56 protein-coding genes (2 of these 56 only partly in view) are annotated in these 57,328 nt (G+C 68.8%); 24 read left to right on the top strand and 32 right to left on the bottom strand.

Translation table 11 applies throughout. The annotated features are described in order from the left end of the window. Positions 1-1,599: the 5' portion of a leucine--tRNA ligase gene (locus ABZ909_RS33665; RefSeq protein WP_357007892.1), read on the bottom strand. It extends 258 nt beyond the left edge of the window; only the first 1,599 of its 1,857 coding nucleotides appear in the window; the start codon lies at positions 1,597-1,599; its stop codon lies beyond the left edge, outside the window. A 374-nt stretch (positions 1,600-1,973) separates the two neighbouring features. Here ABZ909_RS33665 and ABZ909_RS33660 point away from each other — a divergent pair, with 374 nt between their 5' ends. Further along, positions 1,974-3,758, top strand: coding sequence for a glycosyltransferase family 2 protein (locus tag ABZ909_RS33660; RefSeq protein WP_357007889.1), 1,785 nt, complete (start codon positions 1,974-1,976; stop codon positions 3,756-3,758). Further along, a complete protein-coding gene (locus ABZ909_RS33655) occupies positions 3,752-5,710 on the top strand; it encodes a galactose oxidase-like domain-containing protein (RefSeq protein WP_357007886.1) in 1,959 nt (652 codons plus the stop codon). The genes ABZ909_RS33660 and ABZ909_RS33655 overlap by 7 nt, the downstream gene beginning before the upstream one ends. Before the next feature lie 6 nt (positions 5,711-5,716). Here ABZ909_RS33655 and ABZ909_RS33650 read toward each other — a convergent pair whose 3' ends face one another. Both ABZ909_RS33650 and ABZ909_RS33645 read right to left on the bottom strand, forming a co-directional pair. Beyond that, positions 5,717-6,736 carry a glycoside hydrolase family 6 protein gene (locus tag ABZ909_RS33650; protein WP_357007883.1) on the bottom strand — a complete coding sequence of 340 codons (1,020 nt, stop codon included), beginning with the start codon at positions 6,734-6,736 and terminating at the stop codon, positions 5,717-5,719. A 261-nt stretch (positions 6,737-6,997) separates the two neighbouring features. Continuing rightward, positions 6,998-7,990 (bottom strand): ADP-ribosylglycohydrolase family protein, encoded by a 993-nt coding sequence (locus tag ABZ909_RS33645; protein ID WP_357007880.1) that lies wholly within the window; start codon positions 7,988-7,990, stop codon positions 6,998-7,000. A gap of 89 nt (positions 7,991-8,079) precedes the next feature. Here ABZ909_RS33645 and ABZ909_RS33640 point away from each other — a divergent pair, with 89 nt between their 5' ends. Next, complete coding sequence (locus ABZ909_RS33640) at positions 8,080-9,744, top strand: bifunctional 3'-5' exonuclease/DNA polymerase (RefSeq protein WP_357007877.1); 1,665 nt, start codon at positions 8,080-8,082, stop codon at positions 9,742-9,744. 31 nt (positions 9,745-9,775) lie between these two features. Here the strand turns inward: ABZ909_RS33640 and ABZ909_RS33635 are convergent, their stop codons facing one another. Further along, positions 9,776-10,810, bottom strand: coding sequence for a phosphotransferase family protein (locus ABZ909_RS33635; protein WP_357007874.1), 1,035 nt, complete (start codon positions 10,808-10,810; stop codon positions 9,776-9,778). Between the two features lie 14 nt (positions 10,811-10,824). Continuing rightward, entirely contained in the window at positions 10,825-11,649 is an 825-nt protein-coding gene (locus tag ABZ909_RS33630; RefSeq protein ID WP_357007871.1) for an SDR family oxidoreductase, read from the bottom strand. Positions 11,650-11,789: 140 nt separating this feature from the next. Between ABZ909_RS33630 and ABZ909_RS33625 the strand changes: the two genes are divergently transcribed. Then, a complete protein-coding gene (locus ABZ909_RS33625; RefSeq protein ID WP_357007868.1) occupies positions 11,790-12,722 on the top strand; it encodes an alpha/beta hydrolase in 933 nt (310 codons plus the stop codon). 3 nt (positions 12,723-12,725) lie between these two features. Here the strand turns inward: ABZ909_RS33625 and ABZ909_RS33620 are convergent, their stop codons facing one another. Together ABZ909_RS33620 and ABZ909_RS33615 are read right to left on the bottom strand one after the other, a co-directional pair. Continuing rightward, entirely contained in the window at positions 12,726-13,352 is a 627-nt protein-coding gene (locus ABZ909_RS33620) for a TetR/AcrR family transcriptional regulator (RefSeq protein WP_357007865.1), read from the bottom strand. Between the two features lie 99 nt (positions 13,353-13,451). Continuing rightward, positions 13,452-14,018 carry a PadR family transcriptional regulator gene (locus tag ABZ909_RS33615; RefSeq protein ID WP_357007862.1) on the bottom strand — a complete coding sequence of 189 codons (567 nt, stop codon included), beginning with the start codon at positions 14,016-14,018 and terminating at the stop codon, positions 13,452-13,454. Positions 14,019-14,139: 121 nt separating this feature from the next. Between ABZ909_RS33615 and ABZ909_RS33610 the strand changes: the two genes are divergently transcribed. From ABZ909_RS33610 to ABZ909_RS33580, 7 genes are all read left to right on the top strand, one after another. Then, positions 14,140-15,627 (top strand): NAD(P)/FAD-dependent oxidoreductase, encoded by a 1,488-nt coding sequence (locus ABZ909_RS33610; protein ID WP_357007859.1) that lies wholly within the window; start codon positions 14,140-14,142, stop codon positions 15,625-15,627. A gap of 12 nt (positions 15,628-15,639) precedes the next feature. Beyond that, positions 15,640-16,776, top strand: a complete 1,137-nt coding sequence (locus tag ABZ909_RS33605) for a 2Fe-2S iron-sulfur cluster-binding protein (protein WP_357007856.1) — start codon at positions 15,640-15,642, stop codon at positions 16,774-16,776. A 136-nt stretch (positions 16,777-16,912) separates the two neighbouring features. Next, entirely contained in the window at positions 16,913-17,326 is a 414-nt protein-coding gene (locus ABZ909_RS33600; protein ID WP_357007853.1) for a hypothetical protein, read from the top strand. Positions 17,327-17,463: 137 nt separating this feature from the next. Next, on the top strand, positions 17,464-18,897 hold the full coding sequence (locus tag ABZ909_RS33595; protein WP_357007850.1) for a hypothetical protein: 1,434 nt from the start codon (positions 17,464-17,466) through the stop codon (positions 18,895-18,897). Further along, positions 18,894-19,301, top strand: coding sequence for a FixH family protein (locus tag ABZ909_RS33590; RefSeq protein ID WP_357007848.1), 408 nt, complete (start codon positions 18,894-18,896; stop codon positions 19,299-19,301). The genes ABZ909_RS33595 and ABZ909_RS33590 overlap by 4 nt, the downstream gene beginning before the upstream one ends. 29 nt (positions 19,302-19,330) lie before the next feature. Continuing rightward, entirely contained in the window at positions 19,331-20,452 is a 1,122-nt protein-coding gene (locus ABZ909_RS33585) for a hypothetical protein (protein WP_357007846.1), read from the top strand. Further along, complete coding sequence (locus ABZ909_RS33580) at positions 20,449-20,997, top strand: hypothetical protein (RefSeq protein ID WP_357007843.1); 549 nt, start codon at positions 20,449-20,451, stop codon at positions 20,995-20,997. The genes ABZ909_RS33585 and ABZ909_RS33580 overlap by 4 nt, the downstream gene beginning before the upstream one ends. Positions 20,998-21,000: 3 nt before the next feature. Here ABZ909_RS33580 and ABZ909_RS33575 read toward each other — a convergent pair whose 3' ends face one another. Both ABZ909_RS33575 and ABZ909_RS33570 read right to left on the bottom strand, forming a co-directional pair. Beyond that, the gene (locus ABZ909_RS33575; RefSeq protein WP_357007953.1) at positions 21,001-21,486 is read right to left on the bottom strand and encodes a carboxymuconolactone decarboxylase family protein; all 486 of its coding nucleotides are present in this window, start codon (positions 21,484-21,486) and stop codon (positions 21,001-21,003) included. A 1,097-nt stretch (positions 21,487-22,583) separates the two neighbouring features. Then, a complete protein-coding gene (locus ABZ909_RS33570) occupies positions 22,584-23,069 on the bottom strand; it encodes a MarR family winged helix-turn-helix transcriptional regulator (RefSeq protein ID WP_357007840.1) in 486 nt (161 codons plus the stop codon). Between the two features lie 59 nt (positions 23,070-23,128). Between ABZ909_RS33570 and ABZ909_RS33565 the strand changes: the two genes are divergently transcribed. From ABZ909_RS33565 to ABZ909_RS33545, 5 genes are all read left to right on the top strand, one after another. After that, entirely contained in the window at positions 23,129-23,950 is an 822-nt protein-coding gene (locus tag ABZ909_RS33565) for an alpha/beta hydrolase (protein WP_357007837.1), read from the top strand. Positions 23,951-24,286: 336 nt separating this feature from the next. Next, positions 24,287-25,642: a glutamine synthetase family protein gene (locus tag ABZ909_RS33560; protein WP_357007835.1), complete on the top strand. Its 1,356-nt coding sequence runs from the start codon at positions 24,287-24,289 to the stop codon at positions 25,640-25,642. After that, a complete protein-coding gene (locus ABZ909_RS33555; protein ID WP_357007832.1) occupies positions 25,623-26,366 on the top strand; it encodes a gamma-glutamyl-gamma-aminobutyrate hydrolase family protein in 744 nt (247 codons plus the stop codon). Before ABZ909_RS33560 ends, ABZ909_RS33555 begins: the two co-directional genes overlap by 20 nt. Continuing rightward, on the top strand, positions 26,363-27,724 hold the full coding sequence (locus tag ABZ909_RS33550; RefSeq protein WP_357007830.1) for an aldehyde dehydrogenase family protein: 1,362 nt from the start codon (positions 26,363-26,365) through the stop codon (positions 27,722-27,724). Before ABZ909_RS33555 ends, ABZ909_RS33550 begins: the two co-directional genes overlap by 4 nt. 25 nt (positions 27,725-27,749) lie before the next feature. Then, positions 27,750-28,514 carry a 3-oxoacyl-ACP reductase gene (locus ABZ909_RS33545; protein WP_357007827.1) on the top strand — a complete coding sequence of 255 codons (765 nt, stop codon included), beginning with the start codon at positions 27,750-27,752 and terminating at the stop codon, positions 28,512-28,514. Positions 28,515-28,539: 25 nt separating this feature from the next. Here the strand turns inward: ABZ909_RS33545 and ABZ909_RS33540 are convergent, their stop codons facing one another. The 3 genes from ABZ909_RS33540 to ABZ909_RS33530 all read right to left on the bottom strand — a co-directional run bounded on the left by ABZ909_RS33540 (position 28,540) and on the right by ABZ909_RS33530 (position 31,754). Next, entirely contained in the window at positions 28,540-30,093 is a 1,554-nt protein-coding gene (locus ABZ909_RS33540) for an amino acid permease (RefSeq protein WP_357007824.1), read from the bottom strand. A 94-nt stretch (positions 30,094-30,187) separates the two neighbouring features. After that, positions 30,188-31,330 carry an alcohol dehydrogenase catalytic domain-containing protein gene (locus ABZ909_RS33535; protein WP_357007821.1) on the bottom strand — a complete coding sequence of 381 codons (1,143 nt, stop codon included), beginning with the start codon at positions 31,328-31,330 and terminating at the stop codon, positions 30,188-30,190. Further along, on the bottom strand, positions 31,323-31,754 hold the full coding sequence (locus ABZ909_RS33530) for a tautomerase family protein (RefSeq protein WP_357007818.1): 432 nt from the start codon (positions 31,752-31,754) through the stop codon (positions 31,323-31,325). The genes ABZ909_RS33535 and ABZ909_RS33530 overlap by 8 nt, the downstream gene beginning before the upstream one ends. A 65-nt stretch (positions 31,755-31,819) precedes the next feature. On the opposite strand from ABZ909_RS33530, the gene ABZ909_RS33525 reads away from it, so the two are divergent. After that, positions 31,820-32,449, top strand: a complete 630-nt coding sequence (locus ABZ909_RS33525) for a helix-turn-helix domain-containing protein (protein WP_357007815.1) — start codon at positions 31,820-31,822, stop codon at positions 32,447-32,449. A gap of 57 nt (positions 32,450-32,506) precedes the next feature. On the opposite strand, the gene ABZ909_RS33520 is transcribed toward ABZ909_RS33525, so the two are convergent. Continuing rightward, positions 32,507-33,079 (bottom strand): TetR/AcrR family transcriptional regulator, encoded by a 573-nt coding sequence (locus ABZ909_RS33520; protein WP_357007812.1) that lies wholly within the window; start codon positions 33,077-33,079, stop codon positions 32,507-32,509. Positions 33,080-33,193: 114 nt separating this feature from the next. On the opposite strand from ABZ909_RS33520, the gene ABZ909_RS33515 reads away from it, so the two are divergent. Both ABZ909_RS33515 and ABZ909_RS33510 read left to right on the top strand, forming a co-directional pair. After that, on the top strand, positions 33,194-33,814 hold the full coding sequence (locus ABZ909_RS33515; RefSeq protein ID WP_357007810.1) for a class I SAM-dependent methyltransferase: 621 nt from the start codon (positions 33,194-33,196) through the stop codon (positions 33,812-33,814). A gap of 5 nt (positions 33,815-33,819) precedes the next feature. After that, entirely contained in the window at positions 33,820-34,167 is a 348-nt protein-coding gene (locus ABZ909_RS33510; RefSeq protein ID WP_357007807.1) for a DUF2218 domain-containing protein, read from the top strand. Positions 34,168-34,206: 39 nt separating this feature from the next. Here the strand turns inward: ABZ909_RS33510 and ABZ909_RS33505 are convergent, their stop codons facing one another. Next, positions 34,207-34,752, bottom strand: coding sequence for a response regulator transcription factor (locus ABZ909_RS33505; protein WP_357007805.1), 546 nt, complete (start codon positions 34,750-34,752; stop codon positions 34,207-34,209). A gap of 180 nt (positions 34,753-34,932) precedes the next feature. Here ABZ909_RS33505 and ABZ909_RS33500 point away from each other — a divergent pair, with 180 nt between their 5' ends. After that, positions 34,933-35,433 (top strand): hypothetical protein, encoded by a 501-nt coding sequence (locus ABZ909_RS33500; RefSeq protein ID WP_357007802.1) that lies wholly within the window; start codon positions 34,933-34,935, stop codon positions 35,431-35,433. 20 nt (positions 35,434-35,453) lie between these two features. Here ABZ909_RS33500 and ABZ909_RS33495 read toward each other — a convergent pair whose 3' ends face one another. The 3 genes from ABZ909_RS33495 to pnuC form a co-directional block, all read right to left on the bottom strand. Continuing rightward, on the bottom strand, positions 35,454-36,068 hold the full coding sequence (locus ABZ909_RS33495) for a cutinase family protein (RefSeq protein ID WP_357007800.1): 615 nt from the start codon (positions 36,066-36,068) through the stop codon (positions 35,454-35,456). Between the two features lie 301 nt (positions 36,069-36,369). After that, positions 36,370-37,233, bottom strand: coding sequence for a universal stress protein (locus tag ABZ909_RS33490; protein WP_357007797.1), 864 nt, complete (start codon positions 37,231-37,233; stop codon positions 36,370-36,372). A 223-nt stretch (positions 37,234-37,456) separates the two neighbouring features. After that, positions 37,457-38,107: a nicotinamide riboside transporter PnuC gene (gene pnuC, locus ABZ909_RS33485; RefSeq protein WP_357007794.1), complete on the bottom strand. Its 651-nt coding sequence runs from the start codon at positions 38,105-38,107 to the stop codon at positions 37,457-37,459. A 286-nt stretch (positions 38,108-38,393) separates the two neighbouring features. Between pnuC and ABZ909_RS33480 the strand changes: the two genes are divergently transcribed. Further along, the gene (locus ABZ909_RS33480; protein ID WP_357007791.1) at positions 38,394-39,269 is read left to right on the top strand and encodes a class I SAM-dependent methyltransferase; all 876 of its coding nucleotides are present in this window, start codon (positions 38,394-38,396) and stop codon (positions 39,267-39,269) included. Positions 39,270-39,287: 18 nt separating this feature from the next. On the opposite strand, the gene ABZ909_RS33475 is transcribed toward ABZ909_RS33480, so the two are convergent. Continuing rightward, on the bottom strand, positions 39,288-40,616 hold the full coding sequence (locus ABZ909_RS33475; RefSeq protein ID WP_357007788.1) for a PLP-dependent aminotransferase family protein: 1,329 nt from the start codon (positions 40,614-40,616) through the stop codon (positions 39,288-39,290). A gap of 63 nt (positions 40,617-40,679) precedes the next feature. Between ABZ909_RS33475 and ABZ909_RS33470 the strand changes: the two genes are divergently transcribed. Continuing rightward, positions 40,680-41,165, top strand: a complete 486-nt coding sequence (locus ABZ909_RS33470) for a PaaI family thioesterase (RefSeq protein WP_357007786.1) — start codon at positions 40,680-40,682, stop codon at positions 41,163-41,165. Between the two features lie 167 nt (positions 41,166-41,332). Here ABZ909_RS33470 and ABZ909_RS33465 read toward each other — a convergent pair whose 3' ends face one another. The 11 genes from ABZ909_RS33465 to ABZ909_RS33415 form a co-directional block, all read right to left on the bottom strand. Next, positions 41,333-41,932, bottom strand: coding sequence for a TetR/AcrR family transcriptional regulator (locus tag ABZ909_RS33465; RefSeq protein WP_357007783.1), 600 nt, complete (start codon positions 41,930-41,932; stop codon positions 41,333-41,335). Positions 41,933-41,947: 15 nt separating this feature from the next. Then, positions 41,948-42,949, bottom strand: coding sequence for an NADP-dependent oxidoreductase (locus ABZ909_RS33460; protein ID WP_357007780.1), 1,002 nt, complete (start codon positions 42,947-42,949; stop codon positions 41,948-41,950). 9 nt (positions 42,950-42,958) lie between these two features. Further along, positions 42,959-43,282 (bottom strand): putative quinol monooxygenase, encoded by a 324-nt coding sequence (locus ABZ909_RS33455; protein ID WP_357007778.1) that lies wholly within the window; start codon positions 43,280-43,282, stop codon positions 42,959-42,961. 43 nt (positions 43,283-43,325) lie between these two features. Continuing rightward, positions 43,326-44,555 carry an acyl-CoA dehydrogenase family protein gene (locus tag ABZ909_RS33450; protein ID WP_357007775.1) on the bottom strand — a complete coding sequence of 410 codons (1,230 nt, stop codon included), beginning with the start codon at positions 44,553-44,555 and terminating at the stop codon, positions 43,326-43,328. 50 nt (positions 44,556-44,605) lie between these two features. Continuing rightward, positions 44,606-45,724: an acyl-CoA dehydrogenase family protein gene (locus tag ABZ909_RS33445; protein ID WP_357007772.1), complete on the bottom strand. Its 1,119-nt coding sequence runs from the start codon at positions 45,722-45,724 to the stop codon at positions 44,606-44,608. Further along, positions 45,721-46,908, bottom strand: coding sequence for an acyl-CoA dehydrogenase family protein (locus tag ABZ909_RS33440; protein ID WP_357007769.1), 1,188 nt, complete (start codon positions 46,906-46,908; stop codon positions 45,721-45,723). The genes ABZ909_RS33445 and ABZ909_RS33440 overlap by 4 nt, the downstream gene beginning before the upstream one ends. Positions 46,909-46,926: 18 nt before the next feature. Then, positions 46,927-47,379, bottom strand: coding sequence for a MaoC family dehydratase (locus ABZ909_RS33435; RefSeq protein ID WP_357007766.1), 453 nt, complete (start codon positions 47,377-47,379; stop codon positions 46,927-46,929). Positions 47,380-47,413: 34 nt separating this feature from the next. Further along, positions 47,414-48,175, bottom strand: coding sequence for a 3-oxoacyl-ACP reductase FabG (fabG, locus tag ABZ909_RS33430; RefSeq protein ID WP_357007763.1), 762 nt, complete (start codon positions 48,173-48,175; stop codon positions 47,414-47,416). A gap of 36 nt (positions 48,176-48,211) precedes the next feature. Next, the gene (locus ABZ909_RS33425; RefSeq protein WP_357007760.1) at positions 48,212-49,201 is read right to left on the bottom strand and encodes an NADPH:quinone oxidoreductase family protein; all 990 of its coding nucleotides are present in this window, start codon (positions 49,199-49,201) and stop codon (positions 48,212-48,214) included. Positions 49,202-49,211: 10 nt separating this feature from the next. Then, the gene (locus ABZ909_RS33420; protein WP_357007758.1) at positions 49,212-49,964 is read right to left on the bottom strand and encodes an SDR family oxidoreductase; all 753 of its coding nucleotides are present in this window, start codon (positions 49,962-49,964) and stop codon (positions 49,212-49,214) included. Positions 49,965-50,213: 249 nt separating this feature from the next. After that, positions 50,214-50,459: a hypothetical protein gene (locus ABZ909_RS33415; protein WP_357007755.1), complete on the bottom strand. Its 246-nt coding sequence runs from the start codon at positions 50,457-50,459 to the stop codon at positions 50,214-50,216. A gap of 231 nt (positions 50,460-50,690) precedes the next feature. On the opposite strand from ABZ909_RS33415, the gene ABZ909_RS33410 reads away from it, so the two are divergent. Together ABZ909_RS33410 and ABZ909_RS33405 are read left to right on the top strand one after the other, a co-directional pair. Then, a complete protein-coding gene (locus tag ABZ909_RS33410; protein WP_357007752.1) occupies positions 50,691-52,193 on the top strand; it encodes a long-chain fatty acid--CoA ligase in 1,503 nt (500 codons plus the stop codon). Next, positions 52,190-53,149 carry a phosphotriesterase-related protein gene (locus ABZ909_RS33405; RefSeq protein WP_357007749.1) on the top strand — a complete coding sequence of 320 codons (960 nt, stop codon included), beginning with the start codon at positions 52,190-52,192 and terminating at the stop codon, positions 53,147-53,149. The genes ABZ909_RS33410 and ABZ909_RS33405 overlap by 4 nt, the downstream gene beginning before the upstream one ends. 52 nt (positions 53,150-53,201) lie before the next feature. Here ABZ909_RS33405 and ABZ909_RS33400 read toward each other — a convergent pair whose 3' ends face one another. The 3 genes from ABZ909_RS33400 to ABZ909_RS33390 all read right to left on the bottom strand — a co-directional run. Continuing rightward, positions 53,202-54,839, bottom strand: coding sequence for a long-chain fatty acid--CoA ligase (locus tag ABZ909_RS33400; protein WP_357007951.1), 1,638 nt, complete (start codon positions 54,837-54,839; stop codon positions 53,202-53,204). A gap of 108 nt (positions 54,840-54,947) precedes the next feature. Beyond that, on the bottom strand, positions 54,948-56,645 hold the full coding sequence (locus ABZ909_RS33395) for an aldehyde dehydrogenase family protein (protein ID WP_357007746.1): 1,698 nt from the start codon (positions 56,643-56,645) through the stop codon (positions 54,948-54,950). Next, positions 56,642-57,328: the 3' portion of a GMC family oxidoreductase N-terminal domain-containing protein gene (locus ABZ909_RS33390; RefSeq protein ID WP_357007743.1), read on the bottom strand. Its footprint extends 891 nt past the window's final position; the window shows 687 of its 1,578 coding nt (coding positions 892-1,578); its start codon lies beyond the right edge, outside the window; its stop codon occupies positions 56,642-56,644. The genes ABZ909_RS33395 and ABZ909_RS33390 overlap by 4 nt, the downstream gene beginning before the upstream one ends.

Genomic DNA, 57,328 nt, shown 5'->3' with positions numbered 1-57,328 from the left:
TCGCTGCCATGCGGCCTCGGCCGCGGCGGGCGCGAAGCACGACAGCATGCGGACCAGTGCCGCCGCGCCCTCGCCGATCGCGGGATCGACCGGCTCCGAAGCGGACTCGACGGCGCGCCGCAGGACGGTGGTCAGGCTCATCAGCTGCGCGATCGCGACATTGAAGCGTTTCGCCTCCATCAGCTCGGTGGCGCGGGCGATGATGCCGTGCACCTCGCGCCGGGTCGCCGATCCCGTGGACGGCTCGGATGTGACCGTCCCGGAACCGATGTCGCCGACCAGCCGCGAGACCCGCGCCAGCCATTTGACCCCGGCCTGCGGGGCGATGTCGGCCCAGTCGATATCGTCCTCGGGCGGTCCGGCGAACAGCATGGCGACGCGGACCGCGTCCGGGCCGTACCGCTGGATCTGCGCCTGTAGGTCGACCAGATTGCCCAGGCTCTTGCTCATGGCCTTGCCGTCCATCAGGACCTGACCCTGGGTCGTGAGGCGGGCGAACGGCTCGGTGAAGGGCAGCAGGCCCGCGTCGTGCAGCGCCTTGGTCAGGAAGCGGGCGTACAGCAGGTGGCCGGTGGCATGCTCTCTGCCGCCGATGTATTCGTCGACCGGCAGCCAGCGGTCGATGGCGGCGGGGTCGAAGGGTCCGTCGGTGTAGCCGGGATTCGGGTAGCGCAGGAAGTACCAGGACGAATCGACGAAGGTGTCCATGGTGTCGGTATCGCGGCGGGCCTCGGCCGAACAGCGCGGGCAGGTGACCGCGACCCAGTCCTCCGCGCTGGCCAGCGGCGAGCGCCCGTCCCCGGGGCGCAGCTGATAACCGGAGTCGGGCAGCCGCACCGGCAGCTGGTCGTCGGGAACCGGAACCTCGCCGCAGGTCGCGCAGTGGATGATGGGAATCGGTGTTCCCCAATATCTTTGGCGGGAGATCAGCCAGTCGTGCAGCCGGTAGGTGACCGAGGGCCGCCCCTCGGCGTCCACGCCCTCGGACCGCCCGATCCAATTGCGTTGCATGGCCAGCACTTCCGGTGGCCATCCGGCGCTCAGTTGGTCCATATCGTCCAGCAGCCGCTGGGCATAGTCGGTGACCCGAAAGAACCACTGGGTCAGCGCCTTCGAGACCACCTCCGCCCCGCACCGCTCGCAGCGCCCGTGCACGACCTGCTCATTGGCCAGCACGGTCCGGTCCTCGGGGCACCAGTTCACGGCCGCGTCGGCGCGATAGGCCAGCCCGCGCTCGTACAGCCGCAGGAACAGCCACTGGTTCCAGCGGTAGTACTCCGGGTCGCTGGTGTGCAGCCGTGTCTGCCAGTCGAACGAAATCCCCAGCCGCCGAAATGATTCCGCCTGAGTCTCGATATTGGCGTAGGTCCATTCCCGCGGATCCAGCCCACGTTTGAAGGCCGCGTTCTCAGCGGGCAGCCCGAAGGAATCCCATCCGACCGGGAACAGCGTCTCGAATCCGCGCATCCGCGCGAATCGCGCCATGGCATCAGCGATCGAGTAGACCTCGGCGTGGCCCATATGGAGGTCGCCGGACGGATACGAGAACATGGCCACCACATACCGCCGCGGCGCGATATCGCCGTCCCCGGAATTCATTTCGGCCTCCCGCGCCCTCAGTTCCAATCCGACCGGTCCGCACTCATCGGGGTCGAGGATCGTGCCGGTGATGGTAGTGAAACGGAACACCCGACGACACCGAATATCCCAACGCACGAGGCAGGCAATGGGGCCGATCGTGTAGACCAAGCGTTCAATTGCCCTGAAACCCTTTGTGGCCCAAACGAATCGATCAGCATACGAGTGCACGCTCTGCTAATCTCTGGCGTGAGCGTTCGGCGTTGAACGAGAGTTCGTGCGGAGCCCGCTTCAACTGGGGGAATACGTTGCTGTCCGTGGTTTTTTCGGGTGCGTACGGCCCACGCCGACACCCCACCGAGCACACTATCGAAAAATCGTACACTGCACAGGATTTGGCGGACGCGCGGGTCACCAAGGCCACCGTCACCGGGGAGATCCTCGACGGTGTCGGCGATACGGTGTCGTTCCGATATCTCGAGGGCAGCCGGCGGCGGCTGCTGACCGTGGCGCTATCGCTCGTCTCGACCGGACTGGGCGGTGGGTACGTATTGTGGCTGATCGACAATGGTCTCGGCGCGACCGACAAGTACGAGCAGTTCGGGGCGATCGCCATCATCATGGTGACCCTGGTGGTCACCGTCGAGGTGATTCGCTTCGCCCTCGTGATGGCCATGTCGCTGACCACCGCGCTGGCTCGCAAGCCGGTGCCGATCCGCGCTCGCCCGGGCCTGAACGTCGCCCTGCTCATCACCTTCGTCCCCCGCAGCGAGGACATCGCCGTGCTGGAGCGAACCCTGGTGGCGGCCAAGGAGATCCGGCATCGGCACCCCGGCGTCTTCGACATCTATGTGCTGGACGAGGGCGATCCGGACCAGCCGGGCCGGGTACGCGAGCTGGTGGCCGAGGTGGATCGCCGCCACGGCAACCGGGTGCGCTATGTGACCCGCGGCGGCAAACCCGAATACCACCAGAAGAAGGGCCCGTTCGAGACCCGCACCAAATTCGGCAATATCAATGCCGGTCTCGACATGATCCGCGCGGACCCCGATCTCCCCCGCTACGACGTGGTCATGGGCATCGACCCCGATCACAAACCCATGCCCGAGTTCGGGGAAAGGATGCTGGGTTATTTCAATGATCCGGATGTGGCGTATGTGGCGGGCCCGCAGGCGTATGCCAATGCCACCGACAATGTCGTGGCGAAACTGGCCGAGAGCCAGCAATTCGTTTTCCACAGCCTCATTCAAACCGCCGCCAATGCGCACGGTGCACCCATGCTGGTGGGCACCAGCTACGCCCTCCGGATGAGCGTCCTCACCGATATCGGCGGCATCCAGCCGTCCATCACCGAGGACATGGCGACGAGTTTCGCCATTCTGCCGCAACGCAATCCGGACACCGGCCACAGCTGGAAGGGCGTCTACACCCCGGACCTGCTGGCCCACGGCGAGGGCCCGGCATCCTGGGGCGACTTCTACAAGCAGCAGAACCGCTGGGCGCGCGGCGCCATCGAGCACATGCTGTTCGGTCCCTTCGTCCTCCAGATGTTGGGCATGTGGCGCACCCCGGCACGCGTGGTGCACTACCTGCTGCTCATGGCCTTCTACCCGGTCATGGGAGCGGTGTGGCTACTGGGCGCGGCCAATGTGGCGATCTTCAGCTGGTTCGGGGTCAGCGGTGCGGTGGTGTCGCCGGGCAGCTGGTTCCTGTTCTACGGCTGGGCGTCAGTGAGCCAGATGACGCTGTACACCTGGGTCCGGCGGCACAATGTGAGTCCCTACGAGACGACGAATTCCTGGGGCGTCTACGGCATGTTCATGAGCGTCATCACCGCGCCCGTGTACGCCAATTCGCTGATCAAGTGCCTGCTTCGGCGTCCGGTCAGCTTCGACGTCACCCCGAAGGGTTCGAAGTCGCGCGGCGACAGCTGGTTCACCTTCCGGCTCAATCTCATGTGGCTCGTCTTCTACGTCGCCGTGGCAGTCCTCACGACCATGCGCGGCTACGCGGCCCCCGCCACCATGATGTGGCCGGTCTTCGGCGCGCTGATCTCGGCCGCACCCATGCTGGTCTGGCAGCTGAACCCGCTCTGGCTGGCGTGGTCCGCACGCCGGAGACCCGCTGACGCCACCGAATTCGAAATCGTCGAGATCGCGGCGGAGGAGCGGGCGTGCTGAAGAAGACACCGACCCGGTTCGTCCGCTGGGTGGTCACCGCCGTGGTGGTGGGCACCCTCGCCATCGCCACCACCGCCACGGTGGCGGCGCTCTACCACCGTTTCCAGCACAATCGGCTGATCAATTCCGATACCTACAAGGCGCAGTTCGGCAAGTGGGAGGTCGTCACGCTGCCGAAGGATGTCGACGCCAATATCATCCACTCGATCGTGCTGCCGACCGGCAAGGTGCTGCTCATCGCCGGCAGCGGCAATGACCACCACAATTCCGACAAGGGCGTCTACAACTCGCTGATCTTCGACCCGGAGACCCGCACCGCCAAGCGCATCGACACCCCCACCGACCTGTTCTGCTCCGATCACGCCTACCTGGCCGACGGCACGGTGCTGATCGCGGGCGGCACGGGCAGCTACGAGGTGCTGCCCGAGAACCTCACGCATGCGGGCGGATACATGACGATCCGCAACGAGGATCCCGACCATCCGGGATTCGTCCCCAAGGGAACGACCTTCACGGGCAAGGACAGCGGCAAGGTCTACCGCTCCGATCGCGATATCACCGTCCCGCCCGCAGCCAAGGATCCGGTCACCTACAAGGTCTCCGCGACCGACCGCAATGTCTATGTTGCCGCCGACGCACCGGGCACCGATGGCGTCTGGGATCACAACGACCACTACCTGATCGGCGGCCTGACCTACGCCCAGCAGCAGAACCTGTACGGCTTCGCTCCCGAGATGGCCCTGAAGAAGAAGGAATACCAGGGCATCGACGCGGCCTACGTCTTCAACCCCTGGACCGAAACCTATACCGCTGTCGGCAGTATGGGTTACGCCCGCTGGTATCCGACCCTGACCCGGCTCCCCGACGGCAAGGTGATGGTCATGTCCGGGCTGGACGGCTCGGGCCGAATCCTGGACGGGCAGACCGAGATCTACGATCCCGCGACCGGCGCCTGGACCGAGCGTGACGACCTGCGCCGCATCTTCCCCACCTATCCGTCGGTCTTCCAGACCGCCACCCCCGGCCGCCTGTTCTTCAGCGGCCCCAGCACCGGCTGGGGTCCCGCCGAGGAGCACCGCGATCCGGGAATCTGGAACCTGACCGACAATTCATTCCAGCTCGTACCCGGCCTGCGTGACCCGAACATGCTCGAGACCGGCTCCTCGACCTGGCTGGGCCCGGTGCAGCAGCAGCGGCTGCTCGTGGTCGGCGGTGGCGGCGTGGGTGATTCGGCGCTGTCCACCGGCCGCATCGACATCGTCGACCTGAACGACGCTCAGCCCAGGTTCACCCCGCTGGCCGTGCTGCCCCAGGGCACCCGCTACCCGAATCTGGTGCCGCTGCCCAGCGGGGATGTGTTCATCACCAATGGCGCCAACGACTATCGCGGCCGCGGGGCCAGCGACATCCTGGCCGCGTTTCTGCTCGATCAGCAGGGTGTCCTGCATCCGATGGCCGATCCGACCGTGGGCCGCGACTACCACTCCACGGCGGTGCTGCTGCCGTCGGGCCAGATCATGACCGACGGCTCGAATCCGCTGTTCGCCGACAAGGCGAACACCCTGCCCGGCAAGTTCGAGCGCCGCATCGAAATCTACACGCCCCCATACCTGTACAGGCCGGACGGCGGGGCGGTCGCGCGACCGGTGATCACCGGCGGACCCGACCAGGTCCGGCGCGGCACGACCTTCGAATACACCGTCGGCAGCAGCCAGGCCGAGGTCCCGGCCGCGGCCGACATCAAGTTCGTACGGCTGCTCGCCCCGGCGGCGATCACGCATGTCACCGACACCAATGAGCGAGTGGTCGACCTGACGATGACTCGCACGGATTCCGGTGTCTCCGTGAGTATTCCGGACAATCCCGCCATTGCCCCATCCGGCTATTACATGCTCTTCACGGTGAATTCCGCCGGCGTGCCCAGCATCGCGAAATGGGTGCACCTGGGCTGACGATCGCTAGGACAGTTGATCGAGCAGCAGCTGCCGGTCGAATTCGCCCGCCGGGGCCCCGCTGGTACCGCAACGGCCGTCGGATTGCCCCGGCGTCTTGATGAACGCGTGCTCGATCATCAGATCCCGGTTGAAACGGGTACTCGGGAGCGTTCCGACCCGCTGCCCCTGCGGATTACACCACTCGACCAGGTCGGCGGTGTTTGGCGCGCCATTGACCGAGCTGTCGATCATGACGAACAGCCGATGACCGTAGGCCTGCTCGATTCGCGTCGCGTAGGACCGGATCTCGGCCTCCGGCCGCCGGTTGGCCACATTGAGCGAAATTCCGGCGACGGGTATTCCGGGACTGATGGTGCGCAGCAGATCCGCCACCCACCCGGGATCCACCCAGGTGCTGTTGCCGACATCGAGGTACACCGCGGTGGCCGGATTGTGCTGGAACAGTTCGGCATACGCGAATCCGAGCAGTGCCAATCGGGCCGCGCGATCGGCGTCGTTCATCTCCGTGGCGTGGGCCAGCGCGTCCGGTTCGAGGATCACGATCGCCGGATTCGCTCCGATCGCCTCGCTGACACCGGCGATCCACTGCTTGTACGAGTCCGCCCCGGCCTGTCCCCCACCGGATTCGCCGTGCAGGTCGCGCCCCGGAATGTTGTAGGCGACGAACATCGGTATGGAATCGCTCGCCTGCCCCCGTGCGATGTCCTGCCGAATCGTCCTTGCCGTCACATCCAGATCGTGCGGCAGCCATTCAGCGACCGGCGTCCGGATCAGCCGCTCGAGATTCGCCCGCACTCGCGGGTCGCTCACGCCCGGCAGTGTGGCCTGCAGATCCGCGTAGTACTTGTCGCTGGACTCCAGCAGATACTCCCCGCTGGCGGGAGCGTTCCGCTCGGGCACCACCACCGCGGGCTCGGCAGTGTCCCGACCGCACCCCGTGAGCAAGAGCTGCACCAATACCGCGAACAGCATCCCCGCTCGGAGCCGGCGCGACCGATATCGCCCCGTCCGCTGTCGCCGCATGCAGACAGTATGCCGGTAGGCCCGCACGACCGGGCACTCGACCGATTCTCCTGCGGCGCAGCCCAGTTGCCGATCCATCCCACCCCGTCCACCCCGACCACACAGGCCGGTAACCCCGAACACCCTGCCGGACGCCGCCGCTCTGGCCTGTTCGGTCGCCGAGAGGGGTTCGAGCCACGTCCATCCCGGAGACCTGCACCAGCGCCCGACCGACCAGAGGCGCATTCTACTCCGATTTCGCCGGCAAGGACGAGCAGTGCCTCAGACCGAATCGTTGCGGCGGCCGCCGGGGAACCAGCGCCGGAAACGGGCCGCCGCTTGCTTGCCATGCTGCTGGGCGCGGTCGCGGTCCAGCCAGTCGGGCAACGGTTCTCGCGCGGACAGCCACGCGCCGGGCAATCCACCGGGCCGGGTTCCGGTGTGGGCCGCGACGATTCCGCCGACGATGGCGCTCGTGGTGTCGGTGTCGCCGCCGACCGACAGGCAGGTGGCGATCGCGGCCCGGTAGTCGTCCAGGTAGATCGCGGCGGCCCACATCGTGAAGGGCACGGTGTCCTGGGCCGTCACGCTGGTGCCATTGCCGATCTCCGCGGCGACCTGCCCGGCCGGGGCGCCGAGCAGCGCGTATGCCCGGCGGATCAGGCGGGTGGTCTCACCGTCGTCGAGCCGGTCCAGGACGGTGGCGAGGAATTCCGTTGGCGCGGGCCGGGTTCCGGCGAGCCGGGCCTGCGCCGCGGTGGCGGCCGCCACCGCTACCGCGACCGCGCCGATGATGCCTTCGCGATGCGCATGCGTCACCTGCGCCGACCGGACCGCTTCGGCGGTGGCCCGGTCCGGGTCGCTCGCGTAGAACGCGCCCAGCGGCGCGACGCGCATGGCCGCCCCGTTTCCGCACGAGCCCTGCCCGCCGAAGGCCGCCGCGGTCACCTGCCGCCAGGGCACGCCGCGGCGGATACGCCCCAGCGTGTCCACGGTCATGAACCCGTAGTCGCGGCGCTGGTCGATGCGTGCGGCGAAGGCGGCCACGAGCCGATCCTGGTCGATCGCACCGTGTTCGAGCAGTTCCCCCGCCACCGTGCAGGCCATCTCGGTGTCATCGGTCCATTCCCAGCGGCCCGGCGGGAGATCACCGGTCTGCAGGTCGGCCAGGGGCCGGCGCAGGACGAGGAACTCGGCGCCGACCGCGTCCCCCACGGACAGTCCATCCAACGAATCCAGCATCAGGTCGACATGCACCGCGTCGATGCTAGCCACGGTCGCTCGGCACAGCATGTCGGTGCCGACTTCATGCCCGTGCCCACTGCCGGACTCACTTGTCTGTGCCCACTGCCAGACTCATCGGTATGCGGTGGGCGGTGGCGGAGACGGGTGACGGCGGGGCCCGGGTGTGCCCGCTGGATCTGGCCGGTCGGCCCGCGGGCCCGGTGGTCGAGGAGTCCTCGCTGGCCGAGGCCGTGCGCTCGCATCCCGAGGCCGAGCGGTGGGTGTGGCGTTCGACCGCCGGAACCTATCGGCGGCTGCTCGAGGCGGGCGTGCGGGTGGATCGCTGCTATGACGTGGAGGCGGCGGAGTCGCTGCTGATCGGGCACGAGGAGGGCCAGTCGGGGCAGGCCCGTTCGCTGGCGGCGGCCTGGGCCCGGCTGCATCGGCTCCCCGTGCCGGAAGACGCGCCCGCGCGGGCCGCCGACACCCAGCCGACCCTGTTCGAATCAGGCCCGGTGCCACTGCCATCCGGGACCGACGAGTTCACCGCGCTGCTGGAGGTGTACGCGGGACAGGTCGCCCGCATGGCCGCGGCGGAATACCCGCGCCGCCTGCACCTGCTGCTCACCGCCGAGTCGGCGGGCCTGCTGGTGGCCACGGAGATGTCGCGGGCCGGGATCCCCTGGCGCGCCGACCTGCATCGCGAACTGCTCGATTCCATGCTGGGAGAACGCATTTCCGGTACCGCGGAACCGCGGCGCATGGCGGAGCTGGCCGAGGAGGTGTCGCGGGCCTTCGGCGGGGTGCGGGTCCGCCCGGACCTGCCCCAGGACATCATCCGCGCCTTCGGGCGGGCGGGAATCTCGTTGTCCTCCACCAGAAAATGGGAGCTCCGGGAGATCGACCACCCGGCGGTCGCGCCGCTGCTGGCCTACAAGTCGCTCTACCGCCTCTACACCGCGCACGGCTGGTCCTGGATCGACCAGTGGGTGCACGACGGCCGTTTCCGTCCCGAGTACCTGCCGGGCGGGACGGTCACCGGGCGCTGGACCACCAATGGCGGTGGCGCACTCCAGATCCCGAAGGTGGTGCGCCGCGCGATCCGCGCCGATCCGGGCTGGCGGCTGGTGGTCGCCGACGCCGATCAGATGGAGCCGCGCGTACTCGCCGCCATCTCCCGCGATCCCGGGTTGATGGAGGTGGCGGGCCGGGGTGAGGATCTCTACGCCGACCTCGCGGCCCGCGCGTTCGGCGGTGACCGCGCCCAGGCCAAAATCGCCATGCTGGGCGCGATCTACGGCCAGACCTCGGGCGACGCGCTCACCCACATGGCCGAACTGCGCCGCCGCTATCCGGACGCGGTGGCCTATGTCGACGACGCGGCGGCCGCCGGGGAGGAGGGCCGCCTGGTGCGCACCTGGTTCGGCCGCACCTGCCCGCCCACGACATCATTCGACCAGGCGGACACCGAGGATGGGGCCGCCACCGGGTACGGCTCCACCCCGAGGGCCCGGGCTCGCGGTCGCTTCACCCGGAACTTCGTCGTGCAGGGCAGCGCCGCCGACTGGACCCTGCTGGTGCTGGCGGGCCTGCGGCATGCGATGCACACGGCGGGACTGCGTGCCGAGCTGGTCTTCTTCCAGCACGACGAGGTCATCGTGCACTGCCCGGAGGAGGAGGCGGCCACGGTCGCCGCGGCGATCACCGCCGCGGCGGACACGGCCGGAGAGCTCGCGTTCGGCCCGACCCCGGTCCGCTTCCCCTTCACGACCGCGATCGTGGAGTGCTATGCGGACGCGAAGTAGGAAATCCCCGGCAGCGCCGCGGGTTTCACCCCTACGGGGTGCGCAGCGCGGACAGTCCCGCGGCCAGTAATGGCTCGACCGCCTCGCCCATGTGCTCGAAGCCGGGTCCCACAGTCTGGCCGTGAATGTGACGGAAGTGGATGCCCTCGCTGATCACGGCCAGCTTGAACGACGCCAGCGCGATATAGAACCCGATCTCGGACACATCGCGGCCGGCGCGCGTCGAATAGCGTTCCAGCACTTCGGATTCGGCTGGATAGCCGGGCGCGAGCGCGACATCGCTGACCCCGGGCATGACGCTGTCGCTCATGCGCTGATAGACCAGCAGCAGGCCGATATCGGTGAGCGGATCGCCGAGTGTGGCCATCTCCCAGTCGATCACGGCCGCGACCCGGTCCTCGGCGTCGACGAGCACATTGTCGAGCCGGTAGTCGCCGTGCACGATGCCCGTGGCCGACTGCGCGGGCAGGTTCTTCGCCAGCAGATCGTGCAGTTCGACGGCGGCGGGCAGGTCCCGGCTGTAGGAGGCGTCGAGCTGCTTCTTCCAGCGCCGCACCTGCCGCTCCAGGAATCCGTCCGGCCGCCCGAAGTCCGCCAGCCCGACCGCGCCCGGATCGACGGTGTGCAGGGCGGCCAGGGTGTCGATGAGGCCGGTGGCGATGACCCGGGTCCGGTCGGCGCCGAGCGGCACCAGTTCGGCCGCGGTCCGGTAGGGCGTGCCGATGATCCGTTCCATGACATAGAAAGGCGCACCGATGATGTCGTCGTCCTGGCACAGCGCGTAGGTGGCGGGCACCGGCACACCGGTGTCCGCGAGCGCGGTGATCACCCGGTACTCGCGAGCCATGTCGTGCGCGGTGGCGAGCACGTGCCCCAGCGGCGGACGCCGCAGGATCCACGCCGACTCGCCGTCGCTGATCTCATAGGTGAGATTGGACTTCCCACCCGCGATCAACCGGCCGCCCAGCGGACCGGTCACCAGGCCCGGCCGAGTGTCGGCCAGCCACACCGCGAGTCGCTCGAGATCCAGGCCGGGTAGTTCGCCGGGCCGCTGATCGTCGCTCATTGTCTCCCCGATGCTCAGTGGCCGTCGCCGCTGTCCAGCAGCCGCGCCTGATAGTGCCGCATGCCCGACAGCCAGCGGTCGTAGTCCGCGCCCTTGCGACGGTACATGTCGAGTACCTCCGGGTGGGGCAGGATGAGGAACCGCTCGTCGTCCAGCGCGGCCATGACCAACTCGGCCACCGCGTCGGGGGTCAGCACCGCACCGGCCGAGGTGACCGCCCGGGTGGCGGCCATGCCGATGGCGTCCCCGGAGTTCTCCCCCGCCCGCAGCAGCGGCGTCTCGACGCCCATCGGGCACAGGCAGCTGACCCGGACGCCCTGGTCGCCGTAGGTGACCGACAGCCATTCGGCGAAGCCGACGGCCGCGTGCTTGGTGACCGAGTATGCGGCCGAACCGATCTGGGTCAGCAGGCCCGCCGCCGACGCCGTGCTGACGAAGTAGCCCTCGCCGCGTTCCACCCAGCCGGGGACCAGCAGCCGCGCCGCACGGATGTGGGCGTTGAGGTTGACGTCGAGGGTGGTCTCCCAGTCCTTCTCGTCGCCGAGCCCGACCGGCCCGATCACGCCCGCATTGGCGAAATACAGGTCGACCGGCCCGAATTCGGCCTCGGCGCGGGCGATGAGCTCCTCGATGCGGGCAGTGTCGGACACATCGGCCCCGATCGCCACGGCCGCGCCCGGGAACTCCGCGTTCAGCGCCGCAGCGACCGCCGCGGCGGCCTCGCCGTTCAGGTCGGCGACGACGACCCGCGCCCCGGCCCGCACCAACCGGGCGGCGATGGCCCCGCCGATGCCGCCACCGCCTCCGGTGACAATGGCGTTCCTACCCGCGACCTGCACGTGTGCTCCTTCCGGCCCGTACCGGCACCCGACCCGGGGTGGATCGGAGGCGCCGGCTGATGGAATATGAAACCTACGTCGGATTCAAGTTCATGACCCGTCCGGCGTCAACCGGGCCGGCGGCGAGAGGTGAACAACCGATGCGGACAGCACATCTGGTGGACGAGTGGAAACGGCTGGGCAGCGCGCAGGTGGCGGCCAATGGCGTCGAGCTGCGGGTGGTCGAGCACGGCATGGGGGCGCCGGTGGTGTTCTGCCACGGGTTCCCGGAGCTCGGATTCTCGTGGCGGCATCAGGTTTTCGCGCTGGCCGAGGCCGGATTCCGGACGCTCACCCCGGATATGCGCGGCTACGGCGGCAGCTCGCGGCCGGAGCGCGTCGAGGAGTACGACATGCTCACGGTGTGCGGGGATCTGGCCGGGTTGCTCGACGCCTACGAGCTGCAGGACGCCATCTTCGTGGGCCACGACTGGGGTGCGTCGGTGGTGTGGCACATGGCCCGGGAGTACCCGGAGCGGGTGCGGGCGGTGGCGGGGCTGAGCGTGCCCGCGACCCCGCGGTCGTCCGGGCCGCCGCTGTCGATCATGCGCGCGCGGCTGGGTGCGGACTTCTACATGGTGTGGTTCCAGGAACCCGGGGTCGCCGACGCGGTCCTGGGCGCGGATCCGCGGCGCACGCTGCTGCAGGACGACATCATGAGCGCCGCCACGTTCCTGGACACCGGCACACCCGAGCCGCCGCTGCCGGAGTGGCTCAGCGAACCCGAATTCGATTACTACGTCGAGACTTTCACCGCCACCGGGTTCACCGGCGGGCTCAACTACTACCGCAACCTGGACCGCACCTGGGAGCGGACCGCGCATCTGGAGGGGGTGAAGATCGCCCAGCCGTCACTGTTCATCGCCGGATCCACCGATCCGGTCATCCGGTTCACCCCCGTGCAGAAGATGTCGGCGCTGCTCAGCGATCTGCGCGGCACGGTCGTCCTCGAGGGCGCGGGGCACTGGATTCAGCAGGAGCGCCCCGCCGAGGTCAATGCCGCGCTGATCGAGTTCGCGCGCGGGCTGGGCTGAGCGCTACTCGGCCTGCAGCTGCAGCGCGTTCACCCACAGCTGGGTCAGCGTCGTCACCAGCTTCTCGAACGGAATCCGTTGCTTCTGAACGTAAACCATGTACGCCATGCGGCTCACCATGGCCGAGAGCGCGTGCGCGGTGATCATCGGATCCAGGTCGGCGCTGGCCTGCCCGGACTCCTGCAACCCGCGGATCATCCGGGCATTGCGCTGCGCGAACGCCTTGCCGCGCTCGACGCGCAGGCGGCGGAAGTTCTCGTCGATGTGAGCGACCTGCTCGAACAGTGCCATCAGGCGGGCATTGCGCTTGTAGGACAGCAGGTAGTCGCGATTGGCGGCCTCGATGAGCGCGCGGGTGTCGGTGATCCCGCTGCGCTCGCGCACGTGCGGGTGCAGCATCTCCTCCGAGACCTGTTCGACCAGGGCCGCGAAGATCTCGTCCTTGCTGTCGAAGTAGGTGTAGAAGGAGCCCGACGCCATGCCGGCCGTCTTGGAGATGTCGGCGATCTTCGCGTCGAGGTAGCCGTCGCGTTCGAAGACCTCACGCGCGGCGGCGATGAGGGCGCCGCGCGTGCGCTGACCGCGCCGGGTGGGCGGGGCGGCACGGCGGGATTCACCCTCGCCTGTCATCGATTCGGACACCAACGCTGATCACTACCTGTCGTTTCGCGGACAACTTTCCAGGCGGACACCGTATCAACCGGCACGGCCCCGACGGCGGGTGACCGGTTACCGCGAGTGTGTGGCGATGCGACGGTCGATGACCGGCAACGCGAACTCGGCCCAGCGAATGTTCTCCTGCTCGAAGGCGATTCCGCGCAGCAGGCTCAAGTAGGGGCCGATGCGGTCGACCTCGGCGAGGTAGGCCTGCTCGCTGCGCCCGTCCAGCAGGCGGCCGCGCAGTCGTTCGTAGCGGGCCAGTTTCGCCTTCGACCACTCCAGTTTCTCGGCGACGGCCGCCCGCACGGCGGGGGCGTCCTCGGCCTCCATGGCCTGGACCTTCACCATCATCTCGTCGCGGATGGCGGTCGGTTTGGAGGGTTCGGCGATGAACGCGTGCAGTGCCGCCCGGCCCGCCGGGGTGATGGAGTGCAGGCGCTTGTTGGGGCGGCGCTCCTGCTCGACGACACGGGTCTCGATGAGACCCTCGGCGGCCATGCGCTCGAGCTCCTTGTAGAGCTGCTGCGGGGTGGCGAGCCAGAAGTTGGCGACCGAGGCGTCGAAGCCCTTGGCCAGGTCGTAGCCCGATGCCTCCCCCTCCAGCAGGGTGGCCAGAACCGCGTTGCGTAGCGCCATCCGCCCAGGCTACCACCATCGGCGATTATTCAATTTCTTGTCTACTTTCCCGTAGACACGTTGTTGAGAGGTAGCTACGGTGTGAATCACCTATTCAATTAATTGAGTATCAGAGGTGGGCATGCACGACTACGACGCCATTGTCATCGGCGCGGGCAATGCCGGATTGACCGCCGCGGCCACGCTGCAGCGCGCGGGGGCGCGGACGCTGCTGGTGGAGCGGCACAATGTGCCCGGCGGCTGCGGAACCTCGTTCCGGCGTGGGCGATTCGAGTTCGAGGTGGCGCTGCACCAGCTCTCCGGTGTGGGTGTCGAGGGACAGCCGATCTCCTTGCGCGAGGGGCTGTTCCAGCAACTGGGGATCGCGGACCGGCTGGAGTTCGTGCAGGAGCACGATCTGTACCGGGCGGTGGTGCCCGGCCGGCTGGATGTGACGATTCCGGCCGACTGGGATGCGGCGATCGACGTTCTGGATGCCGAGTTCCCGGGCAGCCGGGATCGGGTGGCGCGGTTCTTCGAGCTGATCAAGCAGGTGGCGTTCTGGCAGATCGCGGCCATGCGCGGGATGCCCGCCGAGCAGATCGACCCGGTGCTGTTCCGATACGGGCTGCGGCCGCTGCAGCAGGTGCTCGACGAATACTTCGACGATGACCGGATCAAGGTCGCGCTCGCCGTGTACTGGACCTATCTCGGCCAGCCGCCGTCCAAGCTCCGGTTCCAGGATCTGGCGCTGACGCTGTTCGCCTACTTCGAGTTCAAGCCGTGGCATGTGCGTGGCGGTTCGCAGGCCATGTCGGCGGCGATACTCGACTCCTTCCGGCAGGCGGGCGGACAGGCGCGGTTCAACACCGGGGTCGAGGCGATTCTCACCGCGGGCGGGCGGGTACTCGGGGTGCGGCTCGAGGACGGGGTCGAGGTGACCGCGCCCGAAGTGGTGTCGAATGCCTCGCTGCCCACCACCTACGCCATGCTGGACGGAATCGCGGTGCCGGCGGCAGTGCGAAACGATCTGGCCACCAGGCGGATCGGGGTGTCCGGGTTCGTGCTGCACATGGGCCTGGACGCGACGCCCGCGGAGCTGGGCTTCACCACCAGCACGACGTTCGTCAACCGGGACACCGACGACGATCGCACCTACCAGGCGTGGAAGTCGTTCGAACCGGCGCGCGGAATCTGTGTCAGCTCCTACGATGTCGCGCCCATCGGGTTCGCACCGGCCGGGACCACCCATGTCAGCCTGATGACGTTGCAGTACGCCGACATCTGGAAGAACGTGGCGCCGGTGGAGTACGCGCGCATCAAGTTCGCCTTCGCCGAGACGCTGCTGGAGTTGTGCGAGGCGGTGACGCCGGGTATTCGCGACGCCATCGAAGAGGTCGATGTGGCAACGCCTTTGACCATGATGCGGTATCTGGGTCATCCGGGCGGGTCCATCTACGGCTACGACCAGGACGCCACCGAGGGCTGGCTGTTCCGCAACAGCGAGCGCGAAACCCATGTCCCCGGATTGCATGTCGCCGGGTCCTGGTCCGGCATGGGCGGATTCCAACCCACACTCGAGGCCGGGGCGCGCGTCGCGCGCCGCCTGCTGCGCACCAAGGCCGCCTGAACGGAGTACATCGTGAAACGACACCCCCTGGCCACCCGATTCGAGGGCGCGGCAAGCATTCTCGACGAGATCGAGGCCCGCCTGCCCGAAACCCGCGACCACAGTGCGGAAGCCCGCGCGACCGTGGACGCCTATCATCCCAAGCGGCTGCTGTTGCGGGTGGACGCCGTGCTCGAAAAAACCCTGTCCGCCAAGATATTCCGGCTGCGCGGCCTCGACGGCGCGATGCTGCCGCCATTCCTGGCGGGCCAGTATGTCAATGTCTTCTTCGACGGCACCAGCCGACCGTTCGCCATTTCCTCCAGCCCCGCGGACCTCGGGTTCTACGACCTGACGGTGCGGCGGGTGCCGGGCGGCCGGATCAGCAATCTGCTCCTCGACACCGTCGAGGCGGGTCATGTGCTCACCACCACCGGTCCGATGGGGACCTTCCACCACAATCCGCTCTTCCACGGTGACCGCGTGGTGTTCCTGGCGGGCGGTTCGGGAGTCGCACCGGCCATGAGCATGATCCGCGAGCTCACCGACCGCGGGCCGGTGCGCGAACTCCATCTGATCTACGGTTCGCGGGACGCCTCCGACATCCTCTTCCGCGAGGAACTCGACACCTTCGCCACCCACCCCGGCATCACCGTCGACCACGTCATCGCCGACCCCTCCCCCGGCTGGACGGGCCGCACCGGATTCCTGTCCGCCGACACCATTTCCGATCTGGCCGGTCCGCTCGGCAACCGCATGGTCTATGTCTGCGGCCCCCAGGCCCTCTACCCCTACGCCCTGGAGCAGCTCACCACCCTGGGCCACCCCCGCAGGCGAATCCGCTTCGAAGCCAACGGCGCTCCCACCGACCCCACCTGCCAGCCGCACTGGCCCATCACCACCGATCCCGCCGAAGAGGTCACGGTCACCGTCCGCGACACCACCTTCCGCACCCCACGCAACCGCCCCCTCCTCGACGCCCTCGAAGACAACGGCATCCGCCCCGAGGCCGCCTGCCGCTCCGGCGAATGCAGCCTCTGCCGCATTCGCGTCCTGAAGGGCGAAGTCCACACCGCCGCCGAAGCCAAACTCCGCCTCTCCGACCCCGCCACCGGCTACACCCACTCCTGCGTCGCCTACCCCCTCACCGACGTCGAACTCGACCTCTGACCCGCCGTCACCGGAACATGTCCACCACTCACGGGATCCGTCCCAGCGGGTGCCCGGGTGACGGAGGGCTGTGGAGCGCGCACGCCGGCCGCGGGCTGCGACCTGTGCACCTGGTCGCGGCGGTTCGGTGCGGGCGGTGGAGACTGAGGCGGTGGAGGATGCCGGGCTGGTGGTTGTGGTGGACGCGGCCAACGTGGTGGGCTCGCGGCCGGATGGGTGGTGGCGGGATCGGGCCGGGGCGGCACGGCGGTTGCTCGGGGAGTTGGGGCCGCTGCGGGAGCGGCTGTCCGGGGTGACGGACGTGGTCGTGGTGCTCGAAGGGGCCGCCAAGGCCGCTGCCGGCAGCGCGGGAGCCGAACTGCGGGTGGTGCTCGCGGACGGTTCCGGGGACGACGCCATTGTCGAGGTGGTCGCGGCCGAGGCCGGAAAGGCCGGGGCCCAGGCGGGTTCGGTGCTCGTGGTGACGGCCGATCGTGGTTTGCGGGCTCGGGTCGAGGCGCTCGGCGCGACGACGGCCGGGCCCAGCTGGCTCCGGAACGCCTTGGCCTAGCAGGAAATACGGCTCGCCCCACGGCAACCGGTCCCAGCGGGCCCGGGGCGGCGGGGACCCTACCCTGACCGCACCCCGAGGACATATCCCCCACGGGTGGGATTTCCGGGCGGCGGTTTTTCGGTAGCTTCGGAACAATGCAGCCGCCGTTGATCGTTCGCCTGCGCAGCGCATGCGTGGTGGTGGGCGTGCTCTGCGCGTTCCTGCTGTGGGGTTTCGGGTCCGCGCCCGACGCCCGAGCCGATGGCGCGGCGAGCGGGGGTGATCTGACGGTGGCGCAATCGCTGGGCGCGCGCGAGCTCACTGTGGTGATCCGCCGGGCCGAGCCGGGACCGCTGCGCGTCGAGGTGGTGAGCCATACGGGGTCGGCGGCCGGGGCGTTGACGGTCAGCGCCGCGCCGGTCGATCAGGGTGGCGAGACCTCCTCGGGCACGGTCGAACTCGCGGATCGGCCGGGGCTGTATGCCACGACATTGCGGGTGGATCATGCCGGGCCGTGGGAGCTGTCGGTCTCGGACGGCGAACGGACCGCCCGGATTCCGTTCCTGGTCGCCGCGCGTGTCGTGACACCGTGGGAGCGCGCCGCCTACGGGGGCTTCTTCGCGGCAGGTGCGCTGCTGCTGGTCGCGCTGGGTACCGCGCTCCTCTCGAAAAGAGGCTGGCCGACACTGATTCCGGTGGGCGCGCTCATCGCGGCGCTGACCGTCGGAACCACGGGGGCAGTACTGTCCTCGAGTGCACCGCAGCCACGGCCGGCGGGGAGCCTGCTCGATCCCACCTCCGGCAATATCGGCAATCCGTTCCCCGAACGCGACCTGCCACTGACCACGAATTATTCACGGCCGCCGGTGAATCTGACCGTGCATGCGCAGCCGCCGGCGGCGGGGAAACCGACGGAGGTCCAGCTGTCGCTGACCGATTCCGCCACGGGGCGGCCCGTGGACGATCTGCTGGTCACCGATGACGCGCTGCTGCATCTCATGGTGGTCGGGCCGTCCGGGACGTTCTGGCATCGGCATCCGATCCGCATCGCGCCCGGGGAGTACCGGGCCAACCTGGGGCTCGGGGAATCCGGTGATTACGCGGTCGCTGCGGAGATCGCGCGGCGCGGCGGGGGCGTGCAGTTGCTGCGGTCCGCGCTGCACGTCGGCGGTCGATCCGGTTCCGGCGCGGCCGATCCCGCACCGAACGGGACAACCCTGACGACCACCGAGGCGATCGCGGGCGAACCCGTCACCCTCACCGCGGCCTACGGCGGTGCCGCGGATCTACAGCCCTGGCTGGGGATGATCGGCCATCTCATCGCGGTCGGCCCGCTGCCGGACGGCGTGCCCGCCGGGACGTCCGCGGCGACGGCGCCGATCTGGGCGCACGCGCACGCCATGGCCCCGATGCCCGCCGTCGGCGCCCAGCCGCCCGACGAGACCGTCGCCGCCTACGGCCCGAATGTGGCCTTCACCTTCACTTTTCCGCTGCCCGGCCGATACCTGGTGTGGACGCAGGCCGAGCGCGGCTATTCCGTCATGACCATTCCGACCACGGTCGACGTCCGAGCGGGGGTTCCGCAATGACCAGGCGTACAGGACTGATCGCGGCGATCGTCGTGCTGGTGGGCGCGCTGCTGACCTGGTGGCTGTGGCCGTCCGGCAGCGCGAAACCGGTGCCGCGCAGTGCCGCCGGGCCCTACCAGGTGCGGCTCAGCGTCGCCGGCGGATCGCCGCACACCGGCGACAACACCGTCGACCTCGACATCACCGACCAGCACGGCACCGCCGCGTCCCCGGATCGCGTCTCGGTGGAGCCCGCCATGCCGCAGATGGGCCACGCGCTCCCGCCGAGTACGGCCACCGCCGTCACCCCCGGGCACTACCGGGCGACCGTGACGCTACCCATGCCGGGGCAGTGGGAGATCGCCGTCAAACTGTCCGGCGCACCGGGATCCGGCAGCGCCACCTTCTCCGTCCAGGCCAACTGAATCGAAGGAAAGAGGATCAGGAGCAGACCATGGACCTCACCGCCAACGGTCGCGGGCTCACCGCCGAGGCGACCGCACCGATCACCATCCGCCCCTGGCTACCCGCGGCCATCCTGTTCGCGGCCGGCATGACCTTCGCCGTCGGATCGACCTGGGACATCCAGTGGCACTCCGATGTCGGGCCCGACACCTTCTTCACGCTGCCGCACCTGTTCATCTACGCCAGTGCGGCGATCGCCGGATTCACCGGTCTCACGGTCATTCTCGTCACCTCGGCGGCGGGCCGGGCGGGGCGTCGGGTGGACGGCGAGCTGGGTGGGCCCGGCATCAATGTGTTCGGGCGGACGTTCACCGCACCGCTCGGGTACATGGTGGCGGCGCTGGGTGCGGCGTCGTTCCTGCTGTACGGACTGTGGGATCTGTGGTGGCACAGCCTCTACGGGTTCGACGCGATCATCGACTCGCCGCCGCACATCGGGCTGTTCCTGTCCAGCACGGTGATCTCGGTGGGCACGGTGATCGTGTTCGGGGCGGCGCGGGCCCATCGGTGGGGGCGGATCGGCGCGTTGTTCGCGCTGGCGCACCTGGCGACCTCGAGCACCGTCACCGCGCTGGCGGTACAGCGGCTCAGCACCGGGACCGTGCGGTGGACGGTCGCGGTCACCGCGTTCATGGTGATTCTGCTGATGGTCCTGGGTGCGGGATTCCAGCGGTGGGGCGCGACCGTCACCGCCGTGTTCTCCTCGGCGATCCAGGGCGTGTTCTGGTGGTTCGCGCCGTGGGCGGCACGCGCCTACGCCGATTTCGTGGGATTGCCCATGCGCGAACATATCCGCGGCATTCCGGCGACCCCGGCGCTCATTCCGTTCTGCCTGATTCCGGTGGGCATCGTGATCGATCTGCTGCTGCGGCGCACGCACAGCCCGGCACGTCTGCTGCCGGCGCTCGCCGGCGGGCTCGGCGGGGCGATCATCGGCGGGTTCAATCCCGTTCAGCAGGTGATCATCTACGACGTCCGCCTCTCGCACGCCGCCGTCATCATCGCCACCACGGTCGCGGCCGCACTGCTGGGTGCACTCGGCGGCTACCTGGGCTGGCGCTTCGGCGACATGCTGCGACTGTCCGCCCCGTCCGAGCAGGTCAGCGCATGATCAACCGTCTACTTGCCACCGCCGCAACGATTCTCGCGATTCTCGGGCTGACCGCCGGCACCGCCGCGACGGCGTCGGCATATCAGCCCGTCAATATCGTGCACACCGAGCACGTGCAGGCCGGGCCCTACTCGCTGACCGTGGGGTTCAGCGAATGGCCTTTGCGCGCAATGCAATCGCTGGACTTCACCTTCATCCCCGACGGGGGCATCGAGGACAAGACCGGCACACTCACCGAGTACCAGCCCAACGGCAAGGTACGCCACGCCGAAGCGCTGTCGCGGCACCCGCGCAAGCGCGACGTCTGGGGCCTGGACGTGCGCTCTCTGGATCAGCAGGGCGCGTGGACCTTCCACTTCGTCATCGACGGCCCCCAGGGCCGCGGTGAAGGCGATCTGGCGAACCTTCCGGTTCTCCAGCAGCCCGGTCCCCCGCTGGGTCTGAGCTGGGCCGTCAGCACGATTCCACTGATCGGCCTGATCGCCTTCCTGGCCTACGCCTGGCGCCGCAATCGCCGCCCGGTCACAGCACCGCAGCCCGTCTGACGGTCAGTCGGTGGCCCCGGCGAACATGCCCGGCTCGTAGGACCCACCCTGCTGATGCAGGATGACACCGAGCCGGTTGGCGGCGTTGATCATGGCCACCAACGCCACCAGGGCCGCGGTCTGGTTGTCGTCGTAGTGTTTCCGAACCTGCGCCCAGGTCTCGTCGGAGACCCCGAGGTAGGCATCCGCCAGCCGCGTGCCCTCCTCGGCGAAGGCCAGCGCCGCCTGTTCCGCCTCGCTGAACACCGACGCCTCCCGCCAGGTCGCCACCAGATTGATCCGAACCGCCGGCTCCCCCGCGGCCGCCAGCTCCTTGGTGTGCGCATCGGTACACCAGCCACACCCATTGATCTGACTGGCCCGCAAGCTCACCAGCTCCTGAGTCGTTTTCGGCACCTCCGACTGCGTGATCACCAGACTGGCATTGGCAAACCGCTTGGCGAACTTCGCACCGACCTCATTGGCGTACATATCGAGCCGAGCATTCACGGTGTCCATCTCCTTCATCGTCAGTGGGACGACCATGAGGTGCCGACGGCCCCGGATTTGTGACATCCCACCGCTATGACGCAGAACACACACCTCGCCGGCCCACAGCGCCGATGAATCACGCAACCGTCATCGCCGAATTCGGAAGTAGTCCCGTAGAACTGGGATCCGTTGGCACTGAACAATTCTGACGTCACCCTGGGACGGGTCTTCTCCGCCTCAGCTCATCAGCGGATCACGCTGCAATGCCGACTTCCGGTGGCTGAATGTCGTCCGAGGCGCGCCTCCTCCAGAACCCTCGAACGCCCCGTCCAGCGTACGACGTGGCCAGATCGTGGCTGGACTGAGTAAATGGCCTCTCCAGGGCGCCTGATCGGTGAGCGATCGGTCCCCGCGATCGACGACACTCGAGAGGACGCCATGAGCCCGGGATGATCGTGCTGACCGTGCTCAACGGCGTGGTCTCCGTAATAGGCATCGGCTTCGGAGTGGCCGCGGCCCTTCGTCCGTGTCTGGTAACTCCGTTGCCGGACGAGCCCCGCAAGGCACACGTGCTGCGCGATGCCTGGCCCGCGAGTCGGGGGCGGGGCAACTGGGTGGGCGGCAATTCCACCCACCCAGTTTCGAGAATCAATCTAGTGGGGCATGCACGCGGGAGCAGTGCTGTCCATCCAACAGTTCGCGCTTCCTGCGGGTACCAACAGTGGGCCGAACATCCCTAACGCCATCGAGATGAAGTACATCGTTCGAACCTTTCGCAATGTGAATAGAACCGGCACAGTAGTTTGCCGTCGCGTCGGTGTGCAGCCCCGACTCCTAGGGGCGCGGTTCGCGGTGTCACTGCAGCCGACGAGGCCGCGACTTCCCAAGGAAGGCACGAAGATTCGTGGCCGCCCATCTGGCCGACGCACGCACGTTCACCGTTCCGCGCATTCCGCGGGACGGTCAGAGCGCGGCGGCACAATCTCCATACTCGACTCAGGTCAGTGGCGGATCCACTTCGCCGAGCCGCGGCAGGACGAGTCGCTTCCAGCTGCGCGCACTCTCACCTGCGGCTCGGATAGACCGGTCGCCCGACTCCTTCATGGATCGGGAGTTCAGCTGTGCTGTCCGGAGTGGCCGTCCAGGTCGACATCGGCGAAGGGTTCGCCCAGGTGGCGAAGGACTCGCAGGCACGTGTCGATATCAGCGGCGGTGAGGTTCCCGCCGACGCCGCGCAGCACGGCGTGTTCGCGGGCGGCGGTCGAGGCCATCGCCGCACGTCCCTTCGCGGTCAAACCGACCAGCGGCGAGCGTTGATGCCGCGGGTTGTCGCGGGTTTCGACGAGCTCCTGCGCGAGGGCGTCGTTGACCATTCGCTGGACGAACTGGCGACTCAACGCCAAAGCGCGTCCCATCTGTGGAACGGTCATCGGTTCATGCGCGGCCAGCAGATCGCAGATGCCGCGAACGCCGACCGACAGCCCCGGGGGTAGGGCGTCCTGCTCGATTCTGCGATAGACGTGCCGGTTGAGGATGCCGACTTGCGTGAAGACCTCCATCAGTCGGCGTGCCAGCTCTTCAGGTGCGAGGGGATGATCCACAACACCAATTATGACACCTGAGTTGTCAAACTGCGCGGAGCTATGACACCTTGGTTGTCATGTCTGCCGCGACCGATACATTCACCTTCCAAACCGACGACGGCGCTCTGGCGTATCGCGACACCGGGGGCGCGGGCCGGCCCGTGGTGCTGCTGCACGCGAGCTTCGTGGACTCCACCATGTTCGATCCACAGCTGTCGGCACTGGGCCGGCACCACCGGGTGATCGCCCCCGACGCTCGGGGGCACGGCGAATCCGCAAATGCGACAAGGCATTTCCGGCCGGTCGACGATGTAGTGGCACTTCTGCGCCACCTCGGCGTGAAATCCGCTGTGCTGGTGGGCGTATCGATGGGCGCCATGCTCGCGGTCGACACCGCGATAGAACATCCGGAGTTGGTCGAGGGCCTGATCGTCAGCGGTCGCGGCATCGGCGAGCCGGAGTATCGCGATCGGTGGTCGAGGAAGGTCGCCGACGCCCAGGCGAACGCACTGACTCGCGGAGATATCGCCACATGGATGGAGGCGTTCGTTTCCTGGGCAGCAGGCCCGAACCGATCGCCGGCCGAGGTCGACCCGGCCATCATCCACAAGCTTCGGCAGATGGCGGCTCGAACCCTGGCCAAACACACTGCCCCGGAACAGGATTACCGCCTTCCCGTCGCCGATATCGCAGCTCGCGCACAAACGATCCGCGTCCCGGTGCTCGCCGTCGACGGCGCGCTCGACTCACCGGACCTGACGGCGACCGTGGACCGGCTGCTCGACGCGGTACCTCACGGTCGCCGCACCACAATCGACCGCGCGGGCCACTACCCGAACATGGAACAGCCGGCGGTCTACAACAGACTCGTCGAGAAATTCATCGATCAGACCAGTTGAACCCGCCCGCAGTCTCGCGCCACCGTCACAACCGGCCGACGACGCGAGCCTGCACCACGGTCGATTTCCCGGCGGCCTGCATTCCGGTGATCAGATAGACCGCGGGCTGATGCGGGCCGGCGAACGTTTCCTCGGGACCGGGCATGGTCCGGACGGTAGCCGAGCGGACGGAGCGAGCGCAGCAGTATTTCCGGCGTGGCGCCGGGGCGATCGGCGCACGGGAAGGCCACATCGAAGACGCGAGTGATCACTTGCCGTATTCGGGCACACACGGAGGCCGGGTTCGCCTAGCGTGAGCGGGGTTGACGTCGAGAGGGGTCAAGAATGCGGGCCGGGATGCTTACCGTGGCGGAGCTGGTGGCGCGGGTCGAGGCGGGGACGCTGGACACGGTGCTGGTGGCGATGACCGACATGCAGGGGCGATTACAGGGAAAGCGTTGTTCGGCACGGTATTTCGTGGAGGAGGTACTGGATCAGGCGACGGAGGCGTGTAACTATCTGCTGGCCGTCGACGTGGAGATGACCACGGTCGAGGGCTACGAGATGTCCTCCTGGGACACCGGCTACGGCGATTTCGTGCTGCGCCCTGATCTGAGCACGCTGCGGCTGGTGCCGTGGTGGCCGGGCACCGCGCTGGTGCTCTGCGACGTCGAGCAGGTGGACCCGCACGGCCGGCCCGGGCAGCCCGTGGCCGCCTCACCCCGGCAGGTGCTGCGCGCCCAGCTGGATCGCCTGGCCGAGCGCGGCCTGTCCGCCTATGTCGGCACCGAACTCGAATTCCTCGTCTTCGACGACACCTACGAGTCCGCCTTCCGCAGCGGCTACCGCGATCTCACCCCCGCCAACCAGTACAACGTCGACTACTCGATGCTCGGCACCGCCCGGATCGAACCGCTGCTGCGCCGTATCCGCACCGACATGTCCGGCGCGGGAATGTATGTCGAGTCCGCCAAGGGCGAATGCAATCCCGGCCAGCACGAGATCGCCTTCCGCTACGACGAGGCGCTGATCACCTGCGACAACCACACCATCTACAAGACCGGCGCCAAGGAGATCGCCGCCCAGGAGGGCCGCAGCATCACCTTCATGGCGAAATACAATGAGCGGGAAGGCAATTCCTGCCACATCCACCTGAGCCTGCGCAACGGCGCGGGCGAGCCGGTCTTCGCCGACGGCGACGACCCCTCGGCCCTGATGCGCCACTTCATCGCGGGCCAGCTGGACTGCCTGCGCGAACTCACCTATCTGCTGGCCCCGAACATCAACTCCTACAAACGATTCCAGGCCGGCAGCTTCGCACCCACCGCCCTGGCCTGGGGTCGCGACAATCGCACCTGCGCCCTGCGCGTCGTCGGCCATGGCCCCTCGCTGCGCCTGGAGAACCGCATCCCGGGCGGCGATGTGAACCCGTATCTGGCGGTCGCCGCGGCAATCGCCGCCGGTCTGCACGGCATCGAACACCAGCTCCCACTGGAGCCGGAGTTCCACGGCAACGCCTACCGTTCGCACCGGCCGCGCGTCCCGCACACCCTGCGCGAGGCCGCGCAGCTGTTCGGCGACAGCAAGATCGCCCAGAAAGCGTTCGGTCCGGAGGTGGTGCGGCACTACCGCAATGCCGCGCAGGTCGAGCTGGACGCCTACGACGCGGCGGTGACCGATTGGGAGCGGATCCGTGGCTTCGAACGACTCTGACTCCGGCCGCCGGCCCGTCATCGGCCTGCCCACGTATTCCGAACGCACCCGTTTCGGCCACTGGGACGTCGACGCCGCGGTGCTGGCCCGCACCTACATCGACCTGACCGAGCGCGCGGGCGGTATCCCGGTCCTGTTGCCGCCCATCGGAACTCCGCGCCCCGAGCTCGTCGAGCGCCTCGACGGCCTGGTGCTCACCGGCGGCGCGGACCTCGACCCCGCCCGCTACGGCGCGCCACCGCATCCCGCCACCCGCGGACTGCGCCTCGACCGCGACGAGTCCGAGTTCGGGCTGTTCGCGCTCGCCCGCGCGGCGGAACTGCCGGTCCTGGCCGTCTGCCGCGGACTGCAATTGGTGAACGTAGCCCTGGGCGGCACCCTGCTGCAACACGTCCCGGATGCCGTGGGGCACACCGACCACTCGCGCTCCCCCGGCGTCTTCACGGTCAACACCGTCACCACTGTTCCCGGCAGCCGCCTCGCCGACATCGTCGGCTCCGAGGCGAAGGCGCACTGCCACCACCATCAGGCCATCGGCACGCTCGCCCCCGGCCTCACCGCCACCGGGCACACGGCGGACGGCGTCATCGAGGCCGCGGAGACCCGCGACGGCCCGTTCCTGCTGGGCGTGCAATGGCATCCCGAGGAGAATCCGACCGACCTCCGCCTCATGCGGGCCCTGGTCGACCACGCGGCACAGTACGGAAAGGAGCGCACCCCGTGACAACCACCGACATCGTCAATCCCGCCACCGAGCAGGTGCTGGCCACCATCGCCGCGGCCGATACGGCCGCCACCGACGCCGCCATCGAACGCGCGCACCGGGCGACGGCGGGCTGGCGCGCCGTCGCCCCCGGCGATCGGGCGCGGCTGCTGCGCCGCTTCGCCGAGGCGGTGGATGCCGAGATCGAGCAGCTGGCCCGGCTCGAGGTCAGCAATGCCGGCCACACCATCGGCAATGCCCGCTGGGAGGCCGGCAATGTCCGCGACGTCCTGCACTACAGCGCGGGTATGCCGGAACGCCTGCTGGGCAATCAGATTCCGGTCCCGGGCGGGGTGGACATCACCTTCTGCGAGCCGCTGGGCGTGGTCGGCATCATCGTGCCCTGGAACTTCCCCATGCCCATCGCGGCCTGGGGCTTCGGTCCCGCGCTGGCCGCGGGGAACACCGTGGTGCTCAAACCGGCCGAGCTCACCCCGCTCACCGCCATCCGGCTCGGTGAGCTCGCCGTGGAGGCCGGCCTGCCCGAGGACGTCTTCCAGGTGATCCCGGGTCGCGGCGCGGTGGTCGGGGCCCGTTTCGTCACCCATCCGGCCGTGCGCAAGGTGGTGTTCACCGGTTCCACCGAGGTGGGCAGGCAGATCATGGCCGGCTGCGCCGAGCAGGTGAAGCGGGTGACCCTCGAATTGGGCGGCAAGAGCGCCAATATCGTGTTCGCCGACTCGGACCTCGAGCGCGCCGCCGCCACCGCCCCCTACGGCGTCTTCGACAATGCCGGTCAGGACTGCTGCGCCCGCTCCCGAATCCTGGTGCAGCGCAGCGTCTTCGACCGCTTCCTGGAACTGCTCGAACCGGCGGTCCAGGGCGTGCGGGTGGGCGATCCGTCCGACGAGTCGACCGAGATGGGGCCCCTCATCTCCGCCGCCCACCGCGACCGCGTCGCCGGATTCCTCGAACCGTCGACCAAGGTGGCGTTCACCGGCGCCCGCCCCGACGGCCCCGGATACTGGTTCGCCCCCACCGTCGTCCTCCCGTCGAGCCCCCAGGACCGGGTGCTCACCGAGGAAGTGTTCGGCCCGGTGGTGGCGGTGCTGCCCTTCGAGGACGAGCCCGACGCCCTGCGCCTCGCCAACGCCACCGACTACGGCCTGTCCGGCTCCATCTGGACCAGCGATGTCGGGCGGGCGCTGCGGGTGGCCCGCGGGGTCGAGGCCGGGAATCTGTCGGTGAATTCCCATTCCTCCGTGCGCTATTGGACGCCGTTCGGCGGATTCAAGCAGTCCGGTCTGGGCCGCGAACTCGGCCCCGACGCCGCGCGCGCCTTCACCGAGACCAAGAACGTCTTCCTCGCCACCGAGTAACCAGCCCCTCATCGAAGGAGATACGTTGCAGCGCTTACAGGATCGAGTCGCGGTCGTCACCGGCGGCGGCAGCGGTATCGGGCTGGCCACCGTCCGACGCTTCGCCCAGGAGGGCGCCAAGGTCGTGGTCGCCGATATCGACGCCACCGGCGGCGAGGCCGCCGCGGCCGAGGCCGGCGGGCTCTACGTGAAGGTCGACGTCACCGACGAGGAGCAGGTGCGGGCCATGTTCCAGGCCGCCGTCGACACCTACGGCGGCCTCGACATCGCCTTCAACAACGCGGGCATCTCACCGCCGGAGGACGATTCGATCCTCACCACCGGCATCGACGCCTGGAAGCGGGTGCAGGAGGTCAATCTGACCTCGGTGTATCTGTGCAGCAAGTACGCCATCGAGCACATGCTCGAACGCGGCCGGGGCTCGGTCATCAATACCGCGTCCTTCGTGGCCGTCATGGGCGCGGCCACCTCCCAGATCTCCTACACCGCCTCCAAGGGCGGCGTGCTGGCCATGAGCCGGGAGCTGGGAGTCCAGTTCGCGCGCCAGGGCATTCGCGTGAACGCGCTGTGCCCCGGACCGGTCAATACTCCCCTGCTGCAGGAGCTGTTCGCCAAGGATCCCGAACGCGCCGCCCGCCGCCTGGTGCATATCCCCGTCGGCCGGTTCGCCGAGCCGGAGGAGATCGCCGCCGCCGTGGCCTTCCTCGCCAGCGACGATTCCTCCTTCATCACCGCCTCGCAGTTCCTGGTCGACGGCGGTATCTCGGGCGCGTACGTGACGCCCCTGTAGCGCAACGATTTTCGGGCGCTGCGGGTCAGGCGCCGACGGGGGCCTGGTCGGCCGCCGGCGGCTCCTCCACGGTTCGTTTGGGTCCGGTGAACCAGCGCCGGGCCGAGACGAGCCACCAGACGGCGATCGCGCCCACCACCCCGACCAGGGTGAGGGGCGCGTAATTCACCGCGTTCCAGGTGAATCCGTCCACCCACGGATACCCGTGGTCGTCGGTCGGCAGGATGAACAGCACGCTGATGATCACGATCCAGATCAGCGCGATGATCCCGATCGGCCGATACCAGCGCCCCAGCTGCCAGGGCCCGGCCTGGAATCGGTTGCCGCGCAACAGCCGCAGCAGCACCGGAATCCCGTAGGCGATGTACAGGCCGATGGTGGCCACCGAGGTGGCGGCGGCGTACGCGGTCGGGGCATTGGCGGCGGGCACCAGCATCGACGGAATCAGCAGAATGAACGCGAACACCGAGACGAAGAAGACCGCGTTCACCGGCACCCGGCGGGCCGACAGCTTCGCCCACAGCTTGGATCCCGGCACCGCGCCGTCGCGCGCGAAAGCGAACAGCATGCGGGAGGCCGCGGTGACCGAGGCATAGCCGCAGAACAACTGCGCGACGGCGGCGATGATCAGCAGCAGCCCCGACCAGAACGAATTCAGTGAATTCTGCAGGATGTAGATGACCGGATAACCGCTGTTCTTGGCCGGATCCAGCGCATCGTCGAGATTCGGGATCGCGAACGTCACCGCCATGATGAGCAGATACCCCGCGACCGCCGACACCACAATGGTGTTGATGATCCCCTTGGCCGCCATGCGCGAGGCGTCGTGCGTCTCCTCCGACATGTGCGCCGAGGCGTCGTACCCGGTGAACGTGTACTGCGCGTGCAGCAACCCGAGCAGGAAGCTGAACGCCACCCCGCCGAACCCGATCGCGCTGTTGTCCACGGTCTTGGTGAACACGAAGCCGATGCTCTGGTGGTGGCGCGCGCCGAATCCCAGCACCACCACGAAGATGGCCACACCGCCCACATGCCACCAGGCCGACACATTGTTGATGACCGCCGACAGGTGCGGGCCGATGATGTTCAGCACCGCGTGCAGCACCAGAATCCCGGAGAACACCGCGAAGATGGCATTGCGGTCGGTCCCGATATCCCATCCGATCACATTCAGCACCACGGTGGTGAAGATGGCGGCGCCGTAATCGATGGCCGCGGTCACCGCGATCTGCCCGATCAGGTTGAACCATCCGGTGAACCAGCCCCACACCGGCCCGCCCAGCTCCGACGCCCACCAGTACAGTCCACCGGACGTCGGATAGGCCGAGGCCAATTCGGCCATGGCCAGCCCGACGAACAACACCATGACCGAGACCAGCGGCCAGCCCCACGCCATGGTGATCGGCCCGCCATTGGACAGGCCGATCCCATAACTCGCCAGGCCGCCGGTGAGAATCGAGACAATGGTGAAACTGATGGCGAAATTGGAGAATCCGGACCAGGATCGCGCCAATTCCTGCTTGTAACCGAGTTCGGCGAGCCGCCGTTCATCATCGGATCGAGGCTGGGTTGCGGTCATGCTAGCTCCCGAGTGAAAACGCCGCCCTCACACGGCATTTGCCAGGAGCCCAGTGTGCGGTAATCCGGTGTCGAGCCGCAGGCCAACGGGCAAATTAGTCGCCCGGTCCGGAAACCGCGAGGGGCTCGCGGTGCAGGACCAGCTTGGTGGTGTGCGCCGCGTACGCCGCGGGCGCGTCTTCCCAGGCGGCGGTCATCGTGGTCACGACTTCGGCCGGAAAATTGTGGCGGGCAACGAAATCCAGTACATCGGGCAGAATTGGCCGGACATTCGAGACGCCGATCTTGACCGTCGCGTCGGTGGCGTACATGTGCATGAGCGGGACCTTTGTACCCACCGGCAGGTAGTAGCCGACCGGCTGGCAGAACCCACCCGGCCCGAGCGAGCGCAGCGCGAGATCGACTCCCGCTGCCGTGGACGTGCCCTCCACGGCGATGTCGTAGTCGCGGCGCGGGACATCTGCGCGGCGTAGCTTCCGTCCTGCCGTGGGATGGGCTCGGGCGCCGAGCTTTTCGGCGATGGCCAGCCGCTCGGGCCGGTGATCCACGTAGTCGACGACCTCCGCGCCGTGCGCGACCGCCAGGCCCGCCGCGTAGAGACCGATGCTCTGCGCGGCCCCGCCGAGGATCAGCGCCTTGCCGCCGGGCCGTTCCCGCAGCGCCGGGACCACGCACCGCCACGCGTCCGAGAGGTTGTCACTGGCGGCGGCGACGCGCAGCGGATCCACACCCGCCGGCACCGGAACCAGCATGTGGTCGGCGAAGGGAATGCGCAGCAGATCCGCGACCATGCCGCCCCACGGGCCGCTGGCCGCCCCGAAACCGAAGGCCGCCAAGGTCGAGGCGCGGGTCGTCGAACACTTCGCGGTCAGGCCCAGCCGGCATTCCCGGCAGTCGCCGCAGGACACCGCCCACGGCACCACTACCACGTCACCTGGCCGCAGGGTCGTGACGTCCGAGCCGACTTCGAAGACCTCGGCGACGCATTCGTGCCCGATCGCGAAGGGCCCCTGGAACGGAACCGGCCCGCAGATGCTCCGCACCACCGGATCGATCAGCCCGGCGCGCAGACCCAGCTGCATGGCCCGCGAGACGTGCCGGTGGATCGGCATGGTGTCGCCGTCGCAGCGCCCCGCGACGAACGGCCGCACCAGCGCGTCCCGGGCGTCCCGCAGCACCGGCGTGGGACGCTCCCGCCACTCCAGCCGCCCGGTCCGGACGAACTGCAGCTCACGCATCCGACCGCTGCCCCTGGGCGAGAGCGGCCAGTTCCTTGAACTTCACGACCGAACCGGCCGCGCCCCAGGTGCCTTCGGACTGCTCGTGGATCAGCACCCACACCCGCAGCGCCTCGCTCTGGCCCAGGCCCGCGGCGGCGAGCACCTTTTCGGTGACCTCGGCGATGAGCCCGGTCTTGCGGCGATCGGACAGCGCGCCGGCGGGGACGGTCACGTCGACCCGGAAGCGCGGCAGATCGTCTTCGAGCGCCCCGAATCCGCCGTCGGCGACCTCCTCGATGCGGCACCACGCCTGTGCGCGAAAGAACGCGGTGTCGGGTGCGCCCTCCCACTTCAGCAGGGTCTGCGGCAGCGCTTTCGACAGCTCGCCCCGCGCGTCCCCGGTCAGCACCCCGGCGGGCAGGGACAACTGAATCATCGGCATCTACGTGCTCCTTCGCTTCCAGCCGACTGTCTATAACAGTCGTTATAATCGAGGGACGGTACTCTATGACGGTTGTTATAGACAAGGAGGAGTCGATGGCGGGGACGGCGAGCGAGACCGCGGATTCACGCGGCAAACTCGTGGCCGGGGCGGCCGACATGATCAGGCGGCGCGGCCTGAACGCGACCAGCGTGCGCGAACTCGCCAAATACGCTCGCGCGCCACTGGGTTCGACGTATCACTACTTTCCCGGCGGCAAGACCCAGCTCGCGACCGAGGCGGTCACCTTCGCCGGGGATCTCGCGGCGACGCTGCTCGCCCGCGAACTTGACCGGGGGCCGATCGAGGGGCTGCGGGCCTTCCTGCAGATGTGGCGGAAGGTCGTGGTGGACACCGGCTTCCGCGCCGGGTGCCCGGTGCTGGCGGTCGCCGTGGAGGACCTGCCCGAGGCCGAGGGCGCACCCCGCGAGGCCGCCGCCGCGGCCTTCGGCCGTTGGACCGAGCTGCTGACCGACTCGATGTGCGCCCACGGGGCCGAACGCGCCGAGGCCGAGCGCATGGCCACCCTGATCGTCGCCGCCGTCGAGGGCAGCGTGGCCATGTGCCGCGCACAGCAGAGCGCGGAGCCCTTGGATCGCATTGCCGCACAGCTGGAACCGCTTGTGCGGTCGACGATTACGCGCGACCGGACCTGAGGTCCCGGCTCCCGCCCGAAGCGCGCCGATCCGGGACAGCGAAAGCCGCGCGGTGGATCAGACCGCGCGCAGTCCCGCCGCGGTGACCGATACCAGGCGCCCCACCGCTGCCTCCGACGTCGCGTCGGCCGCGGCCGACAGGGCGTGCAGGCAATAGGCGGCCAGTTCGCCGGGCGGGACATCGGCGCGCAGTTCGCCGGTGGCGGCGCCTTCTTCGATCAGCTGCCGGAGCAGATCGCGCAGCTGGTTCAGGGCGGCGACGATGTGCTCGTCGGGATGCAGGAACTTCACCAATTCCCGGTCGTGACTGCCGGTTTGGCGGGTGATGTGGGCATAGGCGGTGAGAACGGCGTCGAGCCGGCCACCGGCACTGCCCTCGCCGTCGCGGACCTTGACCAGCTCGCCCAGGTGGGCCTCGATCTGTCGGGCGTGCCAGGTGCGCAGAATGGTCTCGACATCCGGGAAGTACTTGTAGAGCGTGGCCCGTCCGATGCCAGCGCGAGTGGCGATCTGCGACATGGTCACCCCGCGCAGTCCCTGCTCGAAGGCCAGGGCCGCGGTGGCGTCGAGGATCGCGTCCCGCACCTCGCGGCGATGGGCGTCGATCGTCTCGTTCCACAGCTTCGGCACGCCTCAACCATACAGACTGACCGCCCTGTAGACACTGACTCTTGACCATAGACACAGTGTCTCGATAAATTCGAAGCATCAGGTCGCAGCCGACCCTCCCGACAGGAGAATTCCGTGTTCCCACCCATCGACGACCCCCACCCCGAATACCACGACCCCAACGCACCCGACACCCTCTACGCGACGAAGCCGCCGTGGGACATCGACCGTCCCCAGCCCGCCTTCGCCACTCTCGCCGAGGCGGGCGCCCTGCACGGCCGGGTCCTCGACCTCGGTTGCGGCACCGGCGAACACGCGCTGCTCGCCGCCGGCCTGGGTCTCGACGCCACCGGGATCGACCAGTCCGGGCACGCGCTCGAACTGGCCCGGCGCAAGGCGGCGGAACGCGGACTGCACGCGCGGTTCGTGTGCCACAGCGCCCTGGACCTGGCCGGCCTCGGCGAGACCTTCGACACCGTGCTGGACTGCGGCCTGTTCCACCTGTTCGACGGCGCGGACCGCATCGCCCTGGTCGACGGCCTGGCCACGATCATTCCGCCGGGCGGACGGTACTTTGTGCTCGGTTTCAGCGATCGCCAGCCCGGCACCTGGGGTCCGCATCGCCTGAGCCGCACCGATATCGAGTCCGCCTTCACCGACGGCTGGCGACTCGATTCCCTCGAACCGGCCACCCTCGACATCCTTCCCAGCCCGACTCCGGTGGCAGCCTGGCTCGCCGCCCTCACCCGGCAGTGATTCCCATGCCCGCACTCGAATCCCGCGTCCCGACCGACCGACCGGCCCGCTACCTGCGTCAGTTCCGCACCCACGCCGAGGCCATGGCCTCCCCGCGCGGCCACCGCGTCCACGCCGGCAATCCCCAGGCCGCCGGCGAGTTCCACCTGCGCGTCGAAGGCACCGATAGCCGCACCACAGCCCATTTCGACCCCTGGGGCCGCTGCACTCTCACCGCCGAACCCGAGACACTCGTGGTGCGAATCGACGCGACGGATGCAGCGGCCCTGCGCCGCATCCGCGACATCCTCACCCGCGACCTCACCCGCTTCGGCGGCGGTTCCCTCACCGTTCACTGGCGGGATCCGGACTGACCGGCGTTCAGGCCAATCCGGCGCGCAGCACGAGAATCGCTATCTGCGTGCGGTTTTCGAGCCCGGCTTGGCGATGACGCGGCTGATGTGCACCTTGACCGTGGACTCGCTCATGTGCAGGGTGCGGGCGATCTCGGCATTGCCCGCACCGGTGGCGACTACCCGGGCGACCTCGCGTTCCCGATCGGTGAGCTGGGAAAGCTGGGCGAGCTGGGCGAGCGCGTCCGGTTGCTGCGCGCCCGGACCCTGCGTGAAGGCGGTGAGCATGCGTTTGGTGATGGCCGGCGCGAGGATGGCGTCACCGGCCGCGACCACCTCGACGGCGCGGGCGAGTTCGCGGGGCGGAGTGTCCTCGAGCAGGAAGCCCGCCGCGCCGGATTCCAGTGCGGCGTAGACGTATTCGTCCAGTCCGAAGGTGGTTAGGACGACCACCGCCGGCGGTGTGGGGAGGCCGCGGACCCGGCGGGTCACCCCGAGGCCGTCCACGTGCGGCATGCGGATATCGGTGACCACCACATCCGGGCGGTGCCGGCGCAGATGCCCGATGGCGCTGCGCTTGGGATGCACCGCGCGGGCATCGAGCACGACCGGCCGGACATCGAAGGCACCGAAGGATTTGCCGGTGGCCCAGCCGAATTGACCGGCGATCTGGCCGAAAATTGTGTCAGCCCCCTCGACAGAACTCCTGTCTTTGCGCCGTAAAGTGATACGTTTTCCCTATGGCCGGTTCGGCCGATAACTCTTATTGCGCATCAGGGAGATGCCGTGTCCAGAGCTGTGAAAGCGACCGCCGCATGGGTTTGCGGGGGGATTCTCGGAATTGTTGCCGGTTTGTTCGGCGCGGGCGGCGCGTACGCCGACGACTCGAGCGGGCCCGTCCAGGTCGGCGACACCGTGTATTTCAGCCTGGGCGAGTGGAACTGCTCGATCGGCGCGGCCGGTGCAGTGGGGTGTGATCTGACGGTTCCGGCCGCCACCATGAATGTGCTCTATGCCGGGGCGCAGGTGCCGTTCTCGAATGTGCCGGCCATTGCCATCGATTCGGCCGCGTTGCCGGCGCATCCGGAGTGGAATTCCAACGGCAGCCACACCCTCGCGGGCGGAAATCCGGGTCTGGCCCCCATCGCGCAGGTGAGCGGGCACGATCCGCAGTTCTCGATTACGCGTGCCGGCGCGACCTGTCAGATCACCTTCAATGGCGCGGCCGTGTGCACGTCGATGGGGCACGGGTTCAGCCAAAAGGGACCAGTGCCTTTCGGCTACTGATCCCCTTCGAATCACTTGATTTACCGGTACCAGACGCCGGAATCCCAGTCGCCGTAGTCCCAGACATTGAAATCGTAACGACCGTGCGCTCCCCCGAAGAGGTAACCCCACCAGCCGGCCGAAGTGTCGCAGATCTGGTCGTCGTGGTTGCACACCGTCAGAACCGGGAAGCCGCCGAACCAGTCGTCGACGCCGGCCAGCGGATAGCCGACGATCCCGCTGCCGGGAGTCGAGGACAGTCCGCCCCAACCCGGGCCGGGGGCCCGCTTGGGATCCGACAGCAGAATGGCATTGGCATTGTCGACGTCCTGGTGTGCGGTGACCCAGGCGTGCACGATGCCGGCGCCCTCACTGTGCCCGATCAACCGGATGTGGTCGCCCGGGCATTCGTTGCGATGCTGCCAGAACAGTCGGTCCAGTTCGTTCAACCCCGACATCGGGTCGGCGGAGTTGTATCCGACTGGCTGATCGACGTACGGAGCGAAGATGGACGAGGTGTTGTCGCCGAGTCCGCCGATGCCGATCGCCCAATCACCGGTGCAGACATCGGCATTGGCCTTCGGAGCCGTCAGGTGTGTAATGGAAAAAAGGATGGCCAACAGTAATGCGGCGAAGAGCGCCGTTGCTCTACGCATGATCGTAACTTTCTCTATTTGTGTAACCTCCGGGGCGAGCCCGGCTTGCGCATGATGTACCCAGAAATTGCTGGAGTTCTTGTTTTCTGGCGAAACAGTTACACACGCACTGTTTTTGTTGGCCGTATCGCGATGTCAGCGAGCCGCGCGCACACGACCCGGCGAGCTTGCCGGGCATTGACGCGGGGACGTTCCGCCATCAGTTGCACAGCGCGCGGGCAGGCTCCGGCCGAATCCGGTATGCCGGAGCGAAACTCCCGTAATCGAGGATGCGCTGCTCGAAGGCGGCGGCACCGCCGGCTCAGTTGCGCAGGCGGACCAGGGCGATGGGGCACTCACTGCCGTGCAGCAGTGCGTGACCGGTCGAGCCGAGCGCCATACCGGGATAGCCACGGGTGCCGTGGCTCCCGACCACCAGCAGTTGCGCACCAGCCGCGGCATCGAGCAGAACGCGGGCGGGATGCCCTTCCTGCACAACAGATTTCACCTCGACGCCCGGGTAGTTGCGGATATTGCGATCGAGCATGCGGGTGAGCAGCTGGACCGCGTCGTCATAGGAGTGGGTGTCGCTGTCCCCGGCCAGCTTCCACGCCTGGACCGCGATCAGCGGCACGCCGCGCCGGGAAGCCTCGTCGAAGGCGATCTCGAGTGCGCGGACGCTGTGCGGCGACCCGTCCACGCCGGTCACCACGGGCCGGTCCGACAGCCCGTCCGTCTCACCGGGCACCACCACCACGGGCCCCTGCGCGTGCCGCGCCACACCGGTGCTGACCGACCCGAGCAGGCTGCGATGGTAGGCGCTCATCCCGCGCACGCCGACCACCACGTAGTAAGCGGTCGCGGCGAGCTCCGCGAGCACCATGACGGCCGGGATGTCGACGAGGAAGGTGCGGATATCGCGAATCTCGCGGTCCCCGGCGGCTTGCCGCGCGGTCTCGGCGGCGGTGTCGAGGGCGGCCTGGGCGGTATAGCGCAGCCGATCGTGCAGCAGCCGGACCGGGCTCTCGTCCAGGGGCGATTCGGCGACCGCGGGCACCGCGAACACCAGGTGCAGGGGCGCGTCGCGCAGAGCCGCGTCCACGGCGGCCCAGCGCACGGCGTGCAGGGCGGACTCGGAGGCGTCGACACCGACCACGATCGGCCGGTCGAGACTGCTGGCAGGCACCGCGTTCGGCCTCCTTCCGGGTGGAAAGAACCTTCAGCGGGCGATACTACGAGCCGACCAGCCGGTCTCGGGGCCGACTCGCCGTGGGCAGTCCGACGATGAACAGGTTCCACCCGCCCGAGCACCGACCCCGGGTCGCCGAACGTTCCGTCACCCGTATCCCGCCCCGGAAACACTCCACCCGCCCGGACGGACCTCGATCAGTGTTTATCGCGGGACGGACTCACTCGCCGCCCACAGGCGCGGCGACGGCCGCGGCGGCGGGAAGGTTTCGGCGCGAACGATATTCGCCCCGCCAGCGCAGGAACCCGAGCGCCACGAGCAGGAAGAACAGACCGTAGACCGCGCCCGAGGCGTACAGGCCGGATTTCATCGCGAGCGGCACACCGACCAGATCGACGAGCATCCAGATGATCCAGAAGTCGGTCAGGGCCCGGCTCTGCGCGAAGGTCGCGATGGCGCTGCCGACGAAGACGTAGGCATTGGCCCACGGGGACCAGGCGATGTGCAGCCAGCCGAGGTGGGCGAACGCCTCGGCCACCGCGACCGTGCCCACCACCAGCAGGGCCAGCAGCGTCAGGCGTTCGCGGCGGGTGGCCGGCCGGACCATCAGGTCCCGGTGCTCGGAGGTGCCGCGCCGCCAGGCCAGCCAGCCATAGCCCGCGAGCCCGATGAACAACAGCTGCTTGAGCGCATTGCCGGGCACATGGGCGTGCACCGACGCCACCAGCAGCAGGACCGCACCGGCCAACTGCACGGGCCACGTCCAGATGGTCTTCCGCATGGCCAGCCACACCACTGCGAGGGACAACAGATTGCCGATGGCATCGGTCCAGAGAATGTGTTCACCGAACAGGTCGAATCCGGCGTTCACCGGGCCTCCTCCGCTGCGTGCCGAGCACAGCTGCCGGATCCGGGTCCCGGGGCGTGCGTGCTGTCGTCGTGCGGAACCACCGTGCCACAGCCCGATATTCCCGCCACCGCCCCTTCCTCGATCAGCGGAGGTATGGGCCGCGTCCAGGCAGTCCGAGCGACCAGATCGATCGCAGACCGGACATTCGACGGCGTGAATTGCAGCCAGATGATGGATCCGTAGTGGATTCCGGCTGACTTCGCGCGGCGGAATGACCTTGTGCGCCCGCGTGAGTACGTTGGCGGATATGCGCACCGAAGGTGATTCCTGGGATATCAAAACCAGTGTTGGATCCACGGCATTGTTCGTGGCGGCCGCCCGGGTGCTGGGTGGCCGCACGGCCGATGCGCCGGCGCACGATCAGTTCGCCGAGCTGTTCGTGCGGGCGGCGGGCGGGGAATGGGCCGAGCTGCTGGCGGGCCGTTTGCCCGAGCACCCGCTGCTGGCACCCGAGTTCGGGGTGCAGTTCCAGCAGCATCAGATCGCTCGCACCCGATATTTCGACGATTTCATGGCTGCCGCCACGGCCTCGGGCATCCGACAGGTGGTCATTCTGGCGGCCGGACTGGACTCCCGCGCGTACCGCCTGGCATGGCCGGACGGGACCGTCGTCTACGAGCTGGACCGGCCGCAGGTGCTCGAATTCAAGCGGGAGACGCTCACCGCGGCCGGGCACCGGCCACACGCCGAGCGGCACGAGGTGGCGGTGGATCTGCGCGAGGATTGGCCGAAGATCCTGCGCGACAATGGATTCGATCCCGCCGCGCCGACCGCGTGGCTGGTCGAGGGCCTGCTGATCTATCTCACACCGGCCGCGCAGGACCAACTCTTCGACGCCATCGTTGAGCTCAGTGCGCCCGGCAGCCGGGTCGCCATCGAGCAGATGGATCCGCTGCCCGCGGAGTCGATCGCCGAGATGACCGGGGCGGGCGAGACCGGCTCGGACTGGATGGACATGATCTACAACGAGCCCCGCAGCGACGCCACCGAATGGTTCGCCGCCCGCGGCTGGACCGGTGAGCGCGTCAACCTCACCGACTACATTCACGACCTCGGCGGGACTCCGCCCGGCAATCCGCGACAGCAGTCGCTGATCAACCTGGTCACGGTCACCCGGCCCTGACCTCGCGCGGTCCTGGTATCACAGCGGCACGCTGTCCAGGGCCGCGCGCATTTCCGCGAGCACCAGCGGAAGTTCTTCCGGGGCAGGCGATCCCAGCGCGATGCGCAGCCCGTGCGGCACGTGCGCAGTGGTGGCGAACGCCTCGGCGGTGCAGACGCGAATGCCGCGCCGGGACAGTTCGGCCGCGATCCGGTCCATGCGCTGGTCCGGATCGATGGGCAGCCACGCGAAGAAAGAGCGCGGGTGCGCAATCGGATTCCGATCGCCGAGCTCCCGGTGCAGGATGCGCTGATGCTCGTGCGCCACAACGCGACTCGCCTGTTCGAGAGCGTCGACGGTGCCGTCGGCGAGCCAGCGGGTGGCCAGGGCGCTGGTCAACCCGGGCGGACCGGCCATGGTGGCGCGCAGGGTGCGGGCCAGGGCCGGCGCGGCCACCGGCGGGTGGACCAGCATGCCGAAACGCAGTCCGGCCGCGACGCTCTTGGACAGGCTCGCTACCCAGAAGGTGCGCTCCGGGGCGATCGCCGCCAGCGGTGGCGGGGCCGGGGCGGCGAGAAACGCGTAGGCGGCGTCCTCGATCAGGAACAGGTCATGGTGGCGCGCAACGGAAACGAGCGCTCGCCGCCGGTCGCTGTCGATCACCCAACCGAGCGGATTGTGCAGGGTCGGCATCGTATAGACCGCGCGCACCGGCCTTTTCGCACACAACCGCGCCAGGGCGTCGGGATCCGGGCCGTTCCCGGCCGCCGGAACCGGTGCGAGAGTGAGCCCGTGCTCCTGGGCCAGCAGTTTGAATCCGGGGTAGGTGAGCTCGTCCACGGCGATCACATCGCCGGGCGAAAACATCGCTCGCACAATCAGATCCAGCCCATGCTGCGCTCCGGCGGTCACCACCACCCGCGCCGGATCGACCTCGATCCCCCGCCGCCCGATGAACCCGGCGACCGTCGCGCGATCGTGCGGCCGCCCGCCCGGCGGCTGCTGCCGCAGCAGGGCGTCCAGATCGCCGGAGGCCGCCAGCTCACGTAAACCCGTGCGCAGCAATTCCTCCCGACGCGGCGACAGTGGCTGGGTGAAGGCCAGATCCGCCCACACCGTCTCCACGCCCGGCCCGTACTCGGCCGCGGCCAGCCGCACCGACCGATCCCGCACGAAGCTCCCCCGCCCCGGTTCGCCGACCACCAGCCCCGCCCGCTTCAGTTCCGCGAACACCCGGGTCGCGGTGGCCACCGCGATACCATGCTCGGCGGCCAGTTGCCGATGCGTCGGCAGGCGCTGCCCCGGCGCCCAGCGCCCGTCCCGGATCTGCTTGGCAAGGGCGGCGGCGACATCGGTGTAGGTCCGCATCACCCGACTGTACCTAGGACAATTTCTTGATCGTCCTAGCGCGGCGTCCTACCGTCCGTTCCCATGACGATCGCGACCACCGAAGTGCCCGTGCTGGACTTCCTGCGCGCACAGCTCGACGGCACCGGGACCGATGGCCTGACCTGCCAATTCCGCTATCCCACCGCCATTTCCCGCACGCTTGGTATCCGGCTGGTGGCCATCGACCCCGGCCGCGCCACCGTCGAGATCGACACCGATCCCGCCCGGCACGGCAATCAGCAGGGCACCGTCCACGGCGGCCTGCTCACCGAACTGGCCGACGCCGCCATCGGTACCGCCCACTCCACCGTCGTGGGTCCCGGCGAAACGTTCACCAGCATCGATCTCCGCGCGGTCTTCCTCCGCCCGGTATGGCAGGACACGCTGCGCGCCACCGCCTTCCCAACCCACTCCGGCCGCACCATCACCCACTACCAGTGCGATATCACCCGCACGGACGGCAAGCCGGTCGCCACGGTGACCAGCATCGTCACCACCCTGCGAGGCGAGCGCTCCCACGGCCGCTGATTCGCCGGCAAGGCCGAATGGCTCCTCAAGGACCGCCTCATCGCCCTTGGCGTCGAGGACCGCGAGGGCGAGCCGTTCGCCCCGCACATCGAGGTGGACCGCAACCTCTGCACCGGGCAGAACCCCGCCTCTTCGATCCCGCTGGCCGTAGAACTGCTGGGTGCAGGCTATTTGCGTGCGCCGACGATCCGCAGCGCCAGATCCACGTAGTATTCGCCGATCTCTTCGGGCGACAGCAGTCCGCCCTCCCGGTACCAGCGCGCGAGGTCGATGCCCAGGGAGAGCAGCGCCACCGCCGCCATGCGCGGATTCGGGTTGTCGAACACGCCCGCGTCGACCCCGCGCTCGATCAGCTGCCGCATCTCGGTGTCGATGACGTGGCGGATCTCTTTGATCTCGCGCTGATGCTCGGGGCTCAACGCGGCGAGTTCGTAGTTGATGACCCGGGCGACGGTGTGCGCGCGGGCGTGGTGGATCGCGAATTCCCGGATGACCGCGACCAACTGCTCGACCGGGTCGTCCGAGGCGGCCACCGACTCCCGCATCCGCTCGAGCGTGTCCAGGTGCCCGCTGTGCGAAACCTGGTAGAGCAGCTCTTCCTTGGAGCGGTGGTGGACGTAGATGGCCGCCGTGCTCAGCCCCGCGATCGAGGTGATGTCGCGCGTGGTGGAGCCGTGGAAGCCGCGCTCGGCGAAAGCGGCGACCGCGGCGTCCAGTAGTCGGGCCCGCGTCTCGTCCGCGCGCGAGCGATCCTCTGATTCGGTCACGTGGACAGTCTTACATCAGAGCGCGAGCACCAGTTTTCCGGTGTTGCCGCCGGTGAACAGCAGATTCAGCGTCTCACCGAAATGCTCCACCCCACCCTTCACGACATGCTCCCGGCTCTTGATCCTGCCCTCGGTCAGCCACTTCGCGATGTCCGCCACCGCCTCGCCGTAGCGGTCGGCGTAGTCGAAGACCACGAAGCCGGTCATGGACGCCCGGAACACCAGCAGCGACATGTACCGCGACGGCCCGGGCCGCAGCTGGTCGTCGTTGTAGGCCGCGATCGCCCCGCACAGCACGATCCGGGCCCCGCGGCGCAGATTGGCCAGCGCCGCATCGAGAATCTCACCGCCGACATTGTCGAAGTAGATGTCGATGCCCTTGGGCGCGAGTTCCCGCAGCCGCTGCAGCACGTCCTCACCGCGGTAGTCGATCGCGCCGTCGAAACCGAATTCCTCGACGAGCAGCCGGCACTTCTCCGCTCCGCCGGCGATCCCGATGACGGTGGCGCCCTTGGCCTTCGCGATCTGGCCGACCACGCTGCCGACCGCGCCCGCCGCCGCCGAGACCACCACGGTCTCACCGGCTTTCAGCTTCCCGACCTCCAGAAGCCCGAAATACGCTGTCATGCCGGGCATTCCGAGCGCACCCAACCAGGTCGGCCCGGGCGCGACGCCCAGGTCGACGTGCTGCACGCCGCGGCCATCGCTGATCGCGTACTCGGTCACCCCGAAGGTGCCGCTCACGGTGTCGCCTACGGCGAAATCGGGGTGAGTTGATTCGACCACGGTCGCGATGTCCAGCGACCGCATCACTTCGTCCAGCCCGACCGGCGGGAGGTAGGAGCGCACGTCATTGAGCCAGCCGCGCATGGCCGGATCGAGCGAGATGAAGTCGATCTTCACCAGGATCTGCCCAGCGCCGAGCGGGGGCAGTTCCTCGGTGGTCACCTTCCAGGTGCCGACGCCGGGCAATCCGGTGGGACGCTGGGCCAGTCGTACCTGCTGTGTCTTCGTCATGGGGACTCCTCAGATCGCGCCCTGGTCGGGCTCGCCGGCGGGCAGCGGTTCGAAGACCTGGACGTCCGGCGGTGCCGCGAGGGCGTCGGCCAGGGCCGCGCCGACTTCGCGGAGAGCCGCGCCCTGGCCGTGTTCGCGCAGCGCGTCCCGGGACGCCCACTTCTCGATCATGACGAACTGCCCGGGGTTCTTGGCGTGGCGGTGCAGCGCGTAGCGCAGGCAGCCGGGTTCGGCATGCACGGCCGGAGCGGCCGCGCGCAGGGTCTTCTCGACCAGGTCTTCCTGGCCGGGCTTGGCGATCATGGTCGCGACGACGACGCAGGGATCGGCCATGGGATCCTCCTCGGAGAATGGATGGTGTCGAAACTCGTTGCGGTTACCCGCGTTTGCCCCAGTTGGGGTCGCGGCGGCGCAGCTCCCACTGCGCGATGGAACGCTTGTGCACCTCGTCCGGTCCATCGGCCAGGCGCAGGGTGCGCAGGTGGGCGTACATGCTGGCGAGCGGGAAATCGTCGGAGACGCCACCGCCGCCGTGCACCTGGATGGCGCGGTCCACCACTTTGAGCGCGACCCGCGGGGCCGCGACCTTGATCGCCGCGATCTCGGTGCGCGCGGCCTTGTTGCCGACGGTGTCCATCAGATGCGCGGCCTTGAGCGTCAGCAGGCGGGCCATATCGATCTCGATCCGCGACTCGGCGATCCAGTCCTGGACATTGGCCCGATTCGCCACCGGCTCACCGAAGGTCACGCGCGACTGTGCACGGTCGATCATCAGGTCCAGGGCGCGCTCGGCCATGCCGATGGCGCGCATGCAGTGGTGGATGCGGCCCGGGCCCAGGCGGGCCTGGCTGATCATGAATCCGTCGCCCTCACCGGCGAGCAGCGCGGTCCTGGGCACCCGCACGTTCTCGAACAGCACCTCGGCGTGACCCTCGCGGTCCTGGTAGCCGAAGACCGGCAGGCCGCGTTGCACGGTCACACCCGGGGCATCCATCGGAACCACCATCATCGACTGCTGCCGGTGCGTGGCCGCGCTGGTATCGGTCTTGCCCATGACGATGAGGACCTTGCAGTTCTTGTGCAAGGCATTGGAGGTCCACCACTTCCGGCCGTTGAGCACATAGTCGTCGCCGTCGCGGTCCATGCGCAGCTGGATATTGGTGGCGTCGGAGCTCGCGACCGCGGGCTCGGTCATGGCGAACGCGGACCGGATCTCACCGTCCAGCAGCGGGCGCAGCCACCGCTCCTTGTGCTCGGGTGTGCCGAAAAGGGTGAGCACCTCCATGTTCCCGGTGTCGGGGGCGGCACAGTTGGTGGCCTCCGGCGCGAGATGCGCACTGCGGCCCATGATTTCGGCCAGCGGCGCGTACTCCAGGTTGGTCAGGCCCGGACCCCACTCCGGATGCGGGTGGAAGAGATTCCACAACCCCCGCTTCCTGGCCTCGGTCTTGAGCTCCTCGACGATCGGCGGCTGGAAGTGCGGATCCCCGGACGCCGCCATCTGCTCCTCGTACACCGCCTCGGCCGGGTAGACGTGCTCGTCCATGAAGGCGAGTAGATCGTCCCGGTAGCGCTGGGCCCGATCGGTCATGTCGAACATGCTCACTCCTCGAAATAGTCTGTGCCGCGCAGGCGAAACTCTACTTGAACCCGGATTCAACTTCGTTTTCCGGCGGCCGAGCCGAGGTCGGCCAGTTCGGCCAGCACCGCGCGGTGCCGGCCCGGACTGCCGAGCCCGAGCTGATCGGCCTTGGCGCGCTTGAGATACAGATGCACCGGATACTCCCACGTCATGCCGATGCCACCGTGCAATTGGAGCGCTTCTTCGGCGGATGTCACCGCGACGTCCGCGCAGTAGGCCGCGGCGACCGCGGTTCCCACGGCCGCGTCGGGATCGCCCGCCGCGATCGCGCCCGCCGCGTAGCGGGCACTGGCGGCCGCCGCCTCGACCGCCACGAACAGGTCGGCGAGACGGTGTTTGAGCGCCTGGAATCCGCCCACCACGCGGCCGAATTGGCGGCGCATCTTCAGATAGCCCACGGTGGTCTCGAGGCACCATGCCGCGATACCTGCCTGCTCCGAGGCCAGCAGCGCCGCGCCGGTCTCCAGCGCCGTCCGCAGCGCGGCCGCTCCCCTGTCTGCCGGGACCACGAGCTGCCCCGGCACAGCGTCGACCACGACATCGGCCAGCGGCCGGGTCATATCGAGCGAGACCACCGGCGTCACCGCGGCCGCAGCCACCGGCACGGCGTGAATCTCGGTGCCGGAGGCGGTGTCGACCGCGGCCAGCAGCACATCGGCGTCCAGGACGCCCGCGACGCTGGTCGCGCTGCCGGACAGCCGGCCGTCGGCATCCTTCCGGAAGGACGGGACCGCGTCCGGCGAGGCGGCGGTGAAGGGCGCGAGCAGCGCGACCGTCACCGCACCGTCGGCGAGCTGCCCGACCAGGCCGGAATCGCCGGCGAGCAGCACGGTGGCGGCGATGACACTGCTGGTGAGAAACGGTACGGGCGCGACGGACCGGCCCAGTTCTTCAAGCACCACCGCCGCATCGCGAGCGGAACCGCCCGCGCCGCCACGCTCCTCGGGGACGAGCAGTCCGGCCAGCCCCAGATCCCGCGCCAGCGCCTTCCACAATCCCGGCGTCAGTGCCCGATCGCTCGCATAGGCCCGCGCGACAGCCGCCGGATCACATTGGGCCGCAAGCAGATCGCGCACCGCGTGCCGCAGCGCCGCCTCGGTGTCGGTATCGAGCAGCAGGATGTCGTCGCTCATCGGGCCAGGTCCTTCCAGGCGGTGTCCTTGTCTCCGCGCGCCTCGGCGGGCAGGCCGAGGACCCGTTCGGCGACGATATTGCGCAGGATCTCGGACGTGCCGCCCTCGATCGAATTGCCCTTGGCGCGCAGGTAGCGGTAGCCGGGCCCGCGGCCGGCGAAGTCGACGCGGTCGGGCCGCACCATCGTCCAGTCGTCATAGCGCAGGCCGTCCTCGCCGAGGATCTCCAGTTCGAGACCGGTCAGCTGCTGGTTGGACCGCGCGAAAGCCAGTTTGAGCGCGGAACTTTCGGGCCCCGGCTGACCGGCGGAGGTCCGCTGCCGCATGCGGGTGGCGGCCAGCCGCCCGGCTTCGGCCTCGACCCACAGCCGCAGCAGCCGGTCGTGCAGCTCCGGGGTGTGCCTGTCCGGATTCTCCCGCCAGGTGCGGGCGACCGCCGCGAGCACACCGCTCTCCCGCGGCACCGCGCGCCCGCCGATGGCCGCCCGCTCGTTGTTGAGGGTGGTGGTGGCGACGCGCCAGCCCTCCCCCACCCCGCCGAGGCGCTGGGCGTCGGGGATACGGACGTCGGTGAGGAAGACCTCGTTGAACTCGGCCTCGCCGGTGATCTGGCGCAGCGGCCGCACCTCGACACCCGGATGGCGCATATCGCAGATGAAGAAGGACAGGCCCGCGTGCTTGGGACGGTCCGGGTCGGTGCGCGCGAGCAGGATCGCCAGATCGGCCTTGTGGGCCACCGACGTCCACACCTTCTGCCCGTTCACGATCCAGTCCTCGCCGTCGCGGACGGCCCGGGTGCCGACCGCCGCCAGGTCCGATCCGGCGCCCGGCTCACTGAACAGCTGGCACCAGATCTGCTCGCCGGTCCACAGCGGACGCAGGTAGCGCTCCCGCTGTTCCGGGGTGCCGTGGATGGCGATGGTGGGCGCCGCCATGCCGAGGCCGATGCCGTTGAGCTCGGCCTGATTCCCCGGAGCTCCCGCCTGCTCGAACAGCTCGTCGACGAACAGCTGGAGGTCGCGCTCGGCACCGCGGCCGCCCAGCCCGACGGGGAAGTACACCCAGGCCAGGCCGGCGTCGAAGCGGGCGCGGTGGAAGGTCACCGGGTCGGTGGTAGCCGGATCATGCTCTGCCAGCAGGGATTCCACCCGCCGGCGCAGGTCGTCGCGAACCGCATCACTCATCGGTCCTGCTCCTTCGTCTCAGGGCACCAGCAGGGAGACGGCTTCGGCGACGCAGGCCGGTTTGGCGGCGCCGTCGATCTCCACGGTGACCCGGCTGACCGCCTGGAACCCCATGCTCGCCGGCGTCAGCGACACCAGTTCCACCCCGGCGCGCAGCCGCGAGCCCACCGGGACGGGGGACGGGAACCGAACCTTGTTGGCCCCGTAGTTGACTCCCATCGACAGCCCCTCGACGGTGTACACGCTCGCGGTGAGCATGGGCAGCAGCGACAGGGTGAGGAAGCCGTGCGCGATCGTCGTCCCGAACGGACCGGCGGCGGCCCGTTCCGGGTCGATGTGGATCCACTGGTGATCGCCGGTCGCGTCGGCGAACCGGTCGATCTGCTCCTGGGTCACGGTGTGCCAGTCGCTGTAGCCGAGATGGGTGCCGACTGCCTTCTCCAGTTCGGACAGCCCCTGGAATACCCGCATTGTTCGCGTCCTTCCGTTCGATTCCGTTGCGCGGCTAGTTCTTCGGCCCGCCGGCCACGTAGATGACCTGTCCCGACACGAATCCCGCGCCCTCGCTCACCAGGAACGACACCGTGTGCGCGATGTCCTCGGGCTTGCCGGAGCGGGCCACCGGGATGGTGGAGATCAGCGCCTGCCGGAAGTCGTCGAACGAGACACCCATGCGCTCGGCGGTGGCCTGGGTCATCTCGGTTTCGATGAAACCCGGCGCGACGGCATTGGCGGTGACACCGAACTTGCCGAGCTCGAAGGCGAGAGTCTTGGTGAAGCCCTGCAATCCGGCCTTGGCGGCCGAGTAGTTGGCCTGGCCGCGATTGCCCAGCGCCGAGGTGCTGGACAGGCTGACGATACGACCGAAGCCCTGCTCGATCATGTGGCGCTGGACCGCCCGCGTGCACAGGAACGCGCCGCGCAGGTGGACGCCCATGACCGCGTCCCAATCGGCGACGGTCATCTTGAACAGCAGGTTGTCGCGGAGGATGCCCGCATTGTTGACCAGCACGGTGGGTGCGCCCAATTCGGCGGCCACCCGGTCCACGGCCGCGGTCACGGTCGCCTCGTCGGACACGTCCGCGCCGACGGCGAGGGCGCGGCCGCCGGCCGCCTCGATCTCCGCGACGACCGGTTTGCAGGCCTCCTCGTCGAGATCCAGGACGGCGACGGCCATTCCGTCGTCCGCCAGTCGCCGTGCGACCGCGGCGCCGATGCCCCGGGCCGCGCCGGTCACCACCGCTACCCGCGGTGTCTGCGTGCTCACGATGTTCTCCTCTGTGGTGCGATCAGGTCGGTTCGGTCAGGCCGAGGGCGTGCAGACCACGCGCCCCACGGTCTTGCCGTCGGCGAGGCGCTGGACGCCATCGGCGATGTCCGCCAGGGCGAGTCGTTCGCTGACCAGGGGGCGAATCGCGCCCGTGACGGCCAGCCGGGTCAGCTCGCGGTGGCATTCGCCCACGGCGGCCGGGTCGTGGGCGTTGTAGAGCCCCCAGTGCAGGCCCACGATCGAATAGTTCTTGACCAGAGCGTGATTCAGTGCGGCGCTCTGGATGTCGCCGCCCGCGAAGCCGACGACCAGGATGCGGCCCTCGAAGGCGATGCACTTGGTCGAGCGGCTGTAGGTGTCGCCGCCGACCGGGTCGTAGACGACGTCGGCGCCGCGATTGTCGGTGACCAGCTTGACGACCTCGACGAAATCCTCACTCCTGCGGTCGATCACGATGTCGGCGCCGAGCGCGCGGGCGTACTCGGCCTTCTCGGGCCCACCCACCACGCCGATGACGCGGGCCCCGGCCGCTTTGCCGAGCTGGACGGCGGCACTGCCGACCCCGCCCGCGGCCGCGTGCACCAGCACGGTCTCGCCCGCCTGCAGCGCGGCACGGCGATGCAGGCCGAACCATCCGGTCTGGTAGCCGACGAACAGGGCCGCGGCCTCCGCATCGTCCAAAGCGGTTGGCGCGGAGAAGGTCTGGGCCGCCTCCAGGACCGCGTACTCGGCGAAACCGCCGTACGGCAGCGAGCTGCCGCCGAGCACGCGGTCACCGACCGCGATCCCGGTGACGTCGCTGCCCGTGGCCACGACCTCCCCGCACAGTTCGACTCCGGGCGTGAACGGCAGCGGCGGCTTCACCTGGTACAGGCCGCGGCACATGAGGACATCGGGGAAGTTCGCCGCGGCGCCGGTCACCCGCACGACCACCTGACTCGGGCCGGGTTCGGGGCGCTCCACGGTGTCGAGCCGCATCACCCGCGCCGGCTCGCCCAGTTCATGGACCCGCCAGGCCCGCATGTCCGCCACTCTAGACGCCCCCGGTCAGCGTGAGGCCGCCGTCCACCACGAGCAGCTGGCCGGTGAGCCAGGCCGCGTCCGCGGAGAGCAGGAAGGCGACCACGCTGCCGATGTCCTCGGGCACGCCCAGGCGCTTGAGCGGGTAGGCGGCGGCGATCTGCTCCTCGCGGCCCTCGTAGAGCGCGGTGGCGAACTTCGTCTTCACCACCGCCGGCGCGACGGCGTTGACCCGGATGTCCGGGCCGAGTTCGACCGCGAGCTCCTGGGTGATGTGGGTCAGCATCGCCTTGCTGGAACCGTAGAAACCGATGCCGGGCGCGGGCTTGAGCCCGGCGACCGAGGAGACGTTCACGACCGCACCGCCGTGGTCCTTCATCCACGCCCGGTAGGCGTGCTGCACCCACGACAACGCGGCAAGACAGTTGACCTCCACGATCTTTCGGGCCGCGTCGAGCGAGAGCTCCACCATCGGCCCGAACACCGGATTGATGCCGGTGTTGTTCACCAGCAGGTCGGCACTGCCGAAGGTCTCGACCGCCCGCTCGAGGGCCTCGGCCTGATGCGCGGCATCGTCGGCGCGCCCCGCCACAGCCAGCGCCTTCGACGGCCCGCCCAGCACCGCGACGGCCTCGTCGAGCGCCTCCTGCTTGCGGGCGGTGATCACGACCTTGGCGCCCTCGTCCACCAGGCGCTGCGCGATACCGAGGCCGATACCCCGGCTGGCGCCGGTGACGATGGCGGTCTTGCCTTCGAATCTGTTCACGGACAGGTCCTTTCAGGTCGCCCGTGGCCACGGCGGTCTCGCGCCGCGACCCGGGGCCGACCCCGAGCAGGGAACTTACTAAGCGCTTATTTTCTTCCGCCACCATGCGCCAAACTCCCGTCGCGGTCAATACCACCGAGGAGGTCCCATTCCTGTGATACGTCGCACATTGCCCTCGAAAGCCGAGGTCATGCAAGAGAAATCGACGCGAACTCGAACCTGGATTCAGATTCCCGGACCTTGCGACCGCTACCGCCGCGATCCACTCGGACGAGGTCGCGAGCTGTTCGGACCCGACCTGCAGGGCATTGACCACGAGCCGGCGGCGGCGCCCGCGGCCTTGAAGATGTCGGCGGTCCTGGCGTCGAGGTAGACGTCGCGTTCGAAGACTTCGCGCACCCCGGCGATGAGGGCGGCGCGGGTGCGCTCGCCGCGCCTGGTACGCGGGGGCACGCGGCGAGGCACGGCCTCGCGGTCGAGGGGTTCGGACGTCACGGCGGATCACCCACTCGGTCGCCGGGACGGCTGCCGATTGCCACCGTATCACCGCGTGTACCAGCACATATCGTCCCACGCCGACATCCTTCGGCCCGCCCGTTCACGCGGCCGCGACGGCGGGCGACCGTTATTGAAGTCGACACCGGATTCAGATATGGTCGCGCACAGGGTCGTGACATCGCTCACTCCGACCCCGTCTCATTCGATCTCTACATAACTGGATGTTCCATGACAAATGTCGCCGACCGTATCTGGCAGCACGCGTCCGAACGCCCCGACGCCATCGCGCTGCGTCACCTGGACGACACCCTCTCCTACGCCGAGCTGGCCCGCCGCAGTGCGGCCTTCGGCGGTCAGCTCACCGAATCCGGTGTCGCGGTGGGAGATCGCGTGCTGCTGGTAGCGCCGACCGTGCCGGAGTTCGTGATCGCCTACCTGGGCGCGCATCTCATCGGAGCCGTCGCCATCCCGGTGAACACCATGGCGACCGCACCCGAAATCGGTTATGTGCTCGACGATTCCGGTGCCAGGCATGTCATCGCCTGGCATCTGGCCCGCACCGCGGCCGAGCAGGCCGCCGCCGAGCGCGGCATCCCGGTGCAGGTGCTCGAACCCGGTGCGCACACCTGCCCCGCCCAGCCGACCGCCGAACCGGTCCGACGCGATCCGGACGACACCGCGATCCTGCTGTACACCTCGGGCACCACGGGCAAACCGAAGGGCGTGGAGCTCACCGTCGCCAATCTGATCGAGACCGCACGCATTTTCATCGATCAGCTGCGGCTCACGCCCGAGGAGCGCTTCGGCACCGGGCTGCCGCTGTTCCATGTGTACGGGCAGGCGGTGTGCCTGATCACCACCCTGCACGCGGGCAGTTCGTTCTCCATGGTGTCGCCGTTCGTCCCGGGAGCGATGATCGAGACGATCCGCGATCACCGGCTCACCGTGGTGTCGGGCGTGCCGACCATGTGGAATGCCATGCTGCACAGCGCCGGCGACTACGGTCCGGAGGATTTCGCGAGCCTGCGGCTGGCCTGCTCGGGTGGCGCGTCGCTGCCCGCGGAGGTGATCCGGTCCTTCACGGAACGTTTCGGCTGCACCATCCTCGAGGGCTACGGGCTCACCGAGTCCTGCGGGGCCGCGACCTACAACCCCCTGGATCGCGAGCAGCGGGCCGGGTCGGTGGGTACCACGCTGCCGGGCACGTCGATCGAGGTGCGTGATCCGGAGGGCACGGCGCTGCCCGCAGACACGGTCGGCGAGCTGTTCATGCGCGGGCCCAGCGTGATGAAGGGGTACTGGCAGCGGCCCGACGCGACGGCGGCGGATCTGTCCGGCGGCTGGCTGCGCACCGGCGATCTGGGCCGCGTCGACGCCGACGGCTACGTCTACATCGTCGACCGCGCAAAGGATCTCATCATTCGCGGCGGCTACAACGTTTATCCGCGCGAGGTCGAGGAGGTGCTCTACGAGCATCCCGGGATTGTCGAGGTGGCGGTGATCGGCCTGCCCGACGACCACTACGGCGAGGAGGTGGGCGCGGTGGTGGCCACCGCGCCCGGCGTCCAACTCGATCCCGGAGAGCTGCGCGCCTGGGCCAAGGAGCGCCTGTCCGCCTACAAGGTGCCGCACCGCTTCGCCTTCACCGACCAGCTGCCCAAGGGCGCGACGGGCAAGATCCTCAAGCGCGCCATCGACCCGAACCTGTTCACAGACAAGGCATCCCGATGACCATCGTCCCCACCGTCACCGGCACCGTCGATTCCAGCGAGCTGGGCCGGGTGCTGGTGCACGAGCACGTCTTCGTGCTCGGCGAGGAGTACCGGCAGAACTACGGCGACTGGGATGAGCAGGCCCGCGTCGACGACGCCGTGAAGCAGCTCGACGAGCTGAAATCGCTGGGCATCGACACCATCCTGGACCCGACCGTGCTGGGGCTGGGCCGCTATATCCCCCGTATTCAGCAGATCGCGGCCCGCACCGAGCTGAATATCGTCGTCGCCACCGGCATCTACACCTACAACGATCTGCCGTTCCAATTCCATTACAACGGACCGGGTTTGATGATGGACATTCCCGAGCCGATGGTGGAGCTGTTCGTCGAGGACCTCACCGAGGGCATCGCCGGGACCGGGGTGCGCGCGGGATTCCTCAAGTGCGCCATCGAGGAACCCGGACTGACGCCGGGTGTGGAACGGGTGATGCGCGCGGTCGGTCAGGCGGCGGTGCGGACGGGCGCGCCGATCACCGTGCACACCAACCCGCACACCCGTTCCGGGCTGGTGGCCCAGCGGGTGCTACGAGAGGAGGGCGCGGACCTGACCCGTGTGGTGATCGGCCACTCGGGTGACTCCACCGATCTGGACTATCTCACCGAATTGGCCGATGCGGGTTCCTATCTCGGCATGGACCGCTTCGGCGTCGACGTCCTGCTGCCCTTCGAGGACCGCGTGAACACCATCGTGGAACTCGTCCACCGCGGCTACCGCGACAAGATCGTCATCGCCCACGACGCCGCCTGTTTCATGGACTGGTTCGACCCGGCCGCCAAGGTCCAGATCGCGCCGAAGTGGAACTACCGCCACATCAGCGAGGACGTCCTCCCCGCGCTTCTCGCCAAGGGCCTCACCGAGGACGATATCGACGCCATCCTGGTGCGGAACCCGCGCCGCTACTTCGAGAAATGACAGTGCGCGCCGCCGCGGGGGATCCCCGCGGTGGCGCGCAATCCCTCCGGTGTCAGTCGGGGACGACGATGGCGAGTTCACCGGCGGCGTAGCGGGCGCGCAGCACCTTCTTGTCGAACTTGCCGACGCTGGTCTTGGGCACCTCGGAGACGAACGTCCAGCGTTCGGGGAGCTGCCATTTCGCGATCTTGCCGGACAGGAACGCGCGGAGCGCACCGGCATCGGGTTCGGCTCCGGCGCGCAGTGTGGCGGCCACGACGGGGCGCTCGTCCCACTTCTCGTCCGGCACACCGAAAACGGCGGCCTCGGCGATATCGGGGTGCGCCATGAGCGCGTTCTCCAGATCGACCGAAGAGATCCATTCACCGCCGGATTTGATGATGTCCTTGGCCCGGTCGACCAGGGTGAGGTAGCCGTCGGCGCTGATGGTGCCGACGTCGCCGGTGCGCAGCCAGCCGTCGCGGAAGGCGTCGGCGCCGATTCCCGCGGCATCCGGCGAGTAGTAGGAGGCGGTGACCCACGGGCCGCGAACCTCCAGCTCTCCCACCGCTTTTCCGTCGCGGGGCAGCTCGGCGCCATCGTCTCCGATGAGCCGTGCCTGTACCGGGGCCGGGATGCGGCCCTGGGTGATCCGGTAGGCGAAGGCGGCCTCGCCGTCGAGGCCCGCGGGTGGCCAGGCCAGCGCGCCCAGCGGGGAGGTCTCGGTCATCCCCCACGCCTGGATGATGCGCACGCCGTGCCGTTCCTCGAAGGCGCGCATCAGCTGCGGCGGCACCGCGGCACCGCCGACCACGACCGCCCGCAGATGGGTCAGGTCCTGCGGCTGCGCGTCGACGGCTGCCAGCACGCCGTTCCACACCGTCGGCACGGCCGCGGCGAAACTCGGCCGCTCGGCGGCCATGAGCGCCAGTAGCGGCTCCGGCTGCAGGAAGCGGTCGGGCATCACCAGCGACGCCCCGGCCATGAGCGCGGCATAGGGCAGACCCCAGGCGTTGGCGTGGAACATGGGCACGATGGCCAGCATCCGGTCACCGGCGCGCACGCCCATGGCATCGGTGGTGCAGGCCTGCATGGAGTGCAGCCAGTTCGAACGATGGGAGTAGACAACACCTTTCGGGTCCCCGGTGGTGCCGGAGGTGTAGCACATGGCGGCGGCCGAGCGCTCGTCGAGGACCGGGAAGTCGAAGGTGCCCGGATACTGCGCCAGCAGGGTGTCGAACCGATGGACGGTAACGCCCTCGGGTGCGGGCAGCGCCGAGGCGTCACCGTTGGCGACGATGACGTGGCGCACGGTGCGCAGGGTCGGCAGTACCGGCGCGAACACCGGGATCAGGGAGGCGTCGACGATCACGACACGGTCCGCCGCGTGGTCGGTCACGAAGGTGAGCTGTTCGGGGAACAACCGGATATTGATGGTGTGCAATACCGCCCCCATCGCGGGCACCGCACAGTAGGCGATGAGGTGCTCGTTGTTGTTCCACATGAAGGTGCCGACGCGATCCCCGCGGCCGATGCCCAGCGCGGTCAGGGCGTGGGCGAGCCGGGCCGCCTGCTCCCCCAGTTCACGGTAGGTCAGGACGCGGGATTCGGTGCCGGTCCAGGTGCGGACGGTGGCATCGGCGTGCACCGTGCTCGCATAGCGCAGCAGGGTGGCCAGGGACAGCGGTTCGTCCTGCATGGTGCTGAGCATCGGCAGGTCGAGCTCGTCGTAAGTCATTGTGCAGATGTCTTTCTCGGGTACGGCCCGGGTGAACCGGGCCGGGCGCGGACGTGGCGCGCCCGGCCCGGTTCGCTGCGCTCAGCCGCGCAGCGCGGAGGCGAAGATGCCCGGCAGTGCGGCGGCGCCGGGTCGCTTCGCGAAGTCGGTCAGTCGCCGCAGGGTGGTGGCGCCGGTGCGATTGGTGACGAACCACGGCGGTTTCGGGGAGAGCGCGAACTCGCCGCGGAGCAGCGATCGCGGGGCGGGGCGGAAGGGGCCGCGGACCACGGTGCGCTCCGGATCGGCGATCAGCAACCCGTTGTGTACCACGCCGATTCCGCTCTGGATGTCGGCGAGGGTGTGCCCGGGGAAGGCGCCCCACGAGGCGCGGGCGGTCAGGTAGCCGAGACCGGTCCAGGCGTTGATGGCGACGGTGCCGTACCGCAGGTCGGCGATGGCCCGGTCGAAGCGCTCACCCAGCCGGTCGATGGTGGCGGGGTCGGCGATGATGTTGACGCCGAGGGTGCCCTCGAACTCCTCGTTGGACGCACGCACCGCCTGCGTGAGGAATTCCGCTGCGTCGCCGCCCAATTCGAGCACGCCCAGCACCGGGGCGAAATACTCGGTGTGCAGCGCGGTTTCGGCCCGGTCCGGCGCCAGCCCGGTGATGAGGGTGCGCGCGCCGATCCGCTCGGCGTCGGGATAGGAGGTGCGCGCGCCGTCGACGCGGGCGGCCGAGCCCGGGTAGTAGTCCGGACGCTGCGGAGCCCGCTCGAGCGCGGCACGCAGTTCAGCGAGGAACCGGTCCTTCTGGGGCCAGTCCGCGGAGATCACCGCGACCTGCGCGGCGACGCAGTTGTAGCCGTTGTTGTGCAGGCGCTGGGTGGCCAGGTGCTCGGCCTGGAACCGCAGGTCGGCGTCGGACCAGCGGCCAGGGATCACGATGGTGGGTGAGACGCCGCCCAGTTCACTGGTGATGGGCTTGTCCAGTTTCGGTGTGCCGGCGGCCTTGTTCCGCGCGCCCTCCTCACCGGTGCCGAACACGATGGCGTCGTGGGTGAGCGCGCTGCCGGTCATGTGCACCGCGTCCACGCCGGCGTGGTGCACCAGTGCCGTGCCGACCTCGGGGCCGCCGGTGAGCAGGCGCACGAAGCCGCGCTCGATCAGGGGAGCGAAGATCTTCTCCAGCACCGGCAGCAGCGGATCGGTGATCGGATTCAGCTTGAGCGCCACCACCCGGTTGTCGGCGTAGAGCTGGTAGAGCACGTCCAGCGGCGCGATCGAGAAGATATTGCCCGCGCCGAGGACCACGCCCACACCGCCGGTCTCGGCAGGGGTGAGCTGCCCCAGACCGGCTCGGGCGCGGACGGTTTCGGCGTCGACGCCGGGCCTGGTCCAGACCTCCGCGCGGAATCCGTTGAGCAACAGCCAATCGAAGACGCCGTGCGGGAAGACGTCGACCGCGGTGCGGCCGCCGGGGGCGGCGTGGATCGGGTAGCCGTCGACCGGACTGCGGCCCTGCTCCAGTGCCAGCAGCGATTCCGCGAGCGCGGCCGCGCCGGTGAGCAGCGAGTAGGGGCCGCTCACCCATTCCTCGCCGAGCAGCGGCGAGTCCAGGGGCAGCTTCTTGATGCGGGCGGCGGTCTCGACCCACTCCCGCGCGTAGCGTGCGGTATTGGCGTGAATCTGGTCGAGCAGCTGCCGCCGTGCGGGCAGCGCGGTTCGGCCCCAGTCGATTTCGCCCTGCCGTAGTGCGGAGACGGCGGCGTCGATGCTCGCCGCGGCGGTGGTCGTCACGATGCGCTTCCTTCCGAGTCGGCGTCCTCGGCGAGCATGACGGCGGCCTTCTCGCCGATCATGATCGTGGGCGCGTTGGTATTGCCCCGTACCACCGACGGCATGACCGAGGCATCGGCGACGCGCAGGCCCGCAACGCCCAGTACGCGCAGGCGCGGGTCCACGACCGAGCCGATGGCGCAGGTAGAGGTGGGGTGGTAGAGGGTCTGGGCGGTGCGGGCCGCGAAGTCGAGCAGCTCGGCATCGGAATCACCAGCGGGAGTGAGGAATTCGCCGGTGGTGAGCTCGCGCAGCGCGGGTTGGTCGGCAATGTCGAGGGCGCTGCGCAGTCCGGCGATGATGCTCGCGCGGTCGGCCTCGGTGTCGAGGTAGTTGTGGCGGATGCGCGGCGCGGTGGCCGGGTCCGCCGAGCGCAGGGTCAGTTCGCCGCGGCTGGTCGGGTTGATCAGGCAGGGGCCGAACGCGTAGCCGTGCTCGGTCGCGGCGCCCATGCCCTCACCGTGGAAGAGAACCGGGGCCTGGTGGAACTGGATGTCCGGGCCCGCCAGTCCGGTACGGGTTTCGAGGAAGCCGCCGGTCTCACCGATATTCGAGGTCAGCGGGCCGCGGCCGGATTCCTGAAGCAGGCCCAGGTTCTCGGGCGTGAGCGCGGTCATCAGGGATTCGCGGTCGGTGCGGTAATT

This window comes from Nocardia sp. NPDC046763, assembly GCF_040645495.1.
Taxonomy (GTDB): domain Bacteria; phylum Actinomycetota; class Actinomycetes; order Mycobacteriales; family Mycobacteriaceae; genus Nocardia.
This window is presented reverse-complemented; position numbering and strand designations above follow the sequence as displayed.

Coding starts and splice junctions, on each gene's coding strand:
- ABZ909_RS33530 (WP_357007818.1), bottom strand. CDS start 31,754: ATGCCGATGATTCAGTTGTCCCTGCCCGCCGGGGTGCTGACCGGGGAC.
- ABZ909_RS33425 (WP_357007760.1), bottom strand. CDS start 49,201: ATGCGGGCCTGGCGGGTCCATGAACTGGGCGAGCCGGCGCGGGTGATG.
- ABZ909_RS33580 (WP_357007843.1), top strand. CDS start 20,449: ATGATCAACCGTCTACTTGCCACCGCCGCAACGATTCTCGCGATTCTC.
- ABZ909_RS33590 (WP_357007848.1), top strand. CDS start 18,894: ATGACCAGGCGTACAGGACTGATCGCGGCGATCGTCGTGCTGGTGGGC.
- ABZ909_RS33455 (WP_357007778.1), bottom strand. CDS start 43,282: ATGGCCGATCCCTGCGTCGTCGTCGCGACCATGATCGCCAAGCCCGGC.
- ABZ909_RS33585 (WP_357007846.1), top strand. CDS start 19,331: ATGGACCTCACCGCCAACGGTCGCGGGCTCACCGCCGAGGCGACCGCA.
- ABZ909_RS33445 (WP_357007772.1), bottom strand. CDS start 45,724: ATGAGCGACGACATCCTGCTGCTCGATACCGACACCGAGGCGGCGCTG.
- ABZ909_RS33435 (WP_357007766.1), bottom strand. CDS start 47,379: ATGCGGGTATTCCAGGGGCTGTCCGAACTGGAGAAGGCAGTCGGCACC.
- ABZ909_RS33410 (WP_357007752.1), top strand. CDS start 50,691: ATGACAAATGTCGCCGACCGTATCTGGCAGCACGCGTCCGAACGCCCC.
- ABZ909_RS33635 (WP_357007874.1), bottom strand. CDS start 10,810: ATGAGCGACGATCAGCGGCCCGGCGAACTACCCGGCCTGGATCTCGAG.
- ABZ909_RS33535 (WP_357007821.1), bottom strand. CDS start 31,330: ATGCGTGAGCTGCAGTTCGTCCGGACCGGGCGGCTGGAGTGGCGGGAG.
- ABZ909_RS33595 (WP_357007850.1), top strand. CDS start 17,464: ATGCAGCCGCCGTTGATCGTTCGCCTGCGCAGCGCATGCGTGGTGGTG.
- ABZ909_RS33405 (WP_357007749.1), top strand. CDS start 52,190: ATGACCATCGTCCCCACCGTCACCGGCACCGTCGATTCCAGCGAGCTG.
- ABZ909_RS33540 (WP_357007824.1), bottom strand. CDS start 30,093: ATGACCGCAACCCAGCCTCGATCCGATGATGAACGGCGGCTCGCCGAA.
- ABZ909_RS33400 (WP_357007951.1), bottom strand. CDS start 54,839: ATGCTCAGCACCATGCAGGACGAACCGCTGTCCCTGGCCACCCTGCTG.
- ABZ909_RS33610 (WP_357007859.1), top strand. CDS start 14,140: ATGCACGACTACGACGCCATTGTCATCGGCGCGGGCAATGCCGGATTG.
- ABZ909_RS33525 (WP_357007815.1), top strand. CDS start 31,820: ATGACGGTTGTTATAGACAAGGAGGAGTCGATGGCGGGGACGGCGAGC.
- ABZ909_RS33625 (WP_357007868.1), top strand. CDS start 11,790: ATGCGGACAGCACATCTGGTGGACGAGTGGAAACGGCTGGGCAGCGCG.
- ABZ909_RS33510 (WP_357007807.1), top strand. CDS start 33,820: ATGCCCGCACTCGAATCCCGCGTCCCGACCGACCGACCGGCCCGCTAC.
- ABZ909_RS33615 (WP_357007862.1), bottom strand. CDS start 14,018: ATGGCGCTACGCAACGCGGTTCTGGCCACCCTGCTGGAGGGGGAGGCA.
- ABZ909_RS33620 (WP_357007865.1), bottom strand. CDS start 13,352: ATGACAGGCGAGGGTGAATCCCGCCGTGCCGCCCCGCCCACCCGGCGC.
- ABZ909_RS33480 (WP_357007791.1), top strand. CDS start 38,394: ATGCGCACCGAAGGTGATTCCTGGGATATCAAAACCAGTGTTGGATCC.
- ABZ909_RS33440 (WP_357007769.1), bottom strand. CDS start 46,908: ATGAGTGATGCGGTTCGCGACGACCTGCGCCGGCGGGTGGAATCCCTG.
- ABZ909_RS33565 (WP_357007837.1), top strand. CDS start 23,129: ATGTCTGCCGCGACCGATACATTCACCTTCCAAACCGACGACGGCGCT.
- ABZ909_RS33495 (WP_357007800.1), bottom strand. CDS start 36,068: ATGCGTAGAGCAACGGCGCTCTTCGCCGCATTACTGTTGGCCATCCTT.
- ABZ909_RS33560 (WP_357007835.1), top strand. CDS start 24,287: ATGCTTACCGTGGCGGAGCTGGTGGCGCGGGTCGAGGCGGGGACGCTG.
- ABZ909_RS33475 (WP_357007788.1), bottom strand. CDS start 40,616: ATGCGGACCTACACCGATGTCGCCGCCGCCCTTGCCAAGCAGATCCGG.
- ABZ909_RS33650 (WP_357007883.1), bottom strand. CDS start 6,736: ATGCGGCGACAGCGGACGGGGCGATATCGGTCGCGCCGGCTCCGAGCG.
- ABZ909_RS33640 (WP_357007877.1), top strand. CDS start 8,080: ATGCGGTGGGCGGTGGCGGAGACGGGTGACGGCGGGGCCCGGGTGTGC.
- ABZ909_RS33460 (WP_357007780.1), bottom strand. CDS start 42,949: ATGACGAAGACACAGCAGGTACGACTGGCCCAGCGTCCCACCGGATTG.
- ABZ909_RS33470 (WP_357007786.1), top strand. CDS start 40,680: ATGACGATCGCGACCACCGAAGTGCCCGTGCTGGACTTCCTGCGCGCA.